Source organism: Mycobacterium sp. 1164966.3 (assembly GCF_001665395.1).
Lineage (GTDB): Bacteria > Actinomycetota > Actinomycetes > Mycobacteriales > Mycobacteriaceae > Mycobacterium.
Genome location: NZ_LZSG01000056.1, coordinates 1 through 56,413, shown reverse-complemented (window position 1 = coordinate 56,413; position 56,413 = coordinate 1). Strand labels below are relative to the sequence as shown.

Sequence of the window (56,413 nt, the reverse complement as noted above, 5' to 3'; positions counted from 1 at the left end):
GTCATGGTCAGGCCCAGGCCGGACAGGATTGGTATCTCGTGCAGGGTGATCTCTGCGCCCTCGCCCGGCGGGTTGGGTCCGATCTGCTTGCCCACATCCACCTGGCGGCGGCCGTCGGCGATCAACGTCACACCGAGCACGAGGTCGTCGTCGACGGGCCCGCGGCCGTTGCCGATGTCGCTGGCGATGTCGCCGCCGATAACCGCGCCCTGCGAGAAACCGATGATCACATAGCTGGTCAACGGGCACTTGGTGGTCATGTCCGTCATCGCTCGCAGCGTTGCCTGCGTGCCCTGCGCCCGGCTTTCGTTGTAGGACATCTGGTTGTCCGCCGACAGCGGATTATGGAACTGCGCCGTGTAGGGCGTGGTGAACGTCTGCACCCGGGACGGGCCGAATTGTTGGGCTAGCGTCCCAATTACGTTGTGCAACAACGCGTTCGGGAATTGAATCGGGGCAAGCGGCGGGTCCTGCAGCGACGACTCCCACGTGCCCGGGATGTTGATCAGCTGGACGTCGGGGCAAGACGCGTCCTGGTATGCGGGTCGCGGCTTGTGCGGGTGGGGAGTCGCGGTTGCGGACGGCGGCAGCCCCTCGGGCGGCACCGCGCTGGGCGGTGACTTGGGGGTGCGCAGCATGAGCACGATGGCCACGATCACGACGATGACCACCGTCGCCATCCCGCAGGCAGCAACCCAGGCCAGGATCCGGTGCCGCTTGCGTCGTGCGTTCTTGGCCCGCTTGGCCATACGGGGTCTCCTGCTGACAGTGTCGGTAGGTGGCAGCGACGCGGCCATCCCGACCTCTGCTGCACTTGCCTACACGGTACCGGCTCCGCACCGGGAGCCGGTGCCGCGCTGACCCGGGTCCGCTCAGGCGCCAGCCAAGCACACGGTTGCGCGCGGTACCGGCGAGGATCAGTGAACGAGCCGCTCGGAGAGTTCGTCCAGCGCTTGGCGAGCCCAGCCGTGCCAGGCCTTTCCGAGCATCGCGACGGCCGGCCGCGTCAGGGCCGATCGCGGATAAACCGTCCAGCGCCACGTTGTCTTGGTACCCGTGTCGGCCGGCGTGAACTCGAATTCGCCGTCGATGCCGCTGGCAGCCAAGGACAACGGGCCCTTGATATTTCCTACGTGGTAGGCGAAGCAGTGTGGAGCATCGACCTTGGTCAATTCCTCTAGCGTGCTACCGCCACCAGCCATTTTCAGAGTTCGGGTCTGACCCACAGTTCCCCACTTATTGGGCTCGTTGAGCACTTGGCGGATGGGCGGGAACGGCCCGTACCAACGGTGGAACACAGCTGGGACATCCATCATCAAGGTGCCGTGGAACGCGTCCTCGACACCGACTGACATGGAACGCGAATGCTCTACGACGACCGGCTCAACCATTGCGCCATGGTAGGCGTTCGGGCAGCGGTTGTAAGCGTTCTTCAGAGCCGGACGGTATGGCCCTGAGTGGTTACCGGATGGCGCCGGCGATGTCGCCCGACATGGCGCCCAGCTCGGCGCTCCACGATCCCCAGCCGTGGTCCCCGCCGGCCGGGAAGTCGAAGTGGCCGTTGTGTCCGCCGACGTTCCGATACTGCTGGTAGAAGGTCAGGCTGCTGCCCAGGGCTTGATCGGGAACGTCGATCATGGCCGCTTGGTCACTGGCCGTCTGGACCTTGGGCGCGAAGACCCAGACCCGGGTGTTGTTGGCGGCCAGCAACGACGCGTGGACCCACGGGTCATGCCACTTCCACCGACCCAGCTGTGGCGCGCCCCACATGCCGTTGCCGTCGACGCCGCCGTACTTTTGCAGCCCGGCCAGGATGGCACCGTTCAGGGTGGTTTCCGACGGGTACAGGAAGCCCGACATCGAGCCGGCGAAGCCGAACCGGTCGGGGTGGAAGGTGGCCAGCGCCATCGCGCCGTACCCGCCCTGAGCGGCACCGACGGCGCCGTGACCACCGGGCGCCAGGCCCTTGTTGGCGGCCAGCCAGTCAGGCAGCTCCTGGGACAGGAAGGTCTCCCACTGCTTGCTGCCGTCCTGCTCCCAGTTGGTGTACATGCTGTAGGCGCCGCCGGCGGGTGCCACCACCGAGATGCCCTTACCGGCCAGCGTGTTCATCGCGTTGCCCGCGGTGACCCAGTTGCTGACATCTGGACCAGCGTCGAAGGGATCCAGCAGGTACACGGCGTGCGGCCCGCCGGCCAGGAAGGCCACCGGGATGTCACGACCCATGGCTGCTGACGGCACCATCAGGGATTCATACCCTGCTGCCCTGGCCGTGCCGGTGGAACCAGCGGTAACCATGACACCGCCGATCCCGATCGACAGCACGGCAACGTAGAGCAGCCGCAGAACCGCCGACAGACGCCTAATGCCCCTCATGTCCACCTCCATGGGTCGATTGCTGTGTGAACCCTATCCAGCGCAACCGTTTCTTGACTAGTGAACAGGCGCGAGTCCTGGGCCAGCTCAACGGCTCAGGGTTCATACGCGACTGTGGGGCCTAGGTACGAAAACCTAAGGTTTCACGTACGTAAGCCCCACAGTCGGCAACCGATGATTCAGCAGACCCCTACGCGCCGTGGGTGGCACCGGTACCGCCGGCACCAGCCGCGGCGGCAGGCGGAGTACCGCCCCCACCCGGGGTGGCACCGAGCACGCGCTGCAGGTCAGGCTTCATCGCGTTGAGCTGCTGGCCCCAGTACTCCCAGCTGTGGGTTCCGTTGGCGTCGAAGTTGAACACCGCGTTGTGGCCACCAGCCGCGTTGTAGGCGTCCTGGAACTTGATGTTGCTGGTCCGCACGAAGCCCTCCAGGAACTTCGCGGGCAGGTTGTCGCCACCGAGTTCGGACGGCTTGCCGTTACCGCAGTAGATCCAGATGCGGGTGTTGTTGGCGACCAGCTTGCCCACCTGAAGCGACGGGTCGTTGCGCTGCCAGGCGGGGTCGTCCTTGGGACCCCACATGTCGGCGGCCTTGTAGCCGCCGGCGTCACCCATGGCGAGGCCGATCAGCGAGGGGCCCATCGCCTGCGACGGGTCCAGCAGCGCCGACAGCGAGCCGGCGTAGATGAACTGGTCGGGGTGGTAGGCCGCCAGGATCAGCGCCGAAGAACCGGCCATCGACAGGCCGACCGCCGCGCTGCCGGTTGGCTTGACCTGCCGCTGGCTCTGCAGGTACTGCGGCAGTTCGCTGGTCAGGAAGGTCTCCCATTTGTACGTGGTGCAACCGGCCTTACCGCAGGCGGGCTTGTACCAGTCGGAGTAGAAGCTGGACTGCCCGCCGACCGGCATGGCAACCGAGATACCCGACTGGTAGTACCACTCGAACGCCGGGGTGTTGATGTCCCAGCCGTTGAAGTCGTCCTGCGCGCGCATACCGTCGAGCAGGTAGAGCGCCGGCGAGTTGGGGCCACCGCTTTGGAACTGGACCTTGATCTCGCGGCCCATCGCGGCCGACGGCACCTGCAAGTACTCCACTGGCAGGCCGGGGCGGGAGAACGCCCCCGCAGTCGCAGTGCCTCCGACGGCGCCGATCAGACCCGACAGCAGGGCCGCACCGACGGCTCCCACCACGAGTCGGCGCGGCATGCCCGTCACGGCACCGCGAAACCTGTCAACAAGCTTCATTCGTTGCTTCCTCATCCTCGTAAGAGCATCCAAAGGGGGTTTGGGCGCATCCTGAACTAGGTCGGACTGCAAGCGTCGGACGCCGCAGTGCCCGTGTAGTCAATCACAACTTCGGGCGCCGGCTCGCATCGAGCGAGGCGCGCAAACCCTCATCCAGCGTTCGTGCACAGGCGTTTCCGGCTCGAAAATGGGCGGTCGGAACCGGCATTTCCGCATGTGCCCGGCCGTTGCCGCCTCCTGGTAAGCGCCCAGATGTGATTTTGCTGTCAATCTCTGCTCGCGCGCGGGATCCAGGGCCGCACCCGGCGGGTCGGAAAACATCCAAAAAATTTTGCCGGCGAAGCCCGCCACGCCGCACGCCACGCCGTCAATCGTGCGGCCGCGGCGGCCCCGTGTCGGGCACTTCGAGCCCGCACCTGACGAGTTCGTAGAGCGGAACACGGTCGATGCGATACATGGTGAATTCATAGGAGTTAACGAAATTCGACACGAACCGGTGCAGGGTCATCGGCCCACGCACCGAGTTCAGCACCGCCTTGGTCTCGGGGCATTGCAACGCCGCGACGGCTTCGGCGACCCATTGCTGATCGAGGTAGCCAGGAATCCCCGGATACACCTTCACCCACGGACCGTCGGCCACCACCCAGTCCGGGAAAAGGTTCTTGTCGTGGCCGATCCGGCCATGCTTGAGCCGATCGGTGTGCTGCGCAAGCGGATTCGCCAGCCCGATCTGGTCGATCACCCGGACGTCGAGCCCCACGTTCATGCCCAACATGCCGAGGTTGGTGAAAAACACTGCGTGCTGCGGCTTTTGGGCCGAGGGAATCCCCGTCGCGCTGCCCGGCGGGATCACCGGCACCAGATCCCACTGGGTGTAGTTGCCCGACGGCAGCAGCAACGCCCCCTCGGGAGTGTTGTTGATCGCGGTCAGGACGGCAGCCATCCTCGGGTAGTCGAGATAGTCGGCGGCGGTGAGCGGATGCGCGTGCCCGGTCGCCTGGGCATAGAAGCGGCGTTCGTCGACGATCCCGGAATAGGTGACGCGGGTGGCGTCGTCACCCATTCCGGGCGAGTTGGCCGCCCACAACGACCAGCCCGCGACACCGAGCCACAAGACCCCGGCCGCGGCGGCGGCCAGCCAGTTACCTGTCTCGCTGGTGAAATCTTTCTGGTCGGGAAGCGTCACCGGAATGACCGCCACCGGTGCCAGCAAACAAAATAGCGGCGCCAGCAAAACCCTGGCGTGCATGAAGTCGCCGCCCTGCCGGATCCAGTAGAGCGCCTGAAGGAGTCCGCTGACGAGGACGAAGGCCACCGCGGCCGGCGGGCTCTGCACGGCCCGGGCCAGCCTGCCGTAGTTCGGCGCCTCCAGCGGCCGCAGGAACGACGGCCGCCGTCGGGCCACCATCAACAGCAGCCCGAGCGGCACCAGCAGCACAACGGGCGCCCAAAGCGCATATGGCGCATTGAAATTCGACAGATACGTCATGCCCTGCGACCACTTGTCGCCGGCAGCGTCCTTGGCCAGAGCGGTTCCGGGCACCAGCAGGCCGTAGTAGCCCATCCGGAAGATCTGGTAAACGACCGGCAGAAAACCGCCCGCCACCACGATCAGCACCCGGCGCTGCCAGGTACGCGCCGCGATCAGCATCATGATCAGCGCCAGGCCGCCCATCAGGGCCAGCTCGGGCCGCACCAGCACGCTCAGCCCCGCGACAAAGGCCAGCGCGGCTAGGAACCACGGGTTGCCCGTGCGGTTGCGCAGCGGTTGCGACCAACAAACCATCATCCACCACAGCAAACCCAGATAGGCCAGCACCAGGCCGCTTTCCAGACCGGAGGTGGCGAAGTCACGCGCGGGTGGCAGCGCGATGTAGACCAAGGCACCGGCGGGCAGCATGATCGCCCTGCGGCCCCGCAGGCTGGGCGCATACAAGCGGCCCGCACCCAGCATCAGCAGGGCAACTCCCAGCAAAGAGAGCATCAGCGCCAGCGCCAGCGCCACGTATTCCATGCGCATCGGCCCGCCGACCCAACTGCCCACGTACATCAGATAGGTCCACAGCGTGGAGGTGTTGGCCTCTACCCGCTCGCCCTTGTTGAACACCGGACCGTTGCCGGCCAACAGGTTTCGCACGGTGCGCAGCACGATCAGCCCGTCGTCGGCGATCCAGCGGCGTTGCCACGCCCCCCAGCCGAACAAGACGACGACCACCGCCACGCTGCTCCACAGGCTGATTCGGACCACCCGGTGGTAGCGGAACACCGGCCGGACGGGCCGTCGGACCACCGGCCGGCGGCGCAGGACGGCCGGGTTCAGGTTCTTCAGGCCATCGAGGCGCAGCGGCCCGGTTACGGCCTTCAGGCGGGCGGATATCGGGCTAGCCGAAGGCAACGGCGGCTCCAACCGTTGCGATCCACGCCAAGAACAGGAACTGCAGGACCCGGTCGCGCAGCGCAATGTCCTCGGGCTCCCCGGCCAGGCCGCCGTCGACGTCCACCGCGTATCGCAGGATCGCGATGGTGAACGGCACCATCGTCACCGCGAACCAGGAGCCCGAGCCGTGGTCACGTTCAAAGGCCCACAACCCGTAGCACATCACCACGGCGGTGGCCGACAACGTCCACACGAATCGCAGATAAGTGCCCGTATAGCTTTCCAGGGATTTGCGGATGGCGGCCCCGGTACGTTCGGCGAGTTGCAGCTCGGCGTAGCGCTTGCCGGCACCCATGAACAAGGACGCGAACGCAGCGGAGAGCAGGAACCACTGGGACAGCGAGATGTCCGTCGCTGCACCGCCGGCGATGGCCCGCAGCAGATAGGCCGACGACAAGATGCAGATGTCAAGCACCGCTTGGTGTTTGAGGCCGAAACAGTAGGCCAGCTGCATGGCGATGTAGACCGCCATCACCACCGCCAGACTCGGCCTCAACCACCAGGCCAGGCCGAGTGACGCCACAGCGAGCCCCACGGCGAGCGCGTAGGCCAGCCACTCGGGCACCACGCCGGCGGCGATCGGGCGATACCGCTTGGTGGGGTGTTCGCGGTCGGCCTCGACGTCGCGGACGTCGTTGATCAGGTAGATGGACGACGCCGCCAGGCTGAACACTACGAAGGCGACGGCCACCTGGATTCCCAGCTGGCCGTAGTCGTAGCGGTGACCGCGGCCGGCCGCAGCCACCGGCGCGGCCAGCACCAGCACGTTCTTCACCCATTGCCGCGGGCGGATCGCTTTGATCACGCCGGTGACCAGGTTCCCCGGAGGTCTGGTCACCACGTGTTCATTCGTGTCACTCATGCCCTGCCCCTGTCGAGCCGGACGGCGGTGCCCGCCACCGCGGCGCCCAAGGCGATCCCGGCGGCGACGTCGCTGGGATAGTGCACCCCGGCCAACACCCGCGAGAGAGCCATCGGAGGCACCAGCACAATCGGCAGGGGCAGTCCGGTGGCGCGGCCCAAAAGGATTGCCGCGGCCGTGGTGGAGGTCGCGTGCGCCGACGGAAAGCTCAGCTGACTGGGTGTGCCGACGTTCACCGCGACGGCCGGATGGTTCGGCCGTTTGCGCCGCACCACCCGCTTGATCAGCACCGCCGCGGCATGCGCGACGAACGCCCCGGCCCCGGCCACCAGCCACTCCCGGCGGTGCCTCGGTATCAGCGCCGCCCCCAGCAGCGAGATGGCTACCCAGCCGATGCTGTGCTCGCCGAAATGCGACAGCCCACGGGCGGCGGTCAGCACGCCGGGCCGGTCGCCCAGCGCCGACTGAATGGCCACCATCGCGGCCACTTCGCCGCTCGGCGGCCCCGGTTCAGGCATTTCTCGGCTCGTGATTTGCTGCCGAGCCTGCCGGCAAGAGAGCCGTCTCCCACTTCTGTTTGCTGGATAGCACGGGCAATGCGTCCCGGTACACGCGGCGCATCTCGTCGAACCGCCGCGCCAGCCGGCGCTGACGGCGCAGCGACGCGAACAGCAGCGAGAACATCTTGGACCGATCGCGTTGCCGGTACACCACGCCGCAGCCGTCGGCCGTCGTGACGGTGACACCGTCGACGGTGCACAGCCGGAACCAGCGGGCGTCCTGAGTCGGCACGTTGTACTCCGGGCGCCGATGGTGGGCCGGGTCGGCGGCCTTGATGTTGTGCAGCGTTCCGCGGGCCAGCCGGTAGCCGATCACCAGTGGATTCACCGGCGGCTTCATCGCCTTGGTCTTGTGCAACGGCGCGGGCAGCTCGCTGGCGGCCGGCAGCACGACGGCGTCCGGAAATTCCTTGCGGATGCGATGCACTTCCGGCAGCGCCGATTCCAGGATCGAAAAGATGTGCTCGGGGCCGGCGAGGAAGTCGTCGATGGCTTTGTTCTGGATGGCCACGGTCGAATATTCCAGGCAGGCAAGATGTTTCAGGGTCGCCTTGAGGTGGCTGCGGATCAGGCCGCCGATGTCACCGTCCCAATGCATGGCCGCCACCACCAGCCGATTGCGCAGGTGGAAATAGGCCTGCCAGTCGATGGCGTCATCCTTGTCGCTCCAGGCCATGTGCCAGATCGCGGCACCGGGCAGGGTGACCGTCGGGTAACCGTTCTCGCCAGCGCGCAGGCCGTATTCGGCGTCGTCCCATTTGATGAACAGCGGTAGCGGCTGTCCCAGCTCCTCGGCGACCTGCCGCGGGATCATGCACGTCCACCAGCCGTTGAAGTCGACATCGATGCGCCGGTGTAGCAGCGCGCTGCGCTCGGTCTTGTCGTTCAACGGGTGTTCGGCGAAGTTGTGGTCGTACTCGGCGTGCGGGGCGGCGGTCCACATGAAGTTCGACTGGTTGACGACCTCGCCCATGATGTGCAGGTGTGACGGCTCCTGCAGGTTGAGCATCTGACCGCCGATCAGCATCGGCGTCTTGGCGAAGCGGTTCATCGCCAGGACGCGCAGGATCGTGTCTGGCTCGATGCGGATATCATCGTCCATGAACAGAATCTGTTGGCAGTCAGTGTTTTTCAACGCCTCATACATCACCCGGCTGTAGCCGCCGGAACCGCCGAGATTGGGCTGGTCGTGCATGGAGAGCCGATCACCCAACCCCGCGGCCGCTGCCGGAAAATCGGGGTGATCGCGCACCTTGCGGACGCCCTGATCCGGCACGATCACCGCACCAATTACCTTGTCCACCAATGGATCCGCGGTGAGGTCAGCTAGCGCATTGACACAGTCGGCGGGGCGGTTGAAGGTCGGAATACCGACGGCAATGTTGGCCGTGCCAGGAGCAGGTTCCGTCGCGTACCACCCTCCACTCACCAAATTGACCGCGGTGTCGGTAGTGATGTCGAACCAGATCCAGCCGCCGTCCTCGAACGACTTGAGCGGCACCTCTATCTCGACGATGGCCGGCTGATCGTCGGTGCCCACGAACTGGCGGCCCTCCACAGAGATCCGCACCCCGGTCGCCTTGGTCCGGTACACATCGACGCGGCCGGTTCCGGTCAGTTCGACGCGCAACACCACCGACTTGCAGATCGTCCAGCGTCGCCAGTAGCTGGCCGGGAACGCGTTGAAGTATGTGGCGAACGAGACCTCGGACTCTTTGCCGATCTCCAGCGAGGTGCGGCTGGTCGCGTGCGCGCGCCGGGAGTTGGTGGCCGACTCCTCCAGGTACAGCTTGCGCACGTCGAGGGGTTCACCGGGTCTCGGCAGGATGATCCGGGACAGCAGGCTCACCGCAGTCATTGGCGCCGCTCCTTCTCATCGCTGCGTCCCCCTCGCAGCTGCGCGGCTGGGGGCGCCCCCACTACATCGTCGCCGGCGCGGCTCATTCGCGCCCACCCTCACCGACCAGGGGGGCGCCGTCGCGCAGGTGCGGCGCGAGGACGTTGTCGTACATATTCAGAGCGCTGGCAATGGCCATGTGCATGTCCAGATATTGATAGGTGCCCAGCCGTCCGCCGAACAGTACCTTCGATGACGCGGTCTCGGACTTAGCCCTCGCCCGGTAGGCGGCCAACAGGGCGCGATCGGCCTCGGTATTGATCGGATAGTAGGGCTCGTCGTCGTCATCGGCGAACCGGGAGTACTCCCGCATGATCACCGTCTTGTCGGTCGGGTAGTCGCGTTCGGCGTGGAAGTGCCGGAACTCGTGGATGCGGGTGTAGGGCACGTCGAGGTCGTTGTAGTTCATCACCGGCGTGCCCTGGAAATCCCCGATCGGTAGCACCTCCACCTCGAAGTCCAGTGTGCGCCAGCCCAGTCGGCCTTCGGCGTAGTCGAAGTACCGATCGAGGGGGCCGGTGTAGATCACCGGCGCATCGGGACTGTCGGCGCGCAGCTGTTCGCGGACGTCGAACCAGTCGGTGTTCAGCCGCACGTCGATGCGGTCGTCGGCGGCCATCCTGGTCAGCCAGGCCGTGTAGCCGTCGGCCGGCAGGCCCTCGTAGGTGTCGCTGAAGTACCGGTTGTCGAAGGTGTAGCGCACCGGCAACCGGGTGATGTTGGCCGCCGGCAGCTCCTTGGGGTCGGTCTGCCACTGCTTGGCGGTGTAACCCTTGACGAACGCCTCGTAGAGCGGCCGCCCGATCAAAGAGATGGCCTTCTCCTCGAGGTTCTGCGCGTCGGCGGTGTCGATCTCGGCGGCCTGCTCGGAAATGAGCGCTCGTGCCTCGTCAGGGGTGAAGTACCGGCCGAAGAACTGCGAGACCAGGCCCAGTCCCATCGGGAACTGGTAGGCCTGGCCGTTGTGCATGGCAAACACCCGGTGCTGGTAGTTGGTGAATTCGGTGAACTGGCGCACGTAGTCCCACACCCTCTTATTAGAGGTGTGGAACAGGTGGGCACCGTACTTGTGGACCTCGATGCCGGTCTGCGGCTCCGCCTCGGAGTACGCGTTGCCACCGATGTGCGGGCGGCGCTCGACGACGAGCACGCGCTTCCCGAGTTGAGTAGCCGCGCGCTCGGCCACCGTCAAGCCGAAGAATCCGGAACCGACGACGAATAGGTCGAAACGAGCTGTCATCGGTTGCCTAGGGTATCCGACCTTGCTGCCAAAACCCGATTTGACAACTCGCGGCAGGCCGACTTCTGCCGCTGCGAAGTGCCGTCGGACCGCCACATCTCAATGCAACAGGCAAGGTCGCGATTGCCTCACGATTCGATATCGCCACTCTAGTCACAGCAAGCACACTCGTACCATCGATCGTGTGAGGTTCACGCCGTGCATGACGGGCAGAGACGGACCGCACAACACATAGTCCCGATTGAGGGCCAGATTGAGGAGACTTCCGTGCCGAACCGACGCCGACGCAAGCTTTCTACAGCCTTGAGCGCGGCCGCCGCCCTGGCAGTCGCAAGTCCTTGCGCATATTTTCTTGTTTACGAATCGACCGCGACCAGCAAGCCGACCGAGCACCACGACTTCAAGCAGGCCGCTCAGATCAGCGACCTGCCCAATGAGCTGATCGGCGCCCTGTCGCAGGGGCTGTCGCAGTTCGGCATCAACTTGCCGAACGTGCCGAGCATCACCGGGGGCGGCGGCGCCAGTCCGAGCTTGGCCAGCCCCGCCCTGACCAGCCCCCTGACCCCCGGCCTGACCAGCTCGCCTGGCCTGACCAGCCCCGGTCTGACCGGTACGCCTGGCCTGACCAGTCCGGGCCTGACCGGGACGCCCGGTTTGACCAGTCCGGGTCTGACCGGTACTACGCCGGGTTCGCTCGCCACGCCTGGCGGCCCTCTGACGCCGACGGCGCCGACGCCAGCCGCAGGGGTGAACCCCGCACTACCGAACCCCGCGCTGACCAGTCCGGCCGGCGTGGCACCGGGCGTGGCGACTCCGGGGGCTGCGAATCCGGCGATAGGCTCGCCGATCGCCGCTCCTGGTGAGGTGCCGATCACCTCGCCGGGAGCCGGATTGGACCCGGGGGCCGACGGCACCTACCCGATCCTGGGCGACCCGTCGTCGCTGGGCGGACTGCCGGGGACTTCTCCCGCCGCGGCCGCCGCACCAAGCGGTGGCGGCGGGCTGGTCAACGACCTGATGCAAGCCGCCAACCAGCTGGGCGCCAGTCAGGCCATCGACCTGCTCAAGGGCATGGTGTTGCCGGCGATCACGCAGGGCATGCAGGGCGGCGCCGCAGGTGCGCCGGGTGCCGGCCTGCCGGCCGGTGGCATCCCGGCGCCGTCGTTGCCCGCGGGCTTGCAGGGTGCCGGACTGCCCGGCGCTGCGCTCCCGGGTGCTGCGGGCGCACTACCGGGCGCCGCGCTACCGGGTGCGGCGGGCGCTGCCGGCGCCCTACCAGCCGCTGCCGGCCTTCCCGCCGCGGCGGGGGCCGTGCCCACCCTGACGTCCGCGCCAGTCGAGGCCCTGCCCACGAGCTAAGAGATAACGGGACTTGTCACCTGACGGCACCGCAGAGTCGCACTGAAGCCGGTATCTGACAATCCGGCCAGCAACAATCTCTGCGGTGCCGTCGAACAGCCCTCGCATTTTCTGCGCCGATATACCGTGTCGGCTCAGAAATAACAATAGGCACACGCGTAACATCGCCTGGTGCCGTCTCGCAGCCGCGCACCCACGATGTTGCTGACCGCTATCGCGGCGACCGTCGTGATCGTCACGTGGCTGGTGGGCGCGATCCGCCAAAGCCCTCCTGAGGCACCTCCGGCCGACGACACCCTCCTTTCCGAGCGGCCGCTGGTCGGGCTCGGCGGCGGTGTGACGATTCGCGAGCTCACCCAAGACACACCGTTCTCTCTGGTCGCGTTGACCGGCGACTTGACCGGCACCTCGACGCGGGTGCGCGCGCAGCACTCGGACGGTTCCTGGGGGCCCTGGTACCAGACCGAGTATCAAACCTCAGCGCCCGACTCACCGGGCTCGGACGAGCCGCGCGGACCGGGCAGCACCGATCCGGTGTTCGTCGGCTCGACCAAGGCGGTGCAGATCGCGGTCACTCGACCCATCGATGCGGTGGTGACGCGAGCGCCGGCGGGACCGCCGAATGCCGGCAAGCCCGGCCTGGGATATCGGCCGGCGACCAAGGAAGAGCCCATTGGGCAGACGCTCTCCGCCATCCTCATCTCCCCGCCGCAAGCGCCTGCCGGATCGCATTGGACGGCACCGTCCACGGCTGTGCTGCCCGGTCAGGTCCCCAACATCATCAGCCGCGCCGAGTGGGGCGCCGACGAGTCACTTCGGTGCGGAACGCCTCAGTACGACAACGGAATTCGCGCCGCGGTAGTCCACCACACGGCGGGCAGCAACGACTACTCGCCGCAAGAGTCGGCGGGGATCGTCAAGGCCATCTACACCTACCACAGCAAGACACTGGGCTGGTGCGACATCGCGTACAACGCGCTCGTCGACAAATACGGGCAGGTGTTCGAGGGCAGTGCCGGCGGACTCACCAAACCGGTCGAGGCTTTCCACACCGGCGGATTCAACCGCGGCACCTGGGGTGTGGCCATGATCGGCAACTTCGACGACGTTCCGCCCACGTCGCTGCAGATCCGCGCCGTGGGGCGGCTGCTGGGCTGGCGGCTGGGAATGGACAACGTCGACCCCAAGGCAACGGTGGAACTCGTGTCGGCCGGCAGTCACTTCACCACATTTCCGGTCGGGGCGGTGGCGAAGTTGCCCACCATCTTCACCCACCGCGACGTCGGCAACACCGACTGCCCGGGCAATGCGGCGTACGCACTGATGGACGAGATCCGGGATATCGCATCGCATTTCAATGACCCGCCCGAGGAGCTGATCAAGGCACTGCAGGGTGGCGCGATCTACGAACACTGGCAGGCGATCGGCGGCATGAACAGCGTGCTGGGCGCCCCGACGTCGACAGAGGAGACGGGGCTGGGCGCAAGCCGTTTTGTCACGTTCGCCAAGGGCGCGATGTACTGGTCGCCCGGCATCGGCGCCGAGCCGGTCACCGGCGCGATCTACGACGCGTGGGCCTCACTGAGCTACGAGCGTGGTCCGCTCGGGTTGCCCACCAGCGCCGAAATCCAAGAGCCGCTCCGGATCACGCAGAACTTCCAGCACGGGACGTTGAACTTCGAGCGCCTCACCGGCAACGTCACCGAGGTGGTAGACGGCATCACCACGTCGCTGTCGACGGAACCCCCCAGCGGCCCGACGGTCCCGTCCGAACACTTCTCGGTTCCGACGCACCCGGCCGGCTAGGGCCGCACCGCCCGGTGCGACGACCCGTATTACGCTGCGACCTGTGCCCGAGACGCCGTATCTGACCATCGATCTCGATCGGGTACGGGAGAACCTCCGCAAGCTGCAATCGGCTCTGCCCGCCGCGCGGATCCGCTACGCCGTCAAGGCGAATCCGGCCGAACCCGTCCTGCGGCTGCTCGCGGGCGAGGGCGCGGAGTTCGACGTCGCATCCGTCGGCGAGGTCGACGCGTGTGCGAATGCGGGTGTCGACGGCGGTCTGCTGACGTTCGGCAACACCGTCAAAAAGCCTTCTGAGGTAGCTCGCGCGCATTCGCGCGGGGTACGCCGGTTCGCGTTCGACACCGAAGACGGGGTGGCCACGATCGCCGCACATGCCCCCGGCTCTGCGGTGGAATGCCGTATCGCGCCGACGTTTCCGTCGTCGGTAACGCCGTTCGGACACAAGTTCGGGTGCTCTCCCGCCGATGCCGCCGCCTTACTGGATCACGCCCGCGGATTGGGACTGCGAGCGGAGGGGGTGTGCTTCCATGTCGGCTCACAACAATTGGACCCTTCTGCTTGGGACCTTGGTATACGCTGTGCTGCAACTATTTTCGAAACGCTCGATGGGCTTTCGACGATCAATATCGGCGGTGGGTTCCCGCTGCCGTATGCGACCGGTGCGCCCGAACTCGAAGTGGTGGCCGAGTCGATCTTGTCCGCGCTGACACGCTATTTCGGCTCCAGCCCACCGAGGCTTGTGGTGGAACCGGGACGGGTGATCGTCGGTTCGGCCGGCTTGATCCACTCCGAGGTGGTGTCGGTTCGCGCCGGCACCGATGGCAAGCGCTGGGTGTACCTCGATATCGGCCGCTACGGCGGCCTCGCAGAAACCGAGAACGAGTACATCCGATACCGGCTACGGACCGACCGCGACGGTGATCCCGTCGGCGATGCCGTGCTGGCCGGGCCGACCTGCGACGGCGATGATGTGCTCTACCAACGGTATCCGCTGCCGGTCACGCTAACCGCCGGTGACCGTGTCGAAATCGAGGACGCCGGCGCCTACACCGCCAGCTATGCGTCGACGGACTTCAATGGATTCCCCCCGTTGCTAACGTATTTCGAAGGACAAGCCCCGGCCGCAGATGTGGTCGAACCGATCGCAGCTGGCATAACCCGAAGCTGGCATCTGTCCGAGGTCATTTGCGACGCGCGCACCGAGTTCCAGCATCTGGTGATCGGGCGCACGACTCAGGGTGTGGCGCTGTTCAGCGACGGCGAGCGGCAGAGCACCGATTTCAGTCAACTCGTCTACCACGAGGCCCTGTTGGTGCCGGCGTTGCTGCTGGCGGACAAGATCGAACGGGTGCTTGTCATCGGCTCCGGAGAAGGGGTGGTGAGTCAGCTGGCGGTGGCAGCCGGCGCCACACATGTCGACCATGTCGACATCGACCGCGAAGCGGTGCGGCTGTGCGCGGAGCACCTGCCCTACGGCTATACGAGCGACGAATTACGTAGGGCGGAAGGCGGAATCGGCCCTGTCACCATGCTTTACTGCGACGGATCGAGCTTTGCCGAGCGGTGCACTGCCCGCTACGACATCGTCGTTGTCGACCTTCCCGACGAGCGTACCGAGCCCGCGCAGCATAACCGGCTATATGCAGGCGACTTCCTGCGAACGTGCCGTGGTATCGGTAGCGTCGTTGTCTTCCAGGCCGGCTGCCCGACACTGTGGCGCAACGCGTCCCTGCAGTCGTCGTGGCGGCGATTTCACGAAACCTTCGACACCGTCGTCTATTTCGGCAGCGACGAGCACGAATGGGCGTTTCTGTCCGGGCTGGCCGGATTCACCGGGGACCCCGTTGCGGTCATGTCCGCGCGGTTGGCGACGCTGCCGTACCAACCGCTGACCATCGATGCCGACTCGCTGGTCGCTGCTACGGTCCCACCAAAGACATTGCGGGACATGGGCTGTGGCCGGCAATAGCATCCCGCTACACCGCCGGCCACTTTCATCACCGGAGAAGAGGCGCGTGCCGGCTCAGAGATGTGATAGCGCCGGTACGCCGCGCGTGCACCGATTACAGAATCGCCACCGCAACCACAATGCCAAGTGCGAACTGCGAGGCCGCGACCATGAGTGAGTCATAGCTGAACTCATCCGACTCGAACAATGAGTTCATGTCGATCCCGATCACAAGCGTGGCGATCCGCATCATCACCACCTGCGCGATGATCCCAACGATCCCGAAAATGGCTGACCCCACCAGCCCTTCGACCAGCTTGCCCGAAGACGCGTATATCGCCAGCACCACGATCAGCGCCATGCTGACCATGCCCGCGGCGGCGACGACAATAGCGTTCGGCTTTCCCGCGTCGACCATCTTGCGCAATGGCCCCGGAGTGGTGAGGTCGATTGCGTAGAACCCGACGATCATCAGCACCAGGCCGACGATCGAGTACAAAATGATCGCGTAGACCCCGCGGCCCAGCACATTCCAGTAACCCGCGTCCCAGTAGCCCGACAGCGCAACGCTAGTTGTCGTCATCGATGATCAACTCCATTCATTGCCAGTTATTGCCCGTTATTCAGTGGAATCCGGTGCGGGACAAAAGCTGCGCCGTCGTCGGTCACTAATCCGGCGGTTTCGCGGATGCCGAGCCCGGCCGCCGAATCGCCGACGAGCCAGGCGCCCAACGCGGGTCGCATGTCGTCGAACTCGGGCAGTGGATCCAGCAGTTGGTAGACGAACCCCTCTTCGCCGTAGACCCCGCCGGTAGCGGTCTCGAGTCCGGCCCCGACGATGGTGATGTTCGCGCCTTCGCGGCCGAGCTTGGGCTTGCGCACGTATTCGGTCAGCTCGTGCGGGTCGTCAAGGTAAGCCGGCAGCAGGTTGGGGTGGCCGGGGTACATCTCCCACAGCACAGCCAGGATCGCCTTGTTGGACAACAGCGTCTTCCACAGCGGTTCGACCCACATGGTCTGCGGCAGGCTGGCAGCGACGTGCCTGCCGAACTCGTCGTCAAGCACCCACTCCCAGGGGTAAAGCTTGAAGACGGCGTGGATCGGGTCCTCTTCCAAGTCGACGAACCGTTCCAGCGCCGAATCCCAACCGAGGTCTTCGATCATCAACCCGATCGTCTGAAAACCCGCTTCGGCGGCGGTTTCCTGCATGTAGGTGGTGGTGATCTGGTCCTCGCCGGTCGCTTCCACACCCGACCAGGTGAAGTGCAGCTCGGCGCTGGGCAGCGCATCACCGACCACCTTCCAGCGATCAACCAGCTGCTCGTGCAACGAGTTCCATTGGTCGTCGTCCGGGAATTTGTCCTTGAGCCAATACCACTGCAGGATCGCGGCTTCCAGCAGCGTGGTTGGCGTATCGGCGTTGTACTCCAGCAGCACCGCCGGCCTGCGACCGTCATAGCGCAAGTCGAATCGGCCGTACACGTGTGGGTCTGAGCGGCGCCAAGATTCGGCGACGGCTTGCCAACTCCATTCCGGCAGACCGAAATCCGCGTACCGCTCCATCAACACCACTTGCTCGACGGCGTTGAGGCACATCGAGTGCAGCAATTCGACGTCGGCTTCCAGCGCCAGGATCTCGTCCATGTCGAATTCGTAGTAGACCGACTCGTCCCAATAGGGACGGTCCCTGCCCCGCGCGTCACGAGCCGGCGTACCGTACACCAGCCCTTGCGATTCGACGATCGAACGCCACTTGGGGCGCGGGTCTGTGCGGCAGCGCTTCACGAACCGCCGCCCCTGCTTCCGCCGAATTTGCCGCCCAGGCCGCCGCGCTGAATGGTGGTGCCCGACCGCGTCTTGATCGTCGGCCCCGACGGTCGCGTCGTCGTGCCGCCGAACGGTCGCGCACCGATGCCGCCCGAGCTGCCGTAGTAGTACCGGTACTGATGTCCTCCGTAGTAGAAGAAGCCGTTGAGGCCAGACGTGTGTCCGGTGCAGTAGCTGTCCGGCACGATCACCGGCTGGCCATTCGGGTCGTCGCGCACGCATTGCGCGTAGACGGTGGGTGACGACAATGCCCAATATCCGAGGCCCGCCACCACGCCCACCACCCCGACGCCGGCGCCGGCGCCGATCAGTCGGCGGTTCCGCTTCTTCCGCTTCTCCTCCGCGGCGAGGCGCGCCTCTTCGATCTCGCGCTGCTTCTTCTCGTACTTCTCCCGGGCACGCAGTTCGGCGGGCGTCGCCGGGCGCGGCCGCGTGGTCGCGGCATCCTGAGACTTCATGCTGCCGCCGGATGCGAAGGTGCCGGGTTCGTCCGGCTCCGTCTCCCCCGCCCCCGATGACAGCCACACCGGGTTCACCGGCTGGGGTTGCTCCCCAAAGGCAGGGATCGGCGGCAGCGAGATGGCGGGGTCCTGACTCGCGCCAGGGATCGGCGGCAGCGACTTGGGAAACGCCGATTCCTCGTCCGAGCCGCCCCGTTCATTCCGGCTTTCCGGCGGCGGGTCTTCTGGCACGACCGGCAGTCTCCCACATTGCCGCATCGTTGGGCGATAGCGAAACCAGACCTGATCGCAGGATCTATTGCCACCATCGCTCGAGCACCCGCGCGACACCGTCGTCGGTGTTGGGTGCGGTCACCTCGTCCGCGGCGCTCAGCACATCGGGATGGGCATTGCCCATGGCCACGCCCAAGCCTGCCCGCACCAGCATCGGCAGGTCGTTGGGCATGTCGCCGAACGCCAGCACCTCGCCATCGGTTATCCCCAGCGGGGCGGCGACCTCCGCTACACCGCTGGCCTTGCTGATTCCCGACGGCACGATCTCTACCAGCCCGTTGTTGGTCGAGTAGGTGATTTCGCCTTCGGTTCCCATGTGCTTGACCAATTCGGCGGCCATGTCCGAGCTGCGGGCACCACTCTTGCGGATCAGCAACTTGATCGCCGGCGCGCTGAGCAGGTCCGGGATAGAGACCTCGGTGTTGTCCGGATTGAGCCAGGCGTGCTCGTAGCCCGGCGAGCTGACGAACTGCGGCGTCGCGGTGTCGTGGGCGCGCTCACCGATGCGCTCGACGGCCAGCCCGGCGCCAGGAATGGCCTGGGTTGCGATCTCAGCCAACTCGGCCAGCGCGGCTACGGACAGCGTGCGCGCCGTGATCACCCGGTCCGTCGACGGATCGTAGATGACCGCACCGTTGGCGCACACCGCCATGGGTGCGAAACCGAGCGCGTTGACGACCGGGCGCACCCACCGTGGCGGACGGCCGGTCGCGAGGATGAAGTGCGCACCTCCACCTACTGCGGCGTGCACCGCCGCGCGGGTCCGCGGACTGATGGTTTCGTCGTCGTCGAATAAGGTGCCGTCGACGTCGCAGGCGATGAGCGCTGGCGGCGGTGGTGTCGTCAGGACTGTTCGCCTTCGCTGCGAAGTTCCGTCATCCGGAAGATCGGTTCTGCCATGGCTTCTCCTGCTGCGTCTGCACCGGATGCTGGGCACGGCCGGCCGCTTTGGCCGCCAGCTCTTCAGCCTCCGTCTGAGCCGCTTCCTCCAGCGTCGGGGCGCCGCCTCCCAGCCGGCGCGGCACCCAGTACTCGCCGCCCGGATGAGGGTAACGCTGCTGCACCTGGTCCAGCAGCGCGGTCATGGACTCCCGCAGCGCTGCATTGGTCGTGGGGATGTCCGAGGCGGGCCGCAACGGCACCCCCACCTGTACCGCTACGGGTATCTTCTTGCGGCCCAATTGCCTTGGATGATCCTTGGTCCAAATCCGCTGTGCACCCCAGACAATCATGGGGACGATCGGCACATCCGCCTCGACGGCCATTCGCGCCGCACCGGACTTGAATTCCTTGAGCTCGAAGCTGCGGCTGATGGTGGCCTCCGGATAGACGCCGACCAGCTCTCCTTCGCGTAGCCGCTGCACCGCGGCGGTGTACGCGCCCGCCCCGGCTCCCCGGTCAACCGGGATGGTCTTGGTGTGCTTGATCAGGAAGTTGACCACCTTCACCTCTTGCATCTCGGCCTTGATCATGAACCGCATCCGCCGGCCCCGGTGATACACCGCCAGCGCCGCCGGTAACCAATCGACGTAGCTGGTGTGGTTGATCGCGATCACGGCCCCGCCGTGGTCAGGGATGTTCTCTTCGCCGGTGTAGGTGATCGGGGTGCCGTTGGCCCTGACGAGCAGCCGGGCAACTATCTCGAGCGTGCGATAGACCGGTTCCGCCATCGGCCACTACTCCGGCGCTCCGGCCCGCTGATTGCGGCGTGCCGCCCGTCTCAATGCTTCCTCATGGTCCAAGCGGGCCGCCTCAGCCATCGACGGGGCACCCCCGCCGAGCCGGTGCGGCACCCAGAACTCCCCTGCCGGATGCGGCCCGTACTGCTCTTGCGCCCTCTCCAGCAGGTGCTGCATCCGTGAATGCAGCAGCCCTTTCAGTTCCTCGATGCCCAGCGTCGGCTCGATCGGCTCCCCCACCAGCACCGTGATCGGCACCTTCGGCCTGAACAGCTTCTTGGGGTGGTCCTTGGTCCAGATCCGCTGCGCACCCCAGATGATGTGCGGAATGATGGGCACCCCGGCCTCGACCGCCATCCGGGCAGCGCCTGTCTTGAACTCCTTGATCTCGAAGCTGCGGCTGATCGTCGCTTCGGGATACACGCCGACCCATTCACCGTCTTTCAGGTTCTTGACCGCGGCTTCATAGGAGGCGGCTCCGGATGCGCGGTCCACCGGTATGTGTCGCAGGCTGCGCATGATCGGGCCGGTGATCTTTTGGTCGAACACCTCCTGCTTGGCCATGAATCGCACCTTGCGGCCAAGTCCCTGCTGGTAGGCGGGCAAACCGGCGAGCATGAAGTCCAGGTAGCCGGTGTGGTTGATCGCGATGACGGCGCCCCCGCTGGCAGGCAGGTTCTCCACGCCGATGACGGTGATCTTCAGGCCCTGTATACGAAAGGCCAAACGGGCAAGCTGAATGACGGTCGCGTATACCGGTTCCACAGAAATTCAGCCTAATGCTCATGTCCGCACCGCGCCCGAAGTGGTGGAAAGAGGGTGCCGCTGGTGTTCTGCCAGGGCGACGCATGCGGGCTCACACGCTGGTCGATGACGCCATGCTGCTGCACCGGCCGTGGCAGGCCGCGGACGAAACCTCCGGTTAAACTCGACGGGGCGCGCTGCGCCGACACCGATCAGTGTCCCGAAAGGTACCCTCTTTCTCCGAAAAGGTACCTGCTTTCTCGAAAGGTATTTGTGCAGGTCACGAGCGTCGGCCACGCAGGCTTTCTGATCCAGACCCAGGCGGGCAGCATCCTGTGCGACCCGTGGGTCAACCCGGCCTACTTCGCGTCCTGGTTTCCGTTCCCGGACAACAGCACACTGGATTGGGACAAGCTGGGCGACTGCGACTACCTGTACGTCTCGCACCTGCACAAGGATCACTTCGACGCAAGACTGCTCACCGCGCACGTCAACAAGGACGCGATGGTGCTGCTGCCCGACTTTCCGGTGCCCGACCTGCGAAATGAGTTGGAGAAGTTAGGGTTTCACCGGTTCTTCGAAACCACCAATTCGGTCAAGCGCCGGATCGGCGGGCCCGGAGGTGACCTCGACGTCATGGTCATCGCGCTGCGCGCCCCGGCCGACGGCCCGATCGGCGACTCGGCTTTGGTGGTATCCGACGGCGCCACAACGGTTTTCAACATGAACGATGCCCGCCCGGTCGATCTGGAGCCGTTGACGTCCCAGTTCGGTCACGTCGACGTACATCTGCTGCAGTACTCCGGGGCGATCTGGTACCCGATGGTCTACGACATGCCCGCCCGCGCCAAGGAGGCTTTCGCCACCCAGAAACGCCAGCGCCAGATGGACCGGGCCCGCCAGTACATCGCGCAGGTGGGCGCGACCTGGGTGGTGCCGTCGGCGGGACCGCCATGCTTCTTGGACCCCGAGTTGCGCCACCTGAACGACGACAGCGATGACCCGGCCAATATCTTTCCCGACCAGATGGTGTTCCTGGACCAGATGCGCGCGCACGGTCACGACCGTGGCCTGCTGATGATGCCCGGGTCGACCGCCGACTTCATTGGCACGACGTTGAATTCGCTGCGCCATCCGCTGCCCACCGAAGCGGTAGAGGCCATCTTCACCACGGGTAAGGCGGCGTATATCGCCGACTATGCCGACCGGATGGCGCCGGTGCTCGCGGCCGAACGCGCGAGTTGGGCGCCGGCCACCGGTGAGCCGCTGCTGGAGCCGCTGCGCGCGTTGTTCGAACCGATCATGTTGCAGAGTGACGAGATCTGCGACGGCATCGGCTATCCCGTCGAACTAGTGATCGGACCTGAGACTATAGTGCTGGACTTTCCGAAACGCGCTGTGCGCGAACGGATTCCCGACGAAAAGGTGCGCTACGGGTTCGCGGTAGCTCCGGAGCTGGTGCGTACCGTGCTGCGCGATCAGGAACCGGACTGGGTCAACACCATCTTCTTGTCCACCCGGTTCCGGGCCTGGCGGGTGGGCGGCTACAACGAATACCTGTACACGTTCTTCAAGTGCCTGACCGACGAACGGATCGCCTACGCCGACGGCTGGTTCGCCGAGACCCATGACGACTCCGCGTCGATCGTCCTGGACGGCTGGGAAATTCAGCGCCGCTGCCCCCACCTCAAAGCCGATTTGTCGAAATTCGGTGTGGTGGAGGGCAATACCTTGACCTGTAACCTGCACGGTTGGCAGTGGCGGTTGGACGACGGACGGTGCCTGACCTCACGAGGTCACGAGTTGCGGAGTTCGCGGGCATGACTGAGATTTACGACGACGGGCTGGTCCAGCTGGATCGCGAAGCGGTTACCTTGCGCCGCTACCACTTTCCCGACGGCACGGCGAAGGTTATCGCGCTGGACGCGATCCGAGGCTACAAAGCCGAATCGCTCGGCCTGTTCATGCAACGGTTTCGCGTCTGGGGCACTTCGGATTTCCGTCGCTGGCTGCCGCTGGACATACACCGTCCGTTGCGTTCGACCTTGATCACCCTGGACGTGCCGGGCAGCCGGTGGCGTCCGGCCTTTACACCGGAACGCCCGGACGAGTTCACCGCGCTGCTCGACGAGCTCCTGAGTCAGCGCGGTTAGCGGCTGCGGTCGGCGAGCGCCTGATGGGCGGCGTTGTAGCCGGGGATGAAGGTGATTCCGGGTCCGCCGTGGCATCCGGCGCTGCCCAGGTATAGCCCGTCGACCGGGATCGGCTGTCCGATATAGCCTTTCGGTCCGGGTCGGTTCTGCCCGATCTGGTCGGGGTGCAGCAGGCCGTGGCAATAGTCGCCACCCGGCGCCCCGAACATCACCCCCATGTGTTTGGGGGTAAAGGTGGTGTGCCGGATGATGCTGCGTTCGAAGTTCGGTGCCAGCCGGGTGATTTTGTCGATCACCCGCTGGCCCATTTCCACCTTCGCCTGCCCGTAATCCGCATTGCCTTCGATCGGGAACCACATCCCGAACGCCGACGCGGCATGCTTGCCCGCGGGAGCCAGATCCGGGTCGTGCACCGAGGGGATCTGCAGCACAAGGGTCGGATCGGCCGGCACGATGCCGCGTCGGCAATCCTCCCACTGCTGCTGGACTTCTTCCGGGGTACAGAAGATGCCTATCGACGCCTGCATGGACGGGTCGTTGAGCGCCTCGTACGGTGCGATGAACTCCGGCGCTTCGTCGAGGGCGAAGTGCATCTGCAGGTAGCTGCCGCGGTGGTCGATGCGCGAATAGCGCTCGCGAACCTCGGCCGGCAGCGCCGACGGGTCGATCAACTCGTTCAGCGTGATGTCCGGCGCAATGCCGGACACGACGATCGGAGCGGTCAGGGTCTCGCCCGCCTCGGTGCGCACGCCGTCGACCTTGCCGTCGGCGACCAGAATTTCGGTCGCCTTGGTGCGCAACCGGACTTCCCCGCCGTCGCTTTCCAGCCGTCGGCACAGATGCGCGGTGAGCGCGCCGATGCCGCCGCGCAGTTTCTTCATCTGCACGAAGTCGCCGTCGGGAATGCCGAGGCCGAACGCGAGCGCGGCCGCGCTGCCCGGGGTGCCCGGGCCGCGGTAGATGGTGTTGACGGCCAGCACGGTCATCGAACCCCGTATGGCGGCGTGCTTCTCGCGGTCCGGGAAATAGCGGTCCAATACGTCGCTGACCGAGCCGAACAGCATGTCATCGATGGCCGAGCGCTCGAATTCGTTTGTGGCGCAGGCATACATCTCGTCGAGGGTCTTGGGCAGAGTACCGGCCTCGAACCGGCCCAGCGCCCGCGTCGGCGCCTGGCTCCAGGCCAGCAGACCCGCCATCCCGGTGACGGCGTCCGCCCCGTGCACCTCGTTGAGGTGGCTGAACATCCTCATCGGGTCGGTATATTGGACCAGCGGATTGTCACCGACGCCGCGCAGCGCTACCGACATCACCTCCAAGTCGACCGTCGGCAGCGTGTCCAGCCCCAGCGCCTCGATGACGACCGCCGATGTCGGGAACTGCACCGAGCCGGCGATCTCGAACTTGTACCCGTCAAACAGCTCAACCGTGGAGGCCATCCCCCCGGCGTAGAGCTTGGAGTCCAGGCACAGCGTCCGCAGCCCGGCCTGCTGCAGCAGCACCGCCGCGGTCAGCCCGTTGTGCCCCGCGCCGATGACTATTGCGTCGTATTCAGGCATGCTTCACCTCCCGGATGGAGGCTGGCACGGACCGAAAGTTTTGTCAATTATGACGAAACTGGTCCCGTCCAGGTGGCCCACGTGTCCGGGATGCCGGCCCGCAGCGATTCCAACGCCACGTGGCTCATCCGGGCCAACTCACCGAGCGACCGGTCGTTGCCGACCATCCAGGCCTCCATGGCTCCGAAGATCGCGGCCGCGATGCAACGCGCGATCACCACCATGCGGAGCTCGGCGTCGGGCTTGCGGTCAACTGTGCAGCTACGCCGATGCAGCTGCGCCTGAATGGCATCGGCGAGGTCGGCCTGCACATCGCGAATATGCCGGGTCAGCCGGTCCTGGTCGATCTCAGCGCCGCGTAGAGCGGCGATTTTCGTAACGGCTTCAACGTCATACGGAAAGGCGAAGATGGCTGACTGCACCGACTCGATCACCGGCTCGTCGGCAGGCCGGGCCTCCAGCGCCGCGCGAAACCAGTTCAGCCCGGTGTAGTCGGCAAACAACAGATCGTGCTTGGAACGGAAGTGCCGATAAAAGGTGCGCAGCGAGACGCCGGCGTCCGCCGAGATCTGCTCGGCGGAGGTGTTCTCGACACCCTGTGCCAGGAATCGCACCACCGCTGCCTGACGCAGCGCCTCCCGGGTGCGCTCGCTGCGCGCCGTCTGAGCCGGCCGGACCATGGCAGTAAGGTACCTCCAGATTGTTCTGTCAATATTGACAAAACTTTGGCTGTGGGGCGAGACTGCGCCCATGGTTTCGATCGTCATCCACTTCTTGCTCGGGCTCGCCTGCCTCGGCGGGATCATCGCATCGAATCGGCAGATCTACGCGAAACCCCAAGGCGGGCCGTGGTTGTCGCCGCTGGAATGCGTGTACTACGCCGCCGGCATCGCCTCGATCGCGTTGGGGTACTGGTTCAACGTCCACTTCGTGCTCGACGCGCACGGCCAGGGAAATCTGATCTCGGGGCCGGCCAGCTATCCCACTTTCCTGCGCGAGCAGTTCGCCAACCCGGCGTGTGGTTCGGGCAACCAGGACTACATCATCGCGAATGTCATTCTGATGCCTGCGTTTACGATCGTCGACGGACTTCGGCGCGGCATCCGGCGACCGTGGCTGTTCTTCGCGTCCAGCTTCTTCACCAGCTTCGCGTTCCCGTTTGCGTTCTACTTCGCCACCATGGAACGACAGCGCCGTCACGAGAAAGCCGGAGCTGTGCCGGCGCCGACAGTAAACGCCTAGGCTGCAGGCCACCGCGCGTACTTTCGACAGAACCGCAGAGCGCAATCAGCGCGGTGTCATACGGTCTAGAATTGGTGTATGACAATGCTTAGCTTTCGTGTCGACGACAGGGATGCAGCCGCAGTCGAGCAGTGGGCGCGTCGGCTTCACATCGACCGGTCTGAGCTGCTCCGCGAGGCATTGCACCGGCACCTGGCGGAGCTGACGGCAGACCAAGATGTGCGCGCGTATGCCGAGCAACCGATGACGGACGATGAGCAGGCCCTGGCCGAGATCGCCGAGTGGGGGCCCGCCGAGGATTGGGCCGACTGGGCCGATGCGGCGCGGTGAACTGTGGTTCGCCGCGACCCCCGGCGGTGACCGGCCAGTGCTCATCCTCACGAGAGACCCGGTTGCTGACCGGATCGGCGCGGTCGTCGTAGCAGCATTGACCCGCACTCGCAGGGGATTGGTATCCGAGCTGGAACTGACCGCTGCCGACGACCGCGTGCCAAGCGATTGCGTCGTCAATTTCGACAACATTCATACGTTGCCGCGCGCCGCCCTCCGACGCCAAATCACTCGCTTGTCTCCGGCGCGGATGCATCAGGCCTGTCAAACACTTCGATCAGCCACCGGCTGCTGAAAGTCCTATCTGCGGTGTCACACCCGGTCCCTACGATTCGGTCATGAACAACGGCATGACTACACAGATCGACTTGATGGCCGTCGACGCGATTGACCTGCTGATCGACGCGACGAGTCAGATTCCGCAGGGAAGCTGGGACGACCCGTCGAACCTAGCTGAGTGGAGCCTGCGCGACCTGGTCGGCCATGCAACCGGCAGTGCAACGAAGATCGTCATGCTCGTCGAAGACGGAAACCTCTGGGATGGCCCATCCCAGCCTGCCGACTGGATTTGCGCTGACCCGGTGGGACGCCTGCGTGAGCTTGCGGCGAAGCTCCGGGATGCTCTGCCCACAGCCGACCTGGACGCGATGCGGACCTCTCCGGAGGGCGAGGTGCCGCTGCGACGAGCGCTGATGTACCCAGTTGCGGATTTGGCCTTACACAGCTGGGACATTCATCGCTCGCAAGGCCGGTCGGTCGAGCTGCCCGAGGATCTGCTTGCCCTCTCCCAAGGGCTTGTGGAGTCGGTACCGGAAGCTGTGCTGCGTCGCCCGGGCGGCTTCGGACCGGCCCAACGCGCGCCGACGGACTGCTCGCCGACTACCCGATTGATGGCGTATCTCGGGAGGTCAGTCGACTGACGATTCTGCCGCCCTCGTCACACGTGTCACTCCGATACCAGAAGGCAGGCCGTATAGCGCCCGTGCTATCACATTGCAGAGGGACTGATGCGACTGGTGCGGTCCCGGCTAGGCCGGCTCCAGCAACTCAGTACCGACGAACGGCACCAGCGCCGCGGGCACCCGGACGCTGCCGTCGGGCTGCTGGTGGTTCTCCAGGATCGACACCAACCACCGGGTCGTGCCCAGCGTGCCGTTGAGGGTGGCCGCGGTTTGCGGCTTGCCGTTGGCATCGCGGTAACGGGTCGCCAAGCGGCGCGCTTGAAACGTGGTGCAGTTCGACGTCGACGTCAGTTCGCGATAGGTTCCCTGAGTCGGAACCCACGCCTCGCAGTCGAACTTGCGAGCGGCCGACGAGCCGAGATCGCCTGCGGCGATGTCGATTACCCGATACGGCACCTCGATGCGTGCCAGCATCTCGCGCTGCCAGCCCAGCAGGTGTTGGTGTTCGGATTCAGCGTGGGCCGGCTCGCAGTAGACGAACCCCTCCACCTTGTCGAACTGGTGCACCCGGATGATCCCGCGAGTGTCCTTGCCGTAGCTGCCGGCCTCGCGCCGGAAACAGGACGACCACCCGGCGTACCGCAGCGGTCCGGCGGAGAGGTCGAGGATTTCGTCGGAGTGATAGCCGGCCAGCGGCACCTCGGAGGTGCCCACCAGATAGAGGTCGTCGGCTTCCACCCGGTACACCTCCTCGGCGTGTGCGCCCAGGAATCCGGTGCCGGACATCACCTCAGGACGCACCAGCACCGGCGGGATCATCGGGACGAAGCCGTTCTCGACGGCCAGCTGCAGCGCCAGCTGCAACAAGCCCAGCTGCAGCAGCGCGCCGCGGCCGGTCAGAAAGTAGAACCGCGAGCCGGACACCTTCGCGCCACGCTGCATGTCGATGAGGCCCAGCGATTCGCCGAGCTCCAAATGATCCTTCGGGTCGCGCAATTGCGGCGGTTCGCCAACGATGTCGAGGACCGCGAAGTCGTCCTCCCCGCCGGCAGGCACCCCGTCCAGGATGACGTTCGAGATGGCCATGTGCGCCGCGGTGAACGCCTCCTCGGCTTCGGCCTGCGCGGCTTCTGCGGCCTTGACCTGCCCGGCGAGTTCCTTGGCGCGTTGCAGCAGCGCGGGGCGCTCATCGGCCGACGCCGCGCCGACGCTCTTACTGGCAGCTTTCTGTTCGCCACGCAGGGCGTCGGCGGCCGATATCGCTGCCCGGCGGTTGGAGTCGGCCGCGAGCAGCGCATCCACCAACGCCGGGTCTTCTCCACGGCTGAGCTGGGAACGACGAACCGCGTCGGGGTCTTCCCGGAGCAACTTCAGGTCGATCACCGCGACAAGATTACTGTTGGCGCTCCGGACGCCCGTTAATGCATCACATCTGCAACAGGGGTAACGCGTTTTGACGCCCCCTGTCAGAATGGAGCCGATGTCGGAGAAGCCCGAGGACCCCGGGGACGAAGTTCCCGAAGCCAGCCCGCCCGCACCAGAGCCGCCCGCCGAAGAGGCCGAGCAGCCGCTGGGCGGGTTTCACTGGCCGCGCACGTTGGCGCCGGTAGCCACCAGGCGGGCACTGCTTCTCACCGCGCTCGGCGGCCTGATGATCGCCGGGCTGGTCACCGCCCTTCCATCGGTCGCCACCGGCTCCGGCCGGCTGACCAGTTACATGGACAACAACCCCGTCCCCAGCACCGGCGGTAAGACCAACCCCGCCTTCGGTCGCGCGACCAGCGGCAACTGCCTGATGTGGCCGGAAGGCGCGCCGGATTCCGCGACGATAGTGAACTGCGCAGACGAGCACCGGTTCGAGGTCGCCGAGTCCGTCGACATGCGGACCTTTCCGGGCTCGGAGTACGGACCCACCGCCGCTCCTCCCTCGCCCGCTCGCATCCAGCAGATCACCCAGGAGCAGTGCGAGTCGGCGGTGCGCAATTACCTCGGACCCAAGTTCGATCCCAACAGCAAGTTCACCGTGAGCCTGCTGTGGTCCGGCGACCGCGCCTGGCGCCAGTCCGGTGATCGCCGCATCCTGTGCGGCCTGCAGTTGCCCGGCGCCAACAACCAGCAGGTCGCCTATAAGGGCAAGGTCGCCGACATCGACCAGTCCAAGGTGTGGCCCGCCGGAACCTGCCTGGGCATCGACTCGGCAACCAACCAGCCGATCGACGTTCCCGTCGACTGTGCCGCACCGCACGCCATGGAGGTCACGGGCACGGTCAACCTGGCCGAGAAGTTCCCGAATGGGCTGCCCGCCGAGGCCGACCAGGACGGGTTCATCAAAGACACCTGCACCAAGATGACCGACGCCTACCTCGCGCCGATCAAATTGCGCACCACCACGCTCACGCTGATCTATCCGACCGTGTCGATGGCCAGCTGGTCGGCGGGCAGCCGCGCCGTCGCCTGCAGCGTTGGTGCGACCCTGGGCAACGGCGGCTGGGCGACCCTGCTCAACAGCGCCAAGGGACCGCTGCTGATCAACGGCCAGGCGCCGGTGCCGCCGCCGGACATTCCCGAGGAGCGGCTCACGCTGCCGCCCATACCGGCCCAGGCGCCAACTTCCCAGCAGCCCAGCGCTCCGGCGCCGACGACCCCGCCCGGCAATCAGCACCTGCCCGGACAGCCGGCGTCGCCGCCATCTCAGGCCAACCCGCCGCCATCTCAGGCCAACCCGCCGCCATCTCAGGCCAACCCGCCGCCGGCGGCCCCGCCCGCGCCCGAGGGCGGCCCACCGCCAGCCGCGCCGGCGCCGGAAGCGCCGCCACCGGCCGCGCCCGCCGAGCCTCCGCCGGGGTAGCGGCATGGCCGTGCGGATGGACCCGCAACGGTTCGACGAGCTGGTTTCCGACGCACTCGACCTGATTCCGCCCGAGTTGACCGACTCGATGGACAACGTCGTGGTCCTGGTCGCCGACCGCCATCCGGAAGAGCACGACCTGCTTGGGCTGTACGAAGGGGTGGCGTTGACCGAGCGCAACTCCGACTACGCCGGAGCGCTGCCGGACGCCATCACCATCTATCGCGAGGCGCTGCTAGACGTCTGTTCCTGCGAAGACGAGGTCGTCGAACAGGTCGCGGTCACGGTGATCCATGAAATCGCCCACCACTTCGGCATCGACGACGACCGGCTGGACGAGTTGGGCTGGGGTTAACCGGCGGAGGCATTCTGCCGCCGCGTGTGTGGTTGATGCACTATCGGAGTACGGCAGACGTGCGGGATCATCCGGCGCGGCAGCACGGATTTGTCCGCCGCCGGTGCTATGAACGCTCGTATGAGCATGGGCTGCCGCGAGTGCCGGGCGGGCTTGGACCATTGCCACGGCACCATCATTCGTCATTCTGTGGGCCGCTTACTGGGCCGCTCGGAGTGCACCGAGCCGGGGTGTGTGAGTCCCGAGCTGTTGCCGCACGCGTTCGTCGTCGACTGTGATGCGGTCGGCTGCGGATGCGCCGCCGAATCGGTCGCGCTGGCCGGCTGACTCAGCCCATCGGGTCACTGCTGGACGCCACGGCGTCGGCGACCGCACTGGAATCGGGCTTCGGGTAGAACGGCGGCGTCAGCGATCCCCACCGCACACAACTCCATCGCCCGTCTGTGATCGGCGACAGCACCACCGACTCCGCGTTGCCCAGATGGTTGTCCAGCGCGAAGTTGGCGTCCACCCCGGCCAGTACCGCAGCGGCCAGCCGGATCACCGCGCCGTGGCTGACGACGACGATGTCGCCGTTCCAGTCCTGGTCGTCGAGGTAGCGCATCCGCAGGTCGGTGACCACCGGCAGATAGCGGTCCAGCACCTCGTCCCCGGTCTCGCCGCCGGGCAGCGGCACATCGAGCTCACCGTGATGCCAGCGCTCGTAGACGGCATTGAACTCGGCGACAGCTTCGTCATCGTTACGGTTCTCCAGGCTGCCGACCTGCACCTCGTGAATGTCCTCGACCTCTTGGGCCGTCAGGCCGATTTGCCCACCGATCACTGCTGCCGTCTCCGACGCCCGCAGGGCCACCGAATGCGCGAGCATCGCCGGTTTGCCAAAGCCCAGCGCGAACGCCAAGGCCTGATCGCGGCCCAACGGTGTCAGCGGACTGCCCGGAGGGCGGGTGTCCAACCTGCGATCGACGTTGCCGTAGGACTGGCCGTGCCGCAGCAGCACCAACCGGCCGCTCATGGCCCTGATCCTTCGTCGGCACCCAACTCGGATTTGCCGGTCCGCAACCGCTCCAGCCAGTTCGACGCGTCCTCGGCCGGTGGCGGGTGGGCGCCTGCGGCGCGTCCCATCGGCCAGGACCCCAGGTATCGCACATCGGCACAACGGCGGTACAGCGCCATGAGTGCCTCGGCGACCAGGCCGTCGTCGATGTGGCCGACGCAGTCGACGAAGAACAGGTAAGTGCCGAGTTCTGTTCGGGTGGGCCGTGATTCGATCCGGGTCAGGTCAATACCGCGAATGCCGAATTCGGCGAGCGCCGCCAGCAGCGCTCCCGGTACGTTGTCGATGCGCAGCACCGCCGACGTGCGATCGGCTCCGGTGCGGGGCGGCGGCGGCCCGGGGAGCCCCACCAGGACGAATCGGGTGCAGGCGTTCGCTTCGTCGACGACGTCGTTTGCCAGCGTCTCCAGCCGGTAGTGCGTTGCGGCCAGCGGCGACGTGACCGCGGCGTCGACCTGACCGTCGACGACCTGTCGCGCCGCCTCGGCGTTGGAATAGGCCGGCCGCAGCTCGGCATCTGGCAGATGGGTTGCCAGCCACCGCCGCACCTGAGCCGCTGCGACCGGAAAGGCGGCCAACGTGGCCACGTCAGCGGCGGTGTACCCAGGTTTGACGACGATGCTGAACGCCACGTCCAGCGTTGTTTCGGCGAACACTTGCAGTGGCGATCCGATGGCCAAGCTGTCCAAAGTGGGCATCACCGATCCGTCGATCGAGTTCTCGATCGGCACGCACGCGTAGTCGGCGCTGCCGTCACGGACAGCGGCCAACGCGGCCGGGGTGCTCTCGATCGGTATCGGCCGCACCGTATCCGGCCCGCCCGAGGGAATCATGCCCGCAGCGGTCATCTGCAGCAGGGCCGCCTCGGTAAAGGTCCCTTCCGGACCGAGGTACGCGATGCGGGGCACACGACAACCCTAACGGCGAGCGACCATCCGCCAAGCCTTGCGGTTCATCGCGCCGCAAGTTAACTTAGGCTTACCTAATTCAAGGAGGTAATGGTGTTACCGGACACAGCCCCCGCGCCGACGACCGCAGAACGCATTCGCAGCGCCTGTGCCCGTGCCGGCAGCGCGTTGCTGGCCATCGACGGCCAGGAGCCGGTGGCCACTCCCCTGCACCATCTGCTCTGCGATGGATCGTTCGCCATAGCTGTGCCAGCCGATCGCGGCGAGCTGTCCGGATCGCAGGCGATGCTGGAGCTGACCGACTATGCGCCGCTGCCGATGCGAGAGCCGGTTCGTTCGCTGGTATGGGTGCGTGGAGGTCTCCAAAATATTCCGTTGGACGCGGTGCCCGGGCTTTTGGACCTGATTGCCAGCGAGGATCCCAACCCGGCGCTGCTGCAGATCGAGACGCCGCTATCGGTGTTGTCCTGTCCGGAGGAAACGCCCTACGTACTCGTGCGGCTGGAAATCGCCTCCGTGGTCGTCACCGACGCCACCGGCGCCGAACCCGTCAGCGCGGCAGACCTGCTGGCAGCCCGGCCCGACCCGTTCTGCGAGGTCGAATCGACGTTGCTCTGGCACCTGACCACCGCCCACGACGACGTGGTCGCGCGACTGGTGTCGAAGCTGCCGACACCGCTGCGCCGCGGACAGGTCCGACCCTTGGGTCTCGACCGCTATGGCGTGCGGTTCCGCGTCGAAGGCAGTGACGGCGACCACGACGTCCGGCTGCCGTTTCACAAGCCGGTCGACGACATGACCGGGTTGAGCCAGGCAATCCGGGTCCTGATGGGGTGCCCGTTTCTGAACGGGCTGCGGGCCCGCCGATAGCCCGCGTTCGCAATTTGGCTGCGTGCGCCGATAGCGCCTGACCACGTAGGTTATCCGGGTGACCGGTGACCGATCACCGCATTTGCCGCGGCAGCATCGCCCGCCGCCGCGCATGCAAGTCGAGCCGTCGCCGGTCATTCGCCGTCACAGCGGCTCTCCGCCATCGCAGTCCGAGCCCACAGCGCCAATACATCGCCCATCGCCCGTGGCCTCCGCTGCCCCTGTTGCGCGACGGGGTCGCGGGGCGCGACCGGTATCGCCGCGGTGGCACAAGCGCGACTACCGCCGCTGGGCCCGCCTGCTGGTGCTGACGCTGCTGATCACTCCGCTGCTTGCGGGTCTGGGCATCGTCGCCGTGGCAGCGTGGCTCGAGACGTCGCTGCACCGCCAGCCGGTGCTGGCCGACTACGCCGATCGGCCCGCGGCCGGCCACGGCACGAATTGGCTGATCGTCGGTTCAGACAGCAGGGAGGGTCTCACCGCCGAGCAGCAGAACGAACTGGCCACCGGCGGCGACGTCGGCAACACCCGTACCGACACGATGCTGTTGGTGCATATCCCCGGCCTGGATTCCGACACCCCACCGACGATGGTGTCCATACCCCGCGACTCGTACGTGCCGATCCCCGGTCACGGGAAAGACAAAATCAACGCCGCATTTGCCATGGGCGGCGCGACCCTGTTGACCCAAACGGTGGAGCAGGCAACCGGGCTGCGCATCGAGCACTATGCCGAAATCGGATTCGGCGGGTTCCCCGCCCTGGTCGACGCGCTCGGCGGGGTGACCTTATGCCCGAACGAACCGATCAACGATCCGCTGGCCGGCATCAACCTGCCCGCCGGTTGCCAGAGACTGAGCGGCCGCAACGCGTTGGGTTACGTCCGGAGCCGAGCCACTGCGCGGGCGGATCTGGACCGCATGGTCAACCAGCGGCAGTTCATGTCGGCGCTGTTGCACCGCGCGGCAAGTCCCGCGGTGTGGCTGGATCCAAGGCGCTGGTACTCGGTGCCCCGTGCGGTTGCGGATGCTCTGACCGTCGACCGGGGCGACCACGTGTGGGATCTCGCCCGGCTCGGCTGGGCTCTGCACGGCACCACCACCCCGGTGACGGTTCCCATCGGGGAGTTCACCGAGAGCGATGTCGGCTCGGTGGTGGTGTGGGACCACGACGCGGCCCGCAAGTTGTTCGCCGCCCTGGCCGCAGATGCGCGGGTGCCCAACACCGACAAGTAGCGGCAGGGTAGCGGGCTGACGGCGCGCGCGGGGGTGTCGAGTCTGCGACGGCGGCGCGGTCCGGGCTATTCCTGTGCGCCCGTTCACTGATATCGGCAATCTAATTCGGCTAAACGAAGGCTTGCTTTAGTTAGGCAAGACTCCCCATATTTTAGCGTCGCGACTTAGGAAAAGCTTTCCTGAGTAAGTAATACCTTCGTTGCGACCACCTCTCACCTGCAGTAATCTCGCTTTCATGAGCGAATATGACGGTCCCAAGTCGAAATTCTTCGCATTACTGCAAGAACAGATTCACAACGAATTCACGGCCGCACAGCAATATGTGGCGATCGCCGTTTATTTCGATAGTTCCGATCTACCGCGATTGGCGAAGCATTTTTACAGCCAAGCGGTCGAGGAACGTAATCACGCGATGATGCTGGTGCAGCATCTGATCGACCGCGGCGTCCGCGTTGAGATCTCGGGAGCCGACGCGGTGCGCAACCAGTTCGACCGGGCCCGCGACGCTTTGGCGCTGGCCCTCGACCAGGAGCGCACGGTCACAGAACAGGTCAGCCGGCTGGCTGCGGTGGCCCGCGACGAGGGCGACTACCTCGGCGAGCAGTTCATGCAGTGGTTCCTGCAGGAGCAGGTCGAAGAGATGGCGTTGATGAGCACCCTGCTGCGGGTAGCCGACCGCGCCGGAGCCAACCTGTTCGACCTGGAAAATTTCGTCGCCCGCGAGGTCGGCTCGGCACCCAGCGCGGTGGCCGCGCCACGCGCCGCCGGAGGCCGCCTGTCGGTCTAGCGGCGATCGCAAGCGCGGCGAAGCCGGGCGCGGCGGGTCGCCGCCATGGGGCTAGCGGCGATCGTCGATCGCGCGACCGTCCTCCAACCAGGCTTTGGTACGCCCTGGATAGTTGGTGGCAATCCAGGCCACACCGATTTCCCGGCAGAAGTCGATGTCGTCGTACTCGTCGACGTTCCAGCAATACACCGAGCGACCCTGGGCCAGTGCACGATCCACCAACTGCGGGTACTCCCGAAGCGCGGGCAGCCAGGGCCCGACGGCAGTGGCGCCGACGGCGGTGGCCGCACTGCTGGCCAGGTAGCGACCCGTCTTGCCGAGCAGCACGGTCGGCAGCAGCGGTGCGGCTCGTCGAATCCGCCAGACCGCAGCGGCGGAAAACGACATCACCACCGCCCGGGACCTGTCCGCCGAGGCGGGCGCGGCGATGCCGAAGCGATGCAGCAGCGCCAGCAGCTTGGTTTCCACCAGCGAGCCGTACCGGACCGGATGCTTGGTCTCGATGAAGATCTTCACCGGCCGGCGCCAGTCCAGCACCAGCGCTACCAGGGCGTCGAGCGTCAGCAGGCTGGTGTCGCCGTGCGTGCCGTCCGGGCGCCAGCTGCCGTGCCATTCGCCGTATTCGAGTTCGCGCATCTGGGCGAGGGTCTTGGTACTGACCACCCCGTCGCCGGTCGACGTCCGGTCGAGCCGCCGGTCATGCACGCACACTAGGTGGCCGTCGCGGGTCAGCCGCACGTCGCATTCGACACCGTCGGCGCCCTCTTTGAGGGCAAGGTCGTAGGCCGCCAACGTATGTTCGGGCAGGCTCGCCGAAGCTCCGCGGTGGGCGACCACGAAGGGGTGCCCGGTGAGCACCTCGTCGGCCCACGTCATACGCCTATGCTGCCGGTTCCTGCCCGTCCATCTCAACCGGGGCGGCAGATCCGCCGCTGGATCGGGCGGGACCGTCTGAACCCACCACAACCCAGCGATGCGCCGGGCGTTCGATCGGCTTGAGTTCGAACCCTTCGAAGACTCGGGCGACCGCGGCCACGGCGGCGGCCGCGAACAGGTAGGCGAACACCATCCACGCGGTGTTGTTAGCGATGCCCTGCGCGTCGGTGGCCAGGCTGGTGAAGATGGCGAAGAACGAGACCACGTTGCTGACAATCCACACGATCCACCACTGGACGATCGGTCTTTGCAGCCGGTGATAGTGGTCCTCGACAGTGGCCAGCTCGATCACGTACACCGGCGCCCAGAACAGGTTGACCAGCGGGATCAGACATCCGGCCCACAGCGCCCGGGCCGAGCGCTGATCCGGCAGACCGTGGTGTTTGAATGCGGCAGCGCGGCGCGCAATCAGCCACCGAATCAGTGTCACGGCGCACAGGATCGCGGTCGCGACCGCTGCCACACTGGCCAGGATGCCAAGCCAGTCCACGGCCAGCGCCACCAGCGAATTCAGCAACATGCTGCGGTTGACGATCAGCACCACATACCGCACGACGTACACCAGCGCGACGATGCCCAGCACCAACACGCCCAGGAACAGCGTGGTGCGCACGGTCGCCGGGGAGGGCCCCTGCGCGCCAGGTCCTTCGGCCGGCGCGGCGGCCTGGTCCCCCACATGTGGGCGGTCCGCCAGGCCCCAGCGCGGAATCACGGCATAGTGCGGGGTGGGACCGAGGGGCCGTCGCACGCGCCGTGGCGGCGGCGCGGCACCGGGCCGCACCGCGATCCAGCGGAACCCCGGCAGCAAGCGGGGCGGTGTGCGTTGCCAACCCGCGGGCCTGGAGGCAGTGGCGCCGGGCCGGGTGACTGCCGGCGCCGCCGCAGTGGGCTGACCAGCACTGGTGCTCCACCGCGGGTCGGCGCCCGGCGCGCTCGGCAGCGGCGCCATCAGCGCCCCGCGGCAACGGGGGCACCACTCGCGACGCTTTTCCCGGACGTTCCACCGGGTGCCGCACTGGGAGCACACCTGGATCACCGGACCAGCCTAACGCTGACGACGATCGGGGCCGTCTCAACGGCCCGCGGTACCACACAGCAACCTAGGGCTATCCACAGTTTCCACAGGTTTATGCACAACGGTCCTCTGGGTACTCGGCCTCATTGATACAGCCTCTACCCGGTAGCCAGGTTCGCCGTGTGGATAACCGAGGCTGTTTTACGCGTGCCCATTGACAACCAAACAGGTGTCCGAGCGAATGGATAGTTCCGCTAGCGAACGCACCCACGATCGACTCGTGGCCGGCACCCTTCCCCGGCCCGCATTGGTCCCGCGCGGGTCACGAGAGGCATGAAAGCCCTGCTGAGAGCGTTGTTTTCGGACAGATTTCGCTACACCATTACAACGGGTTATGATCGCGGTCACTGGAGTCGGTTGTGACTCACCTCACTACTAGGAAGTGAACGTCCAGGTGAAAGGCGTTTGATGGCCATGCATCCGTTCGGTCGGGGAACGACGGCCTCGTCGAACCCGTATTCGGGCTCGCCCGCGTGGAGCCACGCTTACGGCATCGCCGCGTTGCGCGCCGGCCTCATCGCTCTGGCGTTGCTCGCCATCCTTCTGCTCATCGTTCTGTAGTGGGTTCATGCCGTTCGCGGCGTTTCAGAAACCGCTCTCTAGCGGTCATCCTTGCGGCGCGGGCGGTCATGGAGCAGGGTTGGTTACGCTAGGCCGCCCCACGGCGGAACCCGCGCGAAAGACGCTTCAGGCGATCACCAACGATCATCGAAGGAAGGAATGCCGTGGCTGAATACACCCTGCCCGACTTGGACTGGGACTACGCAGCACTGGAACCACACATCTCCGGTCAGATCAACGAGATCCACCACACCAAGCATCACGCCACCTATGTCAAGGGCGTGAACGACGCCGTCGCCAAGCTTGAAGAGGCGCGCGCGAAGGAAGACCACTCTGCGATCTTCCAGAACGAAAAGAATTTGGCCTTCCATCTCGGCGGTCACGTCAACCACTCCATCTGGTGGAAGAACCTGTCGCCGGACGGCGGTGACAAACCGACCGGCGATCTGGCGGCTGCCATCGACGACCAATTCGGGTCATTCGACAAATTCCGCGCGCAATTCAGCGCCGCGGCCAACGGATTGCAGGGGTCGGGTTGGGCCGTATTGGGATACGACACTCTCGGGGAAAGGCTGCTGACTTTCCAACTCTATGACCAGCAGGCCAATGTCCCGCTCGGCATCATTCCCCTGCTGCAGGTCGACATGTGGGAGCACGCCTTCTACCTGCAGTACAAGAATGTCAAGGCGGACTACGTCAAAGCATTCTGGAATGTCGTCAACTGGGCGGACGTGCAATCGCGGTACGAAGCAGCCACTTCGAAAACCCACGGATTGATATTCGGCTGAGTTTTTCCGGTCGGTGAGGGCGTCGCGCGGATCGCGCGGCGCCCTCACTGTTTTCCCGCTCAATATTTGGACTTTGTGACCGCGGGCACGCGGAGGCCGTGTCGGCTTGCGAGGCGCCAAAACCCCGCGCATGCTTAATTATTCGGGATTAGGTTTATTCGAGCTACCGGCGTGGTTACTTCGGATGAAGGCGTCACGGAGGGCGAGATGGATGCAGGATCAAGCCGGCCCATAGGGGTTGCTCCTTTTCATTCTCGTGGTGCCCTGAAAGGGTTCGTGATCTCCGGACGCTGGCCCGATTCGACCAAAGAATGGGCCCAGCTATTGATGGTTGCGGTTCGGGTCGCATCGCTACCCGGCTTGCTGTCCACCACAACCGTGTTCGGTGCCCGCGAGGAGTTGCCCGACGAGCCGCAGCCGGACACCGTTGGTCTGGTCCTGGCCGAAGGCACCGTCTTCGGTGATTCGGCGATTCCGCCGGGTTATTTCGCTGACCATCAGCCTCCCGCTCTGCTGATGTTGCACCCACCGTCGGAGACCACACCGTCGTTGCCGGAATGCACAGGCGCAGCATCGGGCTGCGTCCTGCTGCCGGGATTGCCGTATCTGGGCTTGGAGCACCGCGCGGCCTGGGTGGAGGCGGAAGCCGACGGCACCATCACGTCTATGGTCAGCCGCGTCGGAGTCGATCCGATCAGCCATCCCGATACCGCGATTCTGGCGATGCTGCTAGCCGCCTAGCGCGATTCCCCAGGGCGGTCAGCCTCCCGCCGGCGCAAACTCGGCAGCGGTGCGTGAAACCGGCATAGAACATCGCGGCAACACCCCGGCTGGCGTGGCATTGCCGCGCCAGTAGCCGCCTCACCTCCCGGTTGGCCGCTCGGCCGCTTCCAAATATTTTTCAGAGGTATCTCAAATGTGAGTATCGGCCGTCGTGCGCCAGCAGGTTGTCATCCACGGCCGACGGGTGCCCGGACAGCAAATGAGTTCCTGGATGCGTCGTCGTCGTCCACTGGTTGCCCAGCGACGCGCGCATCGCCTCGCCACACCCCGTTCTGACCATTCCCCAAAGCCGAAAAAGCTGAAAGACTGCTTGAGTCGCCGAGCCGGATTCTTCGGATAACCTGTGAATTCTGTTCGGATTATGGACACCGGGCCAGGTTGGTTGGATGCTCTGCAGGGGCGGTGTCGCACACCGCTGTCAACGCCGGAGCCAAATCCGGCCGGGTTTGCACTTGGTTTGTGGACGCAACAGTCGCTACCATGGTCAGCAAATACATGTTGATAGCCGTTCCCTCTTCAGCCCCGGTGGAGGTCATATCGATGAGCACGACGTTCGCTGCCCGCCTGAACCGCCTATTCGACACCGTTTATCCACCCGGACGCGGGCCGCACACCTCCGCAGAGGTCATCGCGGCGCTCAAGGCTGAGGGCGTCACGATGTCGGCTCCGTACCTCTCGCAGCTACGTTCGGGCAACCGCACCAATCCTTCGGCAGCGACGATGACGGCCCTCGCCAACTTCTTCCGGATCAAACCCGCCTACTTCACCGATGACGAGTACTACGAAAAGCTCGACAAGGAGCTGGCGTGGTTGGCGACGATGCGTGACGAGAACGTGCGTCGCATCGCGATGAAGGCCGCCGAGCTCTCTCCCAAGGCCCAGGAAGACCTTGCCGAACGCGTCGAGGAACTGCGCCGTGCGGAGAGCCTGAGCGCCTGAGCGTCTCGTCAGTCTCCTCACCGGGTCGATCCTGACCTGGCGGACCGTCCACACCCTGCGCCGTTTAGGGTTGGCACAACGATCGCGTACCCGCACCGCGATAGTCCACGAGATACCGGGAGGCGTCCGGGAATGGGCCTGTTCCGCAAGCGAAAGAGCCGTGCGACGCGACGCGCCGAAGCACGCGCGATCAAGGCCCGCGCCAAGCTCGAGGCGAAGCTGGCCGCCAAGAACGAGAGGCGTCGCATGAAGGCGGCCCGGCGCGCCGACGACAAGGCTCTCCGGGCGCGGATCAGGGCCCTGCAGGAAAGCGACAAGGCAGCGCTGAAAGTCGCCGAGGCCCAACTCAAGACCGCCCGCGAGGGAAAGCTGTTCTCACCGACGCGGATCCGCCGGGTGCTGACGGTGTCGCGGCTGCTCGCGCCGATCCTCACCCCGGTGATCTACCGTGCCGCCATCGCTGCCCGTGCGCTGATCGACCAACGGCGAGCGAATCAGCTCGGCATTCCATTGGCCCAGATCGGCCAGTTCTCCGGGCACGGCGCCCGGCTGTCGGCCCGCATTGCCGGGTCGGAGCAGTCGCTGCGGCTGGTGCAGGAGAAGAAACCCAACGACGCCGAAACCAAGCAGTTCGCGGCGGCGGTCAGCGAACGGCTGAGCGATCTCTCGGCCGCCATCACCGCAGCGGAGCACATGCCGGCCGCGCGCCGCCGGGCGGCCCACTCAGCGATCTCATCACAACTCGACGGCATCGAAGCCGATCTGATGGCCCGGCTCGGGCTGGGCTGACATGTCCCTTGGCAACAGGTGGATTTCGCGCATGGCGGGCATCGCCAGCGGTGCAGCCGTGCTAGCCGCGCTCTGGCTTGGTGCGGGTACTCCGTCGGCCTGGGCGCATGTCCATGCCAGCGGCGACAACACCGTGCGGGGCGGCATGGCAACCGTCACCTTTCAGGTCCCCAACGAGTCCAACACGGGCGCCGCCACCACCGGGCTGAAGGTGCTTCTCCCGAATGTCGCGGCTGCCCGTACCGAGTCCATCCCCGGGTGGACGGCAACGCTGGACCGCGACGCCGCGGCCGGCACCGTCCGGTCGGTTACCTGGACCGCCGTGCCCAACGGCGGGATCGAACCGGATCAGTTCGGGTTGTTCCGGATATCGCTGCGGCTGCCCAACACCGACACCGTCAGTTTCCCGGTCACCCAGACCTACGCCGACGGGTCGACCGTGGAATGGGATCAGCCGCCCGCGTCCGGCGGAGCTGAGCCGGAGCATCCGGTGCCCATGCTGGCGCTGACGGCGGCACCCGCAGACCGTCACCACCCGAATGCGGCCGGTCCGACGTCATCGCCCGACAACACCGCGCGGCTGCTGGGTGCGGCGGCCCTGGTCGTTGCCGGACTGGGTATCTGCCTCGTGTTCCTGCGCAGGCGAGCATGAGCCGGGTCAGAGTTCTCGCGCGGCTCGGCCTGTTCCTGGCCGCCATGACCTTGGCTGCGCTTCTGACCGCGCAAGTCGCCTCCGCCCACGCCACACGCGTGTCCAGCGAACCGGCCGACGGCGCGGTGCTCACCGCCGGCCCGGACCGCGTGAGCGCCACCTTCAACGAGCAATTGCAACCCGACTTCGCCGCGATGACGGTCGTCGGACCCGACGCCCACTTGTGGTCGTCGGGAGATCCCAACGTGCAGGGTGCCGTCGTCAGCGTCAACGTGCGGCCGCTGGGACCGGCCGGCAGCTACACGGTGAATTACCGGGTGACCTCGGCGGATGGGCATCCGGTGTCCGGGTCGTGGGGATTTCGGCTGACGGTATCGGGGACCGGCACCCCGGGCCCGGCAGCGGCCCAGCCCGACACCGGCGACAACACACCGGTCTGGCCGTTTGTGGCGATAACCGTGGCAGCCGTCGGCGCGGCGGCGCTATGGGAGGTGCGTCGCAGGCGCTGACCAGCCCTGGGCACCGAACGGTCCGGGCACCTCCTGGCATGATGGGACCCGGTGAATCAGGTGTGAAATACAAAGACGTGAGAAAGCTGTAAAGGAGCGGCCGCATGGCAGACCCGCAGGATCAACCCAATTCGGAACCTGAAGGCGAATCGACACCTCCGGCCAAGAAGCCGCCCGCCAAACACGCGAAGAAGGCGGCCAGCCCGCCCGCCAAAAAGGCGCCCGCGAAAAAGGCACCGGCGAAGAAAGCGCCCGCCAAAAAGGCGCCGGCCAAGAAAGCGCCAGAAAAAGCCGAGAGCCCTGCCCCGGCACCACCCAAGCCCCCCGAGCCGCCGCTCGACCTGCAGCAGCGCATAGAAACCAACGGAGACTTGGCGGCTGCCGCGAAAGATGCTGCGGCGCAAGCAAAGTCAACCATAGAAGACGCCAAGCCAGTCAGCAGTGAACCTGCCGTGCCGCCGTCGGGCAGCTCGCCAATTCCATTGGTGGTTGCGCTGGCATTGAGCCTGCTGGCCATCCTGCTGATCCGGCAGCTGCGGCGCCGCTGACCCGGTGACCGTGTCCTTCCGGCCTACCGCCGACCTCGTCGACGACATCGGGCCCGAGGTGCGCAGCTGTGACCTGCAGTTCCGCCAGTTCGGCGGCCGCACCGAATTCGCCGGCCCGATCAGCACCGTGCGTTGCTTCCAGGACAATGCGTTGCTGAAATCGGTGCTCTCGCAGCCTGGTACGGGCCGAGTGCTGGTGATCGACGGAGCCGGCTCCTTGCACACCGCACTGGTCGGCGACGTCATCGCCGCGTTGGCCCGCTCCAATGGCTGGTCCGGCCTGATAGTTCACGGCGCGGTCCGCGACGCTGCCGCGTTGCGCGGCATCGACATCGGCATCAAGGCGCTGGGCACCAACCCCCGCAAGAGCGCCAAGACCGGCGCCGGGCAGCGTGACGTCGAAATCAGTTTGGGTGGAGTGACATTCGTGCCCGGCGAGGTCGCCTACAGCGACGACGACGGGATCGTCGTGGTCGCTGAGCTTTGACCTTCATCGCCGGCGAACGTGTTCTGAGGGCATGACTTCGACGACGAGCGCGGTCGGTGGCGGGGGTTGTCAGGCGGCTATCCGGGCCCGCTTCTTGGCGAATCGCAGCCCCTCACCGTCGACCTTGCCTCGCCGGATCAGCCAGATGTCGCGCAGGTAGTTCTGATTCAGCCGCCACGGGGTCCGCGAACCCTGCTTGGGCAGCTCGTCAAGTGAGCGCAGCACATAGCCAGGTGTGAACTCCATAAACGGCCGCTCATCGACGTCCGAACCCGGGTGCTCAACCTCCACGGTGTCAAAACCGTTGTCGTCCATGTAGTTCAGCAGACGGCAGACGAACTCGGACACCAGGTCGGCTTTCAGCGTCCAGGACGCATTGGTGTAGCCAACCGTGTAGGCCATGTTGGGCAGATCGGAGAGCATCATGCCCTTGTATGCCATCGTCTTGGTGAGGTCCACCGGTTGCCCGTCGACGGTCACCGTCGCCCCACCGAATAGCTGCAAGTTCAATCCCGTTGCGGTGATGATGATATCGGCCGGGAGTTCGCGGCCCGAGTTGAGCCGGATGCCGGTGGGGGTGAACCGCTCGATGGTGTCGGTGACCACGTCGACCTGGTCGTGCCGGATGGCGCGGAACAGGTCGCCGTTGGGCACTAGGCACAGCCGCTGGTCCCACGGATTGTAGTGCGGACCGAAGTGCTTCTCGACCTCGTATCCCTCGGGCAGCTGCCGCTGGGCGAAGCGCAGCAACACGTTTCGCATCCGCTGCGGCCACTTTCGGCAGGCCTGATAGAGCGCGACCTGCAGTACCACGTTCTTCCAGCGGGTCGCGGTGTAGGCCACCCTGTCCGGCAGCCAGCGGTTGAGACGTTCGGCGATCTTGTCCCGCTCTGGCTGCGAAATGATGTAGGTCGGCGAGCGCTGCAGCATTGTGACGCGCTTTGCGCCCGAATTCGCCAGCGCGGGAACCAAAGTCACGGCCGTGGCGCCGCTGCCGATCACGACGATGTTCTTGTCGGCGTAGTCGAGGTCTTCCGGCCACAGCTGAGGATGGATGATCGGGCCGGGGAAATCCTCCTCGCCGGCGAACTTCGGGGCGTACCCCTGCTCGTAGTTGTAGTAGCCGCTGCACAAGAACAGGAACGAACAGGAGAGGGTGGTCCTACTGCCGTTGCTTTCGATGTGCAGGGTCCAGCGGTTCTCCGTGTTGGACCAGTCCGCGCTGACGACCTTCTGGTTGAGACGGATGTGCTTGTCGATGCCGTACATCTCCGCGGTGCTCTTGACGTACTCGAGGATCGGCTTGCCGTCGGCGATGGCCTGGCGCTCGGTCCACGGGCGGAAGCGGAAGCCCAGCGTGTACATGTCGGAGTCGGAGCGGATGCCCGGGTAGCGGAACAGGTCCCAGGTGCCCCCCATGGCGTCCCGCTTTTCCAGGATGGCGTAGCTCTTGGTCGGGCAGCGGTCCTGCAGGTGCCAGGCCGCGCTCACACCGGAGATGCCGGCGCCCACGATGACAACGTCAAGGTGCTCAGTCATGAGTCGGACGTTATCAACGGACTGTTGAATGCGTCAACAGAGTGTCGAAATATTCAACACAAGGGTAAGCTCCCTGTCGTGACCACCCCTACGGCCGCCAGGGCCGGCCAGAGCTCTCGGGGCCGGCGCAGCGCGCGACCCTCCGGAGACGATCGCGAACTGGCCATCCTCACCACCGCCGAGCGGCTCCTCGAGGACCGGCCACTGGCCGACATTTCCGTCGATGACCTGGCCAAAGGTGCCGGCATCTCGCGACCGACGTTCTATTTCTATTTCCCGTCCAAGGAAGCGGTGCTGCTGACGCTGCTCGACCGCGTGGTCAACGAGGCCGACTCCGCGTTGCAGGCCCTGGCCGAGAACGGCGACGCGGACCGCGACGACATGTGGCGCACCGGCATCAACGTGTTCTTTCAGACGTTCGGATCCCACAAGGCGGTCACCCGGGCCAGCATGGCGGCCCGGGATACCAGTGCCGAGCTGCGAGGACTCTGGTCGACGTTCATGCAGAAATGGATCGCGTTCTCCGCCGCCGGTATCGAGGCCGAACGCAACCGCGGTGCCGCACCGACCACCCTGCCCGCCCTGGAACTGGCCACCGCGCTCAACCTGATGAACGAGCGGACGTTGTTCGCGTCCTTCGCCGCCGAGCAGCCGTCCGTCCCGGAAGCGCGCGTGCTGGACACGTTGGTGCACGTCTGGGTCAGCAGCATCTACGGCGGAGAGCGCTGAGCACTGGAAACGCTCGCGGGTTTTTAGTCCCACTCCTTGTCCCGTGCATCGTCCCGCGCATCCTTCCGGCGCGCTTCCCAGATCGAGATAGGAGTCGCCGCGGCCAACAGGGCGGAGAACCACATCATCCAGCGTGGTGACGCGTCGACGAGGTAGCGGCTCAGCGCAAGCAGCCCCCACATCGCACCGAGCGCGACGAACGCGGCGTCACGGTAAGTCCGCCGCGCCGGCTTGTCGCGGCCCCAATAGATGAACAGCGCCAGCGATGTCACCGAAGCCACAAGAGCGGCGCACATGACGAACCAGACCAGCACGAAACCCTGCCTTTCCGTGGTCCTGCAGCCTACGCGACCACGGCCAATGCCGAGAAGGGCATCATGCGGGCAAAAACGCCGCCGGTGGAAGCGGTGCTCGCCCCGCTCTGACGCCATTTGTCGGCGACGCGTGCGAACATATGTTCGTGCGGTGTGACGCGTCCATCCTGCACGCGGACCTGGATTCGTTCTACGCGTCCGTCGAACAACGCGACGACCCCGGTCTGCGGGGGCGTCCGGTGATTGTCGGCGGCGGGGTGGTGCTGGCGGCCAGCTACGAAGCCAAGGCCTACGGCGTGCGCACCGCGATGGGCGGCGAACAGGCGCGAAGGCTCTGCCCGCACGCGGTCGTGGTCCCGCCGCGGATGAACGCCTACTCACAGGCCAGCGACGCCGTATTCGAGGTGTTTCACCACACCACGCCGGTGGTGGAAGCGTTGTCGGTGGACGAGGCCTTCCTCGACGTCGGCGGCCTGCGTCGGGTATCCGGTACCCCGGTCCAGATCGCCGCACGTCTGCGCGCCGACGTGCGCGATCAGGTCGGGCTGCCGATCACCGTCGGCATCGCACGGACCAAGTTCTTGGCGAAAGTCGCCAGTCAGGAGGCCAAGCCAGACGGGTTGCTGCTGGTTCCGCCCGACAGGGAGCTGGCTTTCCTGCACCCGCTGCCGGTCCGGCGGTTGTGGGGCGTCGGGGCGGTGACCGCCGCCAAGCTGCACGCACACGGCATCACCACCGTCGCCCAGGTCGCTGAACTGTCCGAGTCGACGCTGGCTTCGCTGGTCGGTGGCGCGATGGGACGCCAACTGTTTGCGCTGTCCCGCAACATCGACCGCCGCCGGGTGACCACCGGTGTGCGGCGACGCTCGGTGGGGGCGCAGCGAGCGCTGGGGCGGGCTGGCAGCCGCATGTCATCCACCGAGCTCGACGCGGTCGTCGTCAACCTGATAGATCGCATCACCGGACGGATGCGCGCCGCGGGCCGCACCGGGCGAACCGTGACGCTGCGGCTGCGCTTCGCCGATTTCAGCCGGGCGACACGGTCGCGCACCCTGCCGTGGGCCACTTCGTCGACGCAAACGGTGCTGGCCGTGGCGAGGCAGCTGGTCGCAGCGAGCGCAGACGCGATGGCCGATCGCGGGTTGACCCTGGTCGGCTTCGCGGTATCCGGCATCGACCGCAGCGGCGCGCAGCAGTTGATGCTGCCCTTCGACGGGGAGCCTCCCGCGGTAGATGCCGCCGTCGACCAGATACGCCGACGTTTCGGGAAGTCTGCGCTTACCCGCGGGGTGCTGGTTGGCCGCGACCCTGGCTTCGAGATGCCGCACCTACCGGATTAAAGTGCCGCGGCGAAGTGCTAGCATCGGCGGGAATTGTTGTTGCGCAACCTGTTTAGCTGCCTGCCCACTGAAGGAGCTGCTCAACCGGCCAGGTGTTGACAATGCGATCGACGGGAACTTCCGCGTCCAACGCCCGCTGCGCGCCGTAGCCGAGGAAGTCCAGCTGACCGGGCGCGTGCGCGTCGGTGTCGATGCTGAACACGCAGCCGATGTCGCGCGCGAGGTTCAGCAGTCGACTGGGCGGGTCGCGGCGCTCTGGGCGCGAGTTGATCTCCACCGCGGTGCCGTGATCGCGGCAGGCGGTGAATACCGCCTCGGCATCGAACTTCGACTCGGGTCTGATGCCCCGGTTGCCCGCGACCAGCCGGCCCGTGCAATGGCCGAGCACATCGGCGTGGGGGTTGCAGACCGCGGTGACCATCCGGTGGGTCATCGCGTCAGAATCCATCGACAGCTTCGAGTGCACGCTGGCCACCACGATGTCGAGGCGCTCCAGCAATTCGGGCTCCTGGTCCAGGGTGCCGTCGTCGAGGATGTCGACCTCGATCCCGGTGAGAATGCGCAGCGGCGCGAACTTTTCGCGCAGGCCGTCGATCACGTCGAGCTGCTTGCGCAGCCGCTCGGGTGACAGCCCGTTGGCGATCGTCAAGCGCGGCGAGTGGTCGGTCAGCGCGCAGTACTCATGGCCGAGCGCCGCGGCCGTGGCCATCATCTCGTCGATCGGCGCCGACCCGTCCGACCAGTTCGAGTGCAGGTGCAGATCTCCGCGCAGTGCGGCCCGTACCTCTCCACCGCCGAGATCTTCTGCCGCAGAACGTAATTCGACCAGCTGGTCCGGTTCGCGTCCGGACCAGGCCTGCGCGATGACCTTCGCGGTTTTGGGCCCGATGCCCGGGATCGTCTGCCAGCTGTTGGCCTGCCCGTGCCGCTCGCGCGTCGCGTCGTCGAGTTGCTCGACGATGTCGGCGGCGTTGCGATATGCCATCACCCGCCGGGGATCTTGCCGGCTGCGGTCTTTGTAGTAGGCGATCTGGCGCAGCGCGGTCACCGGGTCCATAGCTGCCCCGCGATGAATCCGGCCAATAGCACTGCGAAGCCGCCGATTTCGCCGACGATGAGAAACACCATCGACACCGCGGTGCCGCGCGTCGGATGTTCAAACTGGTTCTCGGTATCGCGCCGTGCGCCGTGCAGGATGTAGGCCCCAATGGCGGCCACGAAGAAGAACACCAGGACCATCGCCGCGGTCAGGTTCACCCATGTCGGCCAGGCGCTGAGTTCGACGAAGACCGCGATAAGCCCCGTCGCAAACGCGTACAGCAGCGCCGCCCGGTGCGCGATGTCGACGTAGACATGCGCCCGGTGATCTGGGCTGACCATGATCTGGCGGTACTTCCACACGCCGAGGGCGAGCGCCAGCACAAAAATCAGTCCGGCCGCCAACAGCGTGATCTTGGTATCGATACCGAGTGTCATCCTTCCGCCCAGCCTAGTGGCGATCGCGAGCGCGGCGGAGCCGGGCGAAGCGGGTCGCCACCATCAGAACTAGTTGCGGTCCAGAAAGCGCGACTAGCGTCGGGGTCATGCGATTCGCGTTCAAAACCTCACCGCAAGAAACCACCTGGGCCGACATGCTGGCCGTCTGGCAGGCCGCCGACGACATCGACGTCTACGAGTCGGGCTGGACCTTCGACCACTTCTACCCGATCTTCGGCAACAGCAGCGGCCCCTGCCTGGAGGGCTGGACGACATTGACCGCGCTGGCGCAGGCCACCAAGCGGCTGCGGTTGGGCACGCTGGTTACCGGGATCCACTATCGGCATCCGGCGGTGCTGGCCAACATGGCCGCCGCGCTGGACATCATCTCCAACGGACGGCTCGAGCTCGGGATCGGCGCCGGCTGGAACGAGGAAGAGTCCGGCGCCTACGGCATCGAGCTGGGCACCATCAAGGAACGTTTCGACCGCTTCGAGGAAGCGTGTGAGGTGCTCACCAGCCTGCTGAGCCAGGAGACCACCAACTTCGACGGCAAGTTCTACCAGCTCAAGGACGCCCGCAACGAGCCGAAGGGTCCGCAGCGTCCGCACCCGCCAATCTGCATCGGCGGCAGCGGCGAGAAGCGCACGCTACGAATCACCGCGCGCTACGCCCAGCACTGGAACTTCGTCGGCGGGCCACCCGATTTGTTCGCCCGCAAGCGCGACGTGCTGGCCGCGCACTGCGCGGACATCGGACGCGACCCAAACGAGATCACGTTGTCGGCGCACCTGCGCCTGGACCCGAGCCGCAACTACGGGCAGGTCATCGAGGATGCCGCCGGCCTGGCCGCCGAAGGTCTGCAACTGGGGATCGTGTACATCACTCCGCCGCACGACCCTGCCGTTCTGGAGCCCCTGGCGGAGGCGATCCGGGATTCCGGCCTGTAAGCCTTGCTCGCGAGGGTGCGCAAATGTACGCGATTCGGGCGCATTTTCCGTACATTTGCGCGCGCTCGCGGGCGAGCAAACTCGGTGGGCGTCAGAGATGACTCGGTCAGACGCCGAATACCAGCAGCTCCTCAGCCGTGATCAGGCGCTCGCGTTTGGCTGGGAACTCCCGACTCTTCACTGGGTGACGAAACCATGACCAGGCGATTCGCCCCGCCCGCGACTGGGGTACTGGTTTGACATGCACAGTTATCACTCCTGCGATCGGTTAACTCAACCGGGGCTCGCATGCGACTTTCATGTGACGCAGCCCACATCGGGTTATTAGACACCCAACGCCTGGCAAACTGTCGACGACGCGCCGAGCAATATCAACCTGTTTCTGATGTGACTGGTGTGGTTATTGCAGCGGTGCGGCGGTCGGCTTGATGGGCGCCGGCAGCGCGCTCGAGCCCATCAGATGCCGGTCCACAGCTGCCGCGGCGGCCCTGCCCTCAGCTATCGCCCAAACGATCAGTGACTGGCCGCGCCCCATGTCTCCGGCAACGAAAACGCCGGGCACGGAGGTCTCGAAATCGGCGTCGCGCGCCACGTTACCGCGCTCCGTGAGCTCCACCCCGAGGTCGGTCAGCAGGCCGGCCTTCTCCGGGCCAACGAAGCCCATCGCCAGCAAAACCAGGTCAGCCTCGATCTCGAAGTCGGTGCCGTCGACCTTGACGAACTTGCCGTCCTGCATGGTCACCTCGTGCACCTTGAGCGCGGTCACGTGCCCGTCCTTGCCGACGAACTCCTCGGTGTTCACCGAGAAGAGCCGTTCGCCGCCTTCCTCGTGGGCCGCCGAAATGCGATACATCAGCGGGTAGGTCGGCCACGGGGTCGACGAGGCGCGGGAGTCCGGCGGGCGCGGCATGATCTCGAACTGGTGCACGGCGACCGCGCCTTGGCGATGTACGGTGCCCAGACAGTCGGCGCCGGTGTCGCCACCGCCGATGATCACAACCTTCTTGCCTTTTGCCGTGATCGGCGGCTGGCCGTCCTCGTCCCGGTCGGCCTCGTCCAACTCACCCAACGCTTGGTGATTACCCCACGGCAGGTACTCCATCGCCTGATGGATTCCGTCCAGGTCCCGGCCCGGGATGGGCAATTCGCGCCAGTCGGTGGCGCCGCCGGCCAGCACTACCGCGTCGAAATCGGCGCGCAGCTGCTCGGCGGTGATGTCGACCCCGACGTTGACGCCGGATCGGAATTCGGTTCCCTCGGCTCGCATTTGGTTCAGCCGACGGTCCAGGACACGCTTTTCCATCTTGAATTCCGGTATGCCGTAACGCAGCAGCCCACCGATACGGTCGGCCCGCTCGAAGACGGTGACGCTGTGACCGGCACGGGTGAGTTGCTGGGCAGCGGCCAAGCCCGCCGGGCCCGAACCGACCACGGCCACAGTCTTTCCGGTCAGCGTCGTCGGCGGCAGCGGCTCTACCCAGCCTTCCTCGAAAGCCTTGTCGATGATCTCCAGCTCGATCTGCTTGATCGTCACCGGATCCTGGTTGATACCGAGCACACAGGCCGGCTCGCACGGTGCCGGACACAACCGGCCGGTGAAGTCGGGGAAGTTGTTGGTGGCGTGCAACCGTTCGATCGCGTCGCGAAACCGGTTCCTGCGCACCAGGTCGTTCCATTCCGGGATCAAGTTGCCCAAAGGACAACCGTTGTGGCAGAACGGAATACCGCAATCCATGCACCGAGTCGCCTGATAACGCAGCTTCTCGAGATCGAATTCCTCGTAGACCTCGTTCCAGTCCCGCAGCCGCAGCGGGACAGGCCGGCGCTTCGGCAATTCCCGATGTGTGTATTTCAGGAAGCCGCTCGGATCAGCCATGCGAGGCCGCCATGATCGCCTTGTCGACATCCACGCCATCGCGCTCGGCTTCGGCGATCGCCTGCAGCACCCGCTTGTAGTCCCGCGGCATCACCTTCACGAAACGACGCTGCTGCCGACGCCAGTCGGCGAGGATCCGTTGGCCCACAGCGGAATCGGTGGCATCGACATGCGCCTGGATGGTGCTGTGCAGGTAGTCCACGTCATCCTCGTCGAGAGTCTCGAGTTCGACCATCTCGGCGTTGAGGTGGGACGGCAGTTGCCCGTCGGGGTCGTACACGTAGGCCACGCCGCCGGACATCCCGGCAGCGAAGTTGCGGCCGGTGCGGCCGAGGATGACGACCTTGCCGCCGGTCATGTATTCGCAGCCGTGATCGCCGACGCCCTCTACCACGGCGTGCGCACCGGAATTACGGACCGCGAACCGCTCGCCCACCACGCCACGCAGGAAGACCTCACCACTGGTGGCGCCGAACAGAATCACGTTGCCGCCGATGATGTTGTCCTCGGCCACGTAGTCCTGCGGCGCATTGTCCGACGGGCGCACCACAATCCGTCCTCCGGACAGGCCCTTGCCGACGTAGTCGTTGGCATCGCCGTAAATTCGCAATGTAATCCCCTTGGGCACAAAGGCCCCGAAGCTGTTGCCGGCGGAACCGTCAAACGTGATGTCGATGGTCCCGTCGGGCAATCCTTGGCCGCCATAGGCTTTCGTCACCTCATGGCCGAGCATGGTGCCCACCGTGCGGTTGACGTTGCCGATCGTCGTCGAAAAACGGACGGGTGTCCCGGAATCCAGCGCCTCCCTGCTCATCACGATCAACTGCTGGTCGAGCGCCTTGTCCAGGCCGTGGTCCTGCCGCGAGCTGCAGTACAGGTCCTGGTTCATGAAGGCCGACTCCGGCTCGTGCAGCACGGGCGTCAGATCCAGCCGGTGCGCCTTCCAGTGCGCGCGCGCCAGCGTGGTGTCCAGCGCTCCGGCTTGCCCGACGGCCTCGTTGATGGTGCGGAAGCCCAACTGCGCCAGGTACTCCCGAACCTCCTCGGCGATGAACATGAAGAAGTTCTCGACGAACTCCGGCTTGCCGGTGAACCGCTCCCGCAGCACGGGGTTCTGCGTGGCCACGCCGACCGGGCAGGTGTCCAGATGGCATACCCGCATCATGATGCAGCCGGCCACCACCAAAGGTGCGGTGGCGAAACCGAATTCCTCGGCTCCCAGCAGGGTCGCGATCATCACGTCGCGACCCGTCTTCAGCTGCCCGTCCACCTGGACCACGATCCGGTCGCGTAACCCGTTGAGCAGCAGCGTCTGTTGCGTCTCGGCCAGCCCCAACTCCCACGGGGCACCGGCGTGCTTCATCGACGTCAGCGGGGTCGCGCCGGTTCCGCCGTCATGCCCAGAGATCAGCACCACGTCGGCGTGCGCCTTGGAAACCCCGGCCGCGACCGTCCCTACCCCGTTCTCCGACACCAGCTTCACGTGCACCCGAGCCGACGGGTTGGCGTTCTTCAGGTCGTGGATCAGCTGCGCCAAATCCTCGATGGAATAGATGTCGTGGTGCGGCGGCGGCGAGATCAGCCCCACGCCGGGCGTGGAGTGCCGGACCTTGGCGACCCACGGGTACACCTTGTGACCCGGGAGTTGGCCGCCCTCACCGGGTTTCGCGCCCTGCGCCATCTTGATCTGGATGTCGGTGCAGTTGGTCAGGTAGTGCGAGGTGACGCCGAACCGGGCAGAGGCGACCTGCTTGATCGCGCTGCGGCGCCAGTCGCCGTTGGGATCCTGCTCGAAGCGTTTGACGTCCTCGCCGCCTTCGCCGCTGTTCGAGCGGCCACCCAGCCGGTTCATCGCGATAGCCAGGGTCTCGTGCGCCTCCGCCGAGATGGAGCCATAGCTCATCGCGCCCGTAGAGAAGCGCTTGACGATTTCGCTGGCCGGTTCGACCTCCTCCAGCGGAATCGGAGGACGTACTCCCGCACGGAATTTCAGCAGACCCCGCAGTGACGCCATCCGCTCGCTCTGGTCGTCGACCAGCCGGGTGTACTCCTTGAAGATCTTGTACTGACCGGTGCGGGTGGCGTGCTGCAGCTTGAAAACCGTCTCCGGGTTGAACAAGTGGTATTCGCCCTCACGGCGCCACTGATATTCCCCACCCACCTCGAGTTCGCGGTGCGCACGTTCGTCGGGGCGGTCCAGGTAGGCCAGCCGGTGCCGGCCCGCGACGTCGGCGGCGATGTCGTCGAGGGTGATGCCGCCGGTCGGACAGACCAGACCGGTGAAGTAGTCGTCGAGCAGTTCCTGGGAGATGCCGACCGCCTGGAACAGCTGCGCGCCGGTGTAGGACGCCAGCGTCGAAATGCCCATCTTGGACATGACTTTGAGCACGCCCTTGCCGGCAGCCTTAATGTAGTGGTTCAGCGCCGTCTTGCGGTCGATGCTGTCGATCACCCCGCGGTCGAGCATGTCCTCGATCGACTCGAACGCCAGATACGGGTTGACGGCGGCCGCGCCGCAACCGATCAGCAGCGCCATGTGGTGCACCTCGCGGGCGTCACCGGATTCGACCACCAAACCTACGTGGGTGCGGGTGCGGTCGCGCACCAGGTGGTGGTGCACCCCCGCGACGGCGAGCAGCGACGGTATCGGAGCCATCTGCTCGTTGGAGTCGCGGTCGGACAGGATGATCAGCCGGGCACCGTCGGCGATCGCCGCCGACGCCTGCGCGCGCACGTCCTCCAGCGCTGCGGCCAGACCGGCGCCACCGTCGTCCACGGGGTACAGGCACCGAATCACCTTGGACCGCATGCCATGCGGTCGCCCGTTGACCTCGTCGTCGGGGTTGAGGTTGATCAGCTTGGCCAACTCGTAGTTGCGCAGAATCGGCTGCGACAACACGATCTGGTGGCAGGAGTTCTCGTTCGGGGTGAGCAGATCGCGCTCGCCGCCGGTGGTGCCCTGCAGGCTGGTCACCACCTCCTCGCGGATGGCGTCCAGCGGCGGGTTGGTCACCTGGGCGAACAACTGGTGGAAGTAGTCGTAGAGCATCCGCGGGCGCTCCGACAGCACCGCGACCGGGGTGTCGGTGCCCATCGATCCGATCGGCTCGGCGCCGGTGCGCACCATCGGCGCCACCAACAGGTTGAGTTCCTCGTAGGTGTAGCCAAAAGCCAACTGCCGCATGACAAGTCGGTCGTGTGGCATCCGCACGTACTTGCCCGCGGGCAACTTCTCCATCGGAATCAGGTTTCTGTCGAGCCACTCCTGATAGGGGTGCTCGGCCGCCAGCTCCGCCTTGATCTCCTCGTCGGAGACGATGCGGCCCTGCGCGGTGTCCACCAGGAACATCCGGCCGGGCTGCAGGCGCATCCTCTTGACCACGGTGGACGGGTCCAGGTCCAGCACGCCGGCCTCGGACGCCATGACCACCAGGCCGTCCTCGGTGACCCAAATCCGCGACGGCCGAAGGCCGTTGCGGTCGAGTACGGCGCCCACGATGGTGCCGTCGGTGAACGTCATGGATGCCGGGCCGTCCCACGGCTCCATGAGCGAAGCGTGGTACTGGTAGAACGCCCGACGCGCGGGGTCCATCGACTCGTGGCGCTCCCAGGCCTCGGGGATCATCATCAGCACCGCGTGTGCCAGGCTGCGTCCGCCCAAATGCAGCAGCTCGAGCACCTCGTCGAAGCGCTGGGTGTCGGAGGCCCCGGGCGTGCAGATCGGGAACAGTTTCTCGACGTCGTCTTCGGATCCGAAGATGTCGGTCTTGATCAACGCCTCACGGGCGCGCATCCAGTTCTCGTTGCCGGTGACGGTGTTGATCTCGCCGTTGTGGGCGATGCGTCGGAACGGATGCGCCAGCGGCCAGGACGGGAAGGTGTTGGTGGAGAAGCGGGAGTGCACAATGCCCAGCGCGCTGGTCAGCCGGTCGTCCTGCAGATCGAGGTAGAACGCCTTCAGCTGCGGGGTGGTCAGCATGCCCTTGTAGACCAGCGTCTGGCCGGACAGGCTCGGGAAGTACACGGTTTCGCGGCCCGGACCGTCCTGGCCCGGTCCCTTGGTGCCGAGTTCGTGCTCGGCACGCTTGCGGACGACGTAGCAGCGTCGTTCCAGGGTCATGCCCGAGGCGCCCTCGATGAACACCTGCCGGAAGGTAGGCATCGCATCGCGGGACAAAGCGCCCAGTGACGAGTCGTCGGTGGGGACATTGCGCCAGCCAAGCACGTGCAGGCCCTCGGCTTCGGCGATCTTCTCCACCGCGGCGCAGGCGGCCGCGGCGTCCTTGGAGGACTGTGGCAAGAACGCGATACCGGTGGCGTAGCTGCCCGGTTCCGGCAGCTCGAAGTCGACGACCTCGCGAAGGAAGGCGTCCGGAACCTGGATCAGAATGCCTGCGCCGTCGCCACTGCGCGGCTCGGCGCCCTGCGCACCGCGATGTTCCAGGTTGAGCAGGGCGGTGATCGCCTTGTCCACAATGTCGCGGCTACGCCGGCCGTGCATGTCCACGACCATGGCGACCCCGCACGAATCATGTTCGAATGCGGGGTTATATAGCCCCGTAGAGCCCAAGCGCTTGGGCGCCATTCCCACCTGCCCCTTCACCAGACTTTCTGCGCGGCCTTCATGCGGCTCCGAGGAGGCCGCACCCATGGGATTGCGGGCTAGACCCCTCCGGTCTTGTCGATAGGCTGTCCGTCAATGGCGGTGATCCGGTCACGGGATTCGTCCGTGCAGCGCTGAACGGAGCCCGATAACCGGTCTCGACAAGTCGTAAAACGATATGACAAAACCCGCCTGACATGCCAACTTCCCTAATACTAACCTGCCCACCCGGCATCTGTGACCTGCAAAGAAGCCGGCGGTCGACCGCTGCGCCGTGGCCTGTCTCACCGCTTGCCACCTGCCGCGACGATGCCGGCTCGTTTGTTGGCCGGACCAGCTCGCTCGCTCGAGCAGGTTTGCTGTGGCTGTGATGAACCGGGCCGGAAACTCCGCCAGCACCGCCGTCGGAGGCGCGGATTAGTGTGCCGAGTTTGCGCGATACTAATAACAGTTTGAAAGCACCCCCTGAGCGTCCGCGTCGGCCGCGCACCGGGCCGGTTGGCTGCCCGGAACTGCGCCTCTTCGCGTTGGACCGCCGACGGACCAGGCTTGACCA

56 protein-coding genes (1 of these 56 cut by a window edge) are annotated in these 56,413 nt (G+C 65.9%); 28 read left to right on the top strand and 28 right to left on the bottom strand.

The window, feature by feature from the left end:
* The 9 genes from A9W99_RS20015 to glf form a co-directional block, all read right to left on the bottom strand.
* On the bottom strand, positions 1–749 hold the 5' portion of the coding sequence (locus A9W99_RS20015; protein WP_067382160.1) for a cutinase family protein. The gene continues 274 nt to the left of window position 1, outside the view; only the first 749 of its 1,023 coding nucleotides appear in the window; its start codon is at positions 747–749; its stop codon lies beyond the left edge, outside the window.
* A gap of 168 nt (positions 750–917) precedes the next feature.
* Positions 918–1,391, bottom strand: a complete 474-nt coding sequence (locus A9W99_RS20010) for an SRPBCC family protein (RefSeq protein ID WP_067382157.1) — start codon at positions 1,389–1,391, stop codon at positions 918–920.
* 70 nt (positions 1,392–1,461) lie between these two features.
* Positions 1,462–2,376, bottom strand: a complete 915-nt coding sequence (locus tag A9W99_RS20005; RefSeq protein WP_067382253.1) for an esterase family protein — start codon at positions 2,374–2,376, stop codon at positions 1,462–1,464.
* A gap of 190 nt (positions 2,377–2,566) precedes the next feature.
* Positions 2,567–3,622 (bottom strand): diacylglycerol acyltransferase/mycolyltransferase Ag85A, encoded by a 1,056-nt coding sequence (gene ag85A / locus A9W99_RS20000; RefSeq protein WP_067382154.1) that lies wholly within the window; start codon positions 3,620–3,622, stop codon positions 2,567–2,569.
* A 367-nt stretch (positions 3,623–3,989) separates the two neighbouring features.
* The gene (gene aftB / locus A9W99_RS19995) at positions 3,990–6,029 is read right to left on the bottom strand and encodes a terminal beta-(1->2)-arabinofuranosyltransferase (protein ID WP_082930115.1); all 2,040 of its coding nucleotides are present in this window, start codon (positions 6,027–6,029) and stop codon (positions 3,990–3,992) included.
* Positions 6,004–6,921, bottom strand: coding sequence for a decaprenyl-phosphate phosphoribosyltransferase (locus tag A9W99_RS19990; protein WP_067382151.1), 918 nt, complete (start codon positions 6,919–6,921; stop codon positions 6,004–6,006). The genes aftB and A9W99_RS19990 overlap by 26 nt, the downstream gene beginning before the upstream one ends.
* The gene (locus A9W99_RS19985) at positions 6,918–7,439 is read right to left on the bottom strand and encodes a phosphatase PAP2 family protein (protein ID WP_067382148.1); all 522 of its coding nucleotides are present in this window, start codon (positions 7,437–7,439) and stop codon (positions 6,918–6,920) included. Before A9W99_RS19985 ends, A9W99_RS19990 begins: the two co-directional genes overlap by 4 nt.
* Positions 7,432–9,339: a glycosyltransferase gene (locus A9W99_RS19980; protein WP_067382145.1), complete on the bottom strand. Its 1,908-nt coding sequence runs from the start codon at positions 9,337–9,339 to the stop codon at positions 7,432–7,434. Before A9W99_RS19980 ends, A9W99_RS19985 begins: the two co-directional genes overlap by 8 nt.
* 82 nt (positions 9,340–9,421) lie before the next feature.
* Complete coding sequence (gene glf, locus A9W99_RS19975) at positions 9,422–10,618, bottom strand: UDP-galactopyranose mutase (RefSeq protein WP_067382142.1); 1,197 nt, start codon at positions 10,616–10,618, stop codon at positions 9,422–9,424.
* A gap of 267 nt (positions 10,619–10,885) precedes the next feature.
* On the opposite strand from glf, the gene A9W99_RS19970 reads away from it, so the two are divergent.
* The 3 genes from A9W99_RS19970 (at position 10,886) to A9W99_RS27385 (ending at position 15,755) form a co-directional block, all read left to right on the top strand.
* Entirely contained in the window at positions 10,886–11,977 is a 1,092-nt protein-coding gene (locus tag A9W99_RS19970; RefSeq protein ID WP_172828917.1) for a PirG, read from the top strand.
* Positions 11,978–12,148: 171 nt separating this feature from the next.
* Complete coding sequence (locus A9W99_RS19965; RefSeq protein WP_216639744.1) at positions 12,149–13,783, top strand: LGFP repeat-containing protein; 1,635 nt, start codon at positions 12,149–12,151, stop codon at positions 13,781–13,783.
* A gap of 43 nt (positions 13,784–13,826) precedes the next feature.
* Positions 13,827–15,755 (top strand): alanine racemase, encoded by a 1,929-nt coding sequence (locus A9W99_RS27385; protein ID WP_067382134.1) that lies wholly within the window; start codon positions 13,827–13,829, stop codon positions 15,753–15,755.
* 94 nt (positions 15,756–15,849) lie between these two features.
* Here the strand turns inward: A9W99_RS27385 and A9W99_RS19955 are convergent, their stop codons facing one another.
* From A9W99_RS19955 to A9W99_RS19930, 6 genes are all read right to left on the bottom strand, one after another.
* Entirely contained in the window at positions 15,850–16,317 is a 468-nt protein-coding gene (locus tag A9W99_RS19955) for a DUF350 domain-containing protein (RefSeq protein WP_067382132.1), read from the bottom strand.
* A gap of 26 nt (positions 16,318–16,343) precedes the next feature.
* Positions 16,344–17,519 carry a glutathionylspermidine synthase family protein gene (locus tag A9W99_RS19950; protein ID WP_067382129.1) on the bottom strand — a complete coding sequence of 392 codons (1,176 nt, stop codon included), beginning with the start codon at positions 17,517–17,519 and terminating at the stop codon, positions 16,344–16,346.
* The gene (locus tag A9W99_RS19945) at positions 17,516–18,253 is read right to left on the bottom strand and encodes a hypothetical protein (RefSeq protein ID WP_253870096.1); all 738 of its coding nucleotides are present in this window, start codon (positions 18,251–18,253) and stop codon (positions 17,516–17,518) included. The genes A9W99_RS19950 and A9W99_RS19945 overlap by 4 nt, the downstream gene beginning before the upstream one ends.
* A gap of 64 nt (positions 18,254–18,317) precedes the next feature.
* Positions 18,318–19,142, bottom strand: a complete 825-nt coding sequence (locus A9W99_RS19940; protein ID WP_067382247.1) for a Cof-type HAD-IIB family hydrolase — start codon at positions 19,140–19,142, stop codon at positions 18,318–18,320.
* A gap of 28 nt (positions 19,143–19,170) precedes the next feature.
* Positions 19,171–19,965, bottom strand: coding sequence for a 1-acyl-sn-glycerol-3-phosphate acyltransferase (locus tag A9W99_RS19935; RefSeq protein ID WP_067382125.1), 795 nt, complete (start codon positions 19,963–19,965; stop codon positions 19,171–19,173).
* Between the two features lie 6 nt (positions 19,966–19,971).
* On the bottom strand, positions 19,972–20,739 hold the full coding sequence (locus tag A9W99_RS19930) for a 1-acyl-sn-glycerol-3-phosphate acyltransferase (protein ID WP_067382122.1): 768 nt from the start codon (positions 20,737–20,739) through the stop codon (positions 19,972–19,974).
* Positions 20,740–20,759: 20 nt separating this feature from the next.
* On the opposite strand from A9W99_RS19930, the gene A9W99_RS26695 reads away from it, so the two are divergent.
* The 3 genes from A9W99_RS26695 (at position 20,760) to A9W99_RS19920 (ending at position 22,871) form a co-directional block, all read left to right on the top strand.
* Positions 20,760–20,900: a hypothetical protein gene (locus A9W99_RS26695; protein WP_156623201.1), complete on the top strand. Its 141-nt coding sequence runs from the start codon at positions 20,760–20,762 to the stop codon at positions 20,898–20,900.
* 91 nt (positions 20,901–20,991) lie between these two features.
* On the top strand, positions 20,992–22,542 hold the full coding sequence (locus A9W99_RS19925) for an MBL fold metallo-hydrolase (RefSeq protein ID WP_067382119.1): 1,551 nt from the start codon (positions 20,992–20,994) through the stop codon (positions 22,540–22,542).
* Complete coding sequence (locus tag A9W99_RS19920) at positions 22,539–22,871, top strand: hypothetical protein (protein ID WP_067382116.1); 333 nt, start codon at positions 22,539–22,541, stop codon at positions 22,869–22,871. Before A9W99_RS19925 ends, A9W99_RS19920 begins: the two co-directional genes overlap by 4 nt.
* On the opposite strand, the gene A9W99_RS19915 is transcribed toward A9W99_RS19920, so the two are convergent.
* Both A9W99_RS19915 and A9W99_RS19910 read right to left on the bottom strand, forming a co-directional pair.
* Positions 22,868–24,430 (bottom strand): NAD(P)/FAD-dependent oxidoreductase, encoded by a 1,563-nt coding sequence (locus A9W99_RS19915; RefSeq protein ID WP_067382113.1) that lies wholly within the window; start codon positions 24,428–24,430, stop codon positions 22,868–22,870. The two genes, A9W99_RS19920 and A9W99_RS19915, sit on opposite strands and share 4 nt — an antisense overlap.
* A 47-nt stretch (positions 24,431–24,477) precedes the next feature.
* On the bottom strand, positions 24,478–25,110 hold the full coding sequence (locus tag A9W99_RS19910) for a TetR/AcrR family transcriptional regulator (RefSeq protein WP_067382110.1): 633 nt from the start codon (positions 25,108–25,110) through the stop codon (positions 24,478–24,480).
* Between the two features lie 70 nt (positions 25,111–25,180).
* On the opposite strand from A9W99_RS19910, the gene A9W99_RS19905 reads away from it, so the two are divergent.
* From A9W99_RS19905 to A9W99_RS19890, 4 genes are all read left to right on the top strand, one after another.
* Positions 25,181–25,672, top strand: coding sequence for a DUF2834 domain-containing protein (locus A9W99_RS19905; protein ID WP_067382106.1), 492 nt, complete (start codon positions 25,181–25,183; stop codon positions 25,670–25,672).
* Positions 25,673–25,756: 84 nt separating this feature from the next.
* Positions 25,757–26,002 (top strand): ribbon-helix-helix protein, CopG family, encoded by a 246-nt coding sequence (locus tag A9W99_RS19900; protein ID WP_156623203.1) that lies wholly within the window; start codon positions 25,757–25,759, stop codon positions 26,000–26,002.
* On the top strand, positions 25,989–26,297 hold the full coding sequence (locus tag A9W99_RS19895) for a type II toxin-antitoxin system PemK/MazF family toxin (protein WP_067382100.1): 309 nt from the start codon (positions 25,989–25,991) through the stop codon (positions 26,295–26,297). The genes A9W99_RS19900 and A9W99_RS19895 overlap by 14 nt, the downstream gene beginning before the upstream one ends.
* Positions 26,298–26,340: 43 nt before the next feature.
* Positions 26,341–26,922, top strand: a complete 582-nt coding sequence (locus A9W99_RS19890) for a TIGR03086 family metal-binding protein (RefSeq protein WP_156623200.1) — start codon at positions 26,341–26,343, stop codon at positions 26,920–26,922.
* A gap of 108 nt (positions 26,923–27,030) precedes the next feature.
* Here the strand turns inward: A9W99_RS19890 and serS are convergent, their stop codons facing one another.
* A complete protein-coding gene (serS, locus tag A9W99_RS19885) occupies positions 27,031–28,287 on the bottom strand; it encodes a serine--tRNA ligase (RefSeq protein ID WP_067382097.1) in 1,257 nt (418 codons plus the stop codon).
* Between the two features lie 88 nt (positions 28,288–28,375).
* On the opposite strand from serS, the gene A9W99_RS19880 reads away from it, so the two are divergent.
* The 3 genes from A9W99_RS19880 (at position 28,376) to A9W99_RS19870 (ending at position 30,434) form a co-directional block, all read left to right on the top strand.
* Positions 28,376–29,752, top strand: coding sequence for a septum formation family protein (locus tag A9W99_RS19880; protein ID WP_067382094.1), 1,377 nt, complete (start codon positions 28,376–28,378; stop codon positions 29,750–29,752).
* A gap of 4 nt (positions 29,753–29,756) precedes the next feature.
* Positions 29,757–30,107 carry a metallopeptidase family protein gene (locus A9W99_RS19875; RefSeq protein ID WP_067382092.1) on the top strand — a complete coding sequence of 117 codons (351 nt, stop codon included), beginning with the start codon at positions 29,757–29,759 and terminating at the stop codon, positions 30,105–30,107.
* A gap of 120 nt (positions 30,108–30,227) precedes the next feature.
* The gene (locus A9W99_RS19870) at positions 30,228–30,434 is read left to right on the top strand and encodes a hypothetical protein (RefSeq protein ID WP_067382089.1); all 207 of its coding nucleotides are present in this window, start codon (positions 30,228–30,230) and stop codon (positions 30,432–30,434) included.
* Position 30,435: 1 nt separating this feature from the next.
* Here A9W99_RS19870 and A9W99_RS19865 read toward each other — a convergent pair whose 3' ends face one another.
* Both A9W99_RS19865 and pheA read right to left on the bottom strand, forming a co-directional pair.
* A complete protein-coding gene (locus tag A9W99_RS19865; protein WP_067382086.1) occupies positions 30,436–31,122 on the bottom strand; it encodes a histidine phosphatase family protein in 687 nt (228 codons plus the stop codon).
* Positions 31,119–32,072: a prephenate dehydratase gene (gene pheA / locus A9W99_RS19860; RefSeq protein ID WP_067382083.1), complete on the bottom strand. Its 954-nt coding sequence runs from the start codon at positions 32,070–32,072 to the stop codon at positions 31,119–31,121. Before pheA ends, A9W99_RS19865 begins: the two co-directional genes overlap by 4 nt.
* 90 nt (positions 32,073–32,162) lie before the next feature.
* Between pheA and A9W99_RS19855 the strand changes: the two genes are divergently transcribed.
* The 3 genes from A9W99_RS19855 to A9W99_RS19845 all read left to right on the top strand — a co-directional run bounded on the left by A9W99_RS19855 (position 32,163) and on the right by A9W99_RS19845 (position 34,963).
* On the top strand, positions 32,163–32,942 hold the full coding sequence (locus A9W99_RS19855; protein WP_067382080.1) for a DUF2470 domain-containing protein: 780 nt from the start codon (positions 32,163–32,165) through the stop codon (positions 32,940–32,942).
* A gap of 58 nt (positions 32,943–33,000) precedes the next feature.
* On the top strand, positions 33,001–34,176 hold the full coding sequence (locus tag A9W99_RS19850) for an LCP family protein (RefSeq protein WP_253870094.1): 1,176 nt from the start codon (positions 33,001–33,003) through the stop codon (positions 34,174–34,176).
* Positions 34,177–34,411: 235 nt separating this feature from the next.
* Entirely contained in the window at positions 34,412–34,963 is a 552-nt protein-coding gene (locus A9W99_RS19845; protein WP_067382077.1) for a ferritin, read from the top strand.
* A 51-nt stretch (positions 34,964–35,014) separates the two neighbouring features.
* Here A9W99_RS19845 and A9W99_RS19840 read toward each other — a convergent pair whose 3' ends face one another.
* Both A9W99_RS19840 and A9W99_RS19835 read right to left on the bottom strand, forming a co-directional pair.
* The gene (locus A9W99_RS19840; RefSeq protein WP_067382074.1) at positions 35,015–35,839 is read right to left on the bottom strand and encodes a glycerophosphodiester phosphodiesterase; all 825 of its coding nucleotides are present in this window, start codon (positions 35,837–35,839) and stop codon (positions 35,015–35,017) included.
* Positions 35,840–35,843: 4 nt separating this feature from the next.
* The gene (locus tag A9W99_RS19835; protein WP_067382072.1) at positions 35,844–36,935 is read right to left on the bottom strand and encodes a DUF4328 domain-containing protein; all 1,092 of its coding nucleotides are present in this window, start codon (positions 36,933–36,935) and stop codon (positions 35,844–35,846) included.
* A gap of 447 nt (positions 36,936–37,382) precedes the next feature.
* Between A9W99_RS19835 and A9W99_RS26875 the strand changes: the two genes are divergently transcribed.
* The 9 genes from A9W99_RS26875 to rraA all read left to right on the top strand — a co-directional run bounded on the left by A9W99_RS26875 (position 37,383) and on the right by rraA (position 43,030).
* Positions 37,383–37,535, top strand: coding sequence for a hypothetical protein (locus A9W99_RS26875; protein ID WP_172828916.1), 153 nt, complete (start codon positions 37,383–37,385; stop codon positions 37,533–37,535).
* Between the two features lie 164 nt (positions 37,536–37,699).
* Positions 37,700–38,323 (top strand): superoxide dismutase, encoded by a 624-nt coding sequence (locus A9W99_RS19830; protein WP_067382069.1) that lies wholly within the window; start codon positions 37,700–37,702, stop codon positions 38,321–38,323.
* Positions 38,324–38,530: 207 nt separating this feature from the next.
* On the top strand, positions 38,531–39,064 hold the full coding sequence (locus tag A9W99_RS19825; protein WP_067382066.1) for a peptidase: 534 nt from the start codon (positions 38,531–38,533) through the stop codon (positions 39,062–39,064).
* Positions 39,065–39,646: 582 nt separating this feature from the next.
* Complete coding sequence (locus A9W99_RS19820) at positions 39,647–40,045, top strand: helix-turn-helix transcriptional regulator (RefSeq protein WP_067232813.1); 399 nt, start codon at positions 39,647–39,649, stop codon at positions 40,043–40,045.
* A 132-nt stretch (positions 40,046–40,177) separates the two neighbouring features.
* Positions 40,178–40,834, top strand: coding sequence for a DUF6474 family protein (locus tag A9W99_RS19815; protein WP_067382063.1), 657 nt, complete (start codon positions 40,178–40,180; stop codon positions 40,832–40,834).
* A 1-nt stretch (position 40,835) separates the two neighbouring features.
* Positions 40,836–41,486 carry a YcnI family protein gene (locus tag A9W99_RS19810; RefSeq protein WP_067382060.1) on the top strand — a complete coding sequence of 217 codons (651 nt, stop codon included), beginning with the start codon at positions 40,836–40,838 and terminating at the stop codon, positions 41,484–41,486.
* Entirely contained in the window at positions 41,483–41,995 is a 513-nt protein-coding gene (locus tag A9W99_RS19805) for a copper resistance CopC family protein (RefSeq protein ID WP_067382058.1), read from the top strand. The genes A9W99_RS19810 and A9W99_RS19805 overlap by 4 nt, the downstream gene beginning before the upstream one ends.
* 104 nt (positions 41,996–42,099) lie before the next feature.
* Positions 42,100–42,543, top strand: a complete 444-nt coding sequence (locus A9W99_RS19800; protein ID WP_067382056.1) for a nucleoid-structuring protein H-NS — start codon at positions 42,100–42,102, stop codon at positions 42,541–42,543.
* A gap of 4 nt (positions 42,544–42,547) precedes the next feature.
* Positions 42,548–43,030, top strand: a complete 483-nt coding sequence (gene rraA, locus A9W99_RS19795; RefSeq protein WP_067382051.1) for a ribonuclease E activity regulator RraA — start codon at positions 42,548–42,550, stop codon at positions 43,028–43,030.
* A gap of 69 nt (positions 43,031–43,099) precedes the next feature.
* Here the strand turns inward: rraA and A9W99_RS19790 are convergent, their stop codons facing one another.
* Entirely contained in the window at positions 43,100–44,569 is a 1,470-nt protein-coding gene (locus tag A9W99_RS19790; protein ID WP_067382048.1) for an NAD(P)/FAD-dependent oxidoreductase, read from the bottom strand.
* A 78-nt stretch (positions 44,570–44,647) separates the two neighbouring features.
* Here A9W99_RS19790 and A9W99_RS19785 point away from each other — a divergent pair, with 78 nt between their 5' ends.
* A complete protein-coding gene (locus A9W99_RS19785; RefSeq protein ID WP_067382045.1) occupies positions 44,648–45,298 on the top strand; it encodes a TetR/AcrR family transcriptional regulator in 651 nt (216 codons plus the stop codon).
* 23 nt (positions 45,299–45,321) lie between these two features.
* Here the strand turns inward: A9W99_RS19785 and A9W99_RS19780 are convergent, their stop codons facing one another.
* Positions 45,322–45,612 (bottom strand): hypothetical protein, encoded by a 291-nt coding sequence (locus tag A9W99_RS19780; RefSeq protein WP_067382042.1) that lies wholly within the window; start codon positions 45,610–45,612, stop codon positions 45,322–45,324.
* Positions 45,613–45,752: 140 nt separating this feature from the next.
* On the opposite strand from A9W99_RS19780, the gene dinB reads away from it, so the two are divergent.
* Positions 45,753–46,952, top strand: coding sequence for a DNA polymerase IV (gene dinB / locus A9W99_RS19775; RefSeq protein ID WP_067382039.1), 1,200 nt, complete (start codon positions 45,753–45,755; stop codon positions 46,950–46,952).
* A 52-nt stretch (positions 46,953–47,004) separates the two neighbouring features.
* Here dinB and A9W99_RS19770 read toward each other — a convergent pair whose 3' ends face one another.
* Positions 47,005–48,009 (bottom strand): PHP domain-containing protein, encoded by a 1,005-nt coding sequence (locus tag A9W99_RS19770; RefSeq protein ID WP_067382036.1) that lies wholly within the window; start codon positions 48,007–48,009, stop codon positions 47,005–47,007.
* Complete coding sequence (locus A9W99_RS19765; RefSeq protein WP_067382034.1) at positions 47,997–48,428, bottom strand: hypothetical protein; 432 nt, start codon at positions 48,426–48,428, stop codon at positions 47,997–47,999. Before A9W99_RS19765 ends, A9W99_RS19770 begins: the two co-directional genes overlap by 13 nt.
* Positions 48,429–48,535: 107 nt before the next feature.
* Here A9W99_RS19765 and A9W99_RS19760 point away from each other — a divergent pair, with 107 nt between their 5' ends.
* Positions 48,536–49,378 (top strand): LLM class F420-dependent oxidoreductase, encoded by an 843-nt coding sequence (locus A9W99_RS19760; RefSeq protein ID WP_067382031.1) that lies wholly within the window; start codon positions 48,536–48,538, stop codon positions 49,376–49,378.
* A 400-nt stretch (positions 49,379–49,778) separates the two neighbouring features.
* On the opposite strand, the gene A9W99_RS19755 is transcribed toward A9W99_RS19760, so the two are convergent.
* Together A9W99_RS19755 and gltB are read right to left on the bottom strand one after the other, a co-directional pair.
* Positions 49,779–51,254, bottom strand: coding sequence for a glutamate synthase subunit beta (locus A9W99_RS19755; RefSeq protein ID WP_067382028.1), 1,476 nt, complete (start codon positions 51,252–51,254; stop codon positions 49,779–49,781).
* On the bottom strand, positions 51,247–55,839 hold the full coding sequence (gene gltB / locus A9W99_RS19750; protein ID WP_067382242.1) for a glutamate synthase large subunit: 4,593 nt from the start codon (positions 55,837–55,839) through the stop codon (positions 51,247–51,249). Before gltB ends, A9W99_RS19755 begins: the two co-directional genes overlap by 8 nt.
* Between the last annotated feature and the right edge of the window lie 574 nt (positions 55,840–56,413).

What these genes read in the sequence shown, in the direction of transcription:
- A9W99_RS19755 (WP_067382028.1), bottom strand. Translation starts at nt 51,254, where the DNA reads ATGGCTGATCCGAGCGGCTTCCTGAAATACACACATCGGGAATTGCCG.
- A9W99_RS19855 (WP_067382080.1), top strand. Translation starts at nt 32,163, where the DNA reads ATGGTGTTACCGGACACAGCCCCCGCGCCGACGACCGCAGAACGCATT.
- A9W99_RS19825 (WP_067382066.1), top strand. Translation starts at nt 38,531, where the DNA reads ATGGATGCAGGATCAAGCCGGCCCATAGGGGTTGCTCCTTTTCATTCT.
- A9W99_RS19980 (WP_067382145.1), bottom strand. Translation starts at nt 9,339, where the DNA reads ATGACTGCGGTGAGCCTGCTGTCCCGGATCATCCTGCCGAGACCCGGT.
- A9W99_RS19920 (WP_067382116.1), top strand. Translation starts at nt 22,539, where the DNA reads ATGACTGAGATTTACGACGACGGGCTGGTCCAGCTGGATCGCGAAGCG.
- A9W99_RS19935 (WP_067382125.1), bottom strand. Translation starts at nt 19,965, where the DNA reads ATGGCGGAACCGGTCTATCGCACGCTCGAGATAGTTGCCCGGCTGCTC.
- A9W99_RS19870 (WP_067382089.1), top strand. Translation starts at nt 30,228, where the DNA reads ATGAGCATGGGCTGCCGCGAGTGCCGGGCGGGCTTGGACCATTGCCAC.
- glf (WP_067382142.1), bottom strand. Translation starts at nt 10,618, where the DNA reads ATGACAGCTCGTTTCGACCTATTCGTCGTCGGTTCCGGATTCTTCGGC.
- A9W99_RS19770 (WP_067382036.1), bottom strand. Translation starts at nt 48,009, where the DNA reads ATGGACCCGGTGACCGCGCTGCGCCAGATCGCCTACTACAAAGACCGC.
- A9W99_RS26875 (WP_172828916.1), top strand. Translation starts at nt 37,383, where the DNA reads ATGGCCATGCATCCGTTCGGTCGGGGAACGACGGCCTCGTCGAACCCG.
- ag85A (WP_067382154.1), bottom strand. Translation starts at nt 3,622, where the DNA reads ATGAAGCTTGTTGACAGGTTTCGCGGTGCCGTGACGGGCATGCCGCGC.
- A9W99_RS26695 (WP_156623201.1), top strand. Translation starts at nt 20,760, where the DNA reads ATGTCCGCACCGCGCCCGAAGTGGTGGAAAGAGGGTGCCGCTGGTGTT.
- A9W99_RS19790 (WP_067382048.1), bottom strand. Translation starts at nt 44,569, where the DNA reads ATGACTGAGCACCTTGACGTTGTCATCGTGGGCGCCGGCATCTCCGGT.
- A9W99_RS19760 (WP_067382031.1), top strand. Translation starts at nt 48,536, where the DNA reads ATGCGATTCGCGTTCAAAACCTCACCGCAAGAAACCACCTGGGCCGAC.
- A9W99_RS19990 (WP_067382151.1), bottom strand. Translation starts at nt 6,921, where the DNA reads ATGAGTGACACGAATGAACACGTGGTGACCAGACCTCCGGGGAACCTG.
- A9W99_RS19805 (WP_067382058.1), top strand. Translation starts at nt 41,483, where the DNA reads ATGAGCCGGGTCAGAGTTCTCGCGCGGCTCGGCCTGTTCCTGGCCGCC.
- A9W99_RS19820 (WP_067232813.1), top strand. Translation starts at nt 39,647, where the DNA reads ATGAGCACGACGTTCGCTGCCCGCCTGAACCGCCTATTCGACACCGTT.
- A9W99_RS19875 (WP_067382092.1), top strand. Translation starts at nt 29,757, where the DNA reads ATGGCCGTGCGGATGGACCCGCAACGGTTCGACGAGCTGGTTTCCGAC.
- A9W99_RS19900 (WP_156623203.1), top strand. Translation starts at nt 25,757, where the DNA reads ATGCTTAGCTTTCGTGTCGACGACAGGGATGCAGCCGCAGTCGAGCAG.
- A9W99_RS19905 (WP_067382106.1), top strand. Translation starts at nt 25,181, where the DNA reads ATGGTTTCGATCGTCATCCACTTCTTGCTCGGGCTCGCCTGCCTCGGC.
- A9W99_RS19865 (WP_067382086.1), bottom strand. Translation starts at nt 31,122, where the DNA reads ATGAGCGGCCGGTTGGTGCTGCTGCGGCACGGCCAGTCCTACGGCAAC.
- dinB (WP_067382039.1), top strand. Translation starts at nt 45,753, where the DNA reads ATGTTCGTGCGGTGTGACGCGTCCATCCTGCACGCGGACCTGGATTCG.
- A9W99_RS19915 (WP_067382113.1), bottom strand. Translation starts at nt 24,430, where the DNA reads ATGCCTGAATACGACGCAATAGTCATCGGCGCGGGGCACAACGGGCTG.
- A9W99_RS19800 (WP_067382056.1), top strand. Translation starts at nt 42,100, where the DNA reads ATGGCAGACCCGCAGGATCAACCCAATTCGGAACCTGAAGGCGAATCG.
- A9W99_RS19895 (WP_067382100.1), top strand. Translation starts at nt 25,989, where the DNA reads ATGCGGCGCGGTGAACTGTGGTTCGCCGCGACCCCCGGCGGTGACCGG.
- A9W99_RS20010 (WP_067382157.1), bottom strand. Translation starts at nt 1,391, where the DNA reads ATGGTTGAGCCGGTCGTCGTAGAGCATTCGCGTTCCATGTCAGTCGGT.
- A9W99_RS20005 (WP_067382253.1), bottom strand. Translation starts at nt 2,376, where the DNA reads ATGAGGGGCATTAGGCGTCTGTCGGCGGTTCTGCGGCTGCTCTACGTT.
- A9W99_RS19955 (WP_067382132.1), bottom strand. Translation starts at nt 16,317, where the DNA reads ATGACGACAACTAGCGTTGCGCTGTCGGGCTACTGGGACGCGGGTTAC.
- gltB (WP_067382242.1), bottom strand. Translation starts at nt 55,839, where the DNA reads ATGGCGCCCAAGCGCTTGGGCTCTACGGGGCTATATAACCCCGCATTC.
- A9W99_RS19985 (WP_067382148.1), bottom strand. Translation starts at nt 7,439, where the DNA reads ATGCCTGAACCGGGGCCGCCGAGCGGCGAAGTGGCCGCGATGGTGGCC.
- A9W99_RS19815 (WP_067382063.1), top strand. Translation starts at nt 40,178, where the DNA reads ATGGGCCTGTTCCGCAAGCGAAAGAGCCGTGCGACGCGACGCGCCGAA.
- A9W99_RS19910 (WP_067382110.1), bottom strand. Translation starts at nt 25,110, where the DNA reads ATGGTCCGGCCGGCTCAGACGGCGCGCAGCGAGCGCACCCGGGAGGCG.
- A9W99_RS19890 (WP_156623200.1), top strand. Translation starts at nt 26,341, where the DNA reads ATGAACAACGGCATGACTACACAGATCGACTTGATGGCCGTCGACGCG.
- A9W99_RS19840 (WP_067382074.1), bottom strand. Translation starts at nt 35,839, where the DNA reads ATGACGTGGGCCGACGAGGTGCTCACCGGGCACCCCTTCGTGGTCGCC.
- A9W99_RS19810 (WP_067382060.1), top strand. Translation starts at nt 40,836, where the DNA reads ATGTCCCTTGGCAACAGGTGGATTTCGCGCATGGCGGGCATCGCCAGC.
- A9W99_RS19880 (WP_067382094.1), top strand. Translation starts at nt 28,376, where the DNA reads ATGGAGCCGATGTCGGAGAAGCCCGAGGACCCCGGGGACGAAGTTCCC.
- A9W99_RS19765 (WP_067382034.1), bottom strand. Translation starts at nt 48,428, where the DNA reads ATGACACTCGGTATCGATACCAAGATCACGCTGTTGGCGGCCGGACTG.
- A9W99_RS19845 (WP_067382077.1), top strand. Translation starts at nt 34,412, where the DNA reads ATGAGCGAATATGACGGTCCCAAGTCGAAATTCTTCGCATTACTGCAA.